The organism is Mucilaginibacter glaciei (genome assembly GCF_014773245.1).
Lineage (GTDB): Bacteria > Bacteroidota > Bacteroidia > Sphingobacteriales > Sphingobacteriaceae > Mucilaginibacter > Mucilaginibacter glaciei.
This window is the reverse complement of sequence record NZ_JACWMX010000004.1, coordinates 461,372-517,745: the sequence shown is the minus strand read 5'-3', so window position 1 is coordinate 517,745 and position 56,374 is coordinate 461,372. Positions and strand designations below refer to the sequence as shown.

Genomic DNA, 56,374 nt, shown 5'->3' with positions numbered 1-56,374 from the left:
ACGCTGGCCGCCCGCTCTTCGCTAAGGAGAAAAGAGAGGGAAAACACAAGAGAAAAAGAAAAAAGAAGCTTACCATTTTTCCGCTTGTGGAGAGATGGTCGCCGAGCGTAGCAATTCTAATGGTGAGTTAATCGCACGGAAGCACTTTCAGTTTGTGGTTAGCTCTCACTGCACCACCAACATGCCAAAACTCTTTACAATCGGCTGAATTTATTATTCGCGTTAAATTGCGTATTTTTGCATGTTTTTTAAAAGCATATGTTAGAGAAATTAGAATTGATATTCCAACGCTGGAAAGCGGTAGAAGTGGAGTTAAGCAGCCCGGAGGCTATGGCCGATATGAAGCGTTTTGCTCTGCTGAACAAGGAATATAAAGACCTGGCTAAAATTGTTGATGAGTATAATGTGTACAAAAACATTATGAGCAATATCGACTCTAATAAAGAGATCCTCTCTACCGAAAAGGACGAAGAGTTTCGCGAAATGGCCAAAATGGAACTGGACGAGCTTCTGGTTAAACAGGATGAAATGGAAGAGACTATCCGTTTGATGCTGATCCCTAAAGACCCGGAAGATTCTAAGAACGCGATCATCGAGATCCGCGGCGGTACCGGTGGCGACGAGGCTGCGTTATTTGCAGGCGACCTTTACCGTATGTACATGCGCTATTGCGAACGCCGTGGATGGCGGACAGAGCTTGTTGATTACACCGAAGGCACTGCCGGGGGTTATAAAGAAATTGTGTTTAACGTAAATGCAGAGGATGCTTACGGTAACTTTAAATATGAAAGCGGCGTGCACCGTGTACAGCGTGTCCCGGATACCGAAACACAGGGCCGCGTGCATACTTCGGCAGCCTCTGTTGTTGTACTGCCCGAGGTTGATGAATTTGATATCGACCTGCAGGTGAGCGATATCCGTAAGGATTTGTTCTGTGCTTCTGGCCCGGGCGGCCAGTCGGTAAATACTACTTACTCTGCCGTGCGTTTAACCCACATTCCATCGGGTATCGTGGCGCAATGCCAGGATCAAAAATCGCAGTTAAAAAACTATGATAAGGCGCTGGGTGTATTACGCTCACGCGTTTATGAAATGGAGTTGCAAAAGCACTTAGCAGAAACGTCCAAAAAGCGTAAAACCATGGTGGCCACCGGCGATAGGTCTGCAAAGGTACGTACCTACAATTACCCGCAGGGTCGCTTAACAGAGCACCGCATCGGTTTGACCATTTACAACCTTACCGGCGTAATGAACGGCGATTTACAGGAAATTATGGAAGCCCTGCAGTTTGCAGAAAATGCCGAACGTTTAAAAGAAGGCACCGCGGCCTAATTTATTTTATTAAGATATTAATAGTGAAAGCACCCTTTGGGTGCTTTTTACATTTATGCCAATTGCCTTTTCATGTTAATTTCATACACCCCCATTATTTTTGGAACAATGTAGTTGCATATTCACGTAAAGGAGCGTATAGGATATGTACTTACAATTTAACTGTACAAAAATATATCCCCTTATGCTGGCAGTAAAGACATTAACAGAAAAAGCAACCATTTTAGGCCGCGAAACCCGCCTGATGGGCAACCGTTTCGAGGTGAGTTTAGTTTCAAACGACCTAACGTGGGCCAACGAACGCATCGATAGCGCGATTGCCGAAATAAACCGGGTTGAAAAACTGTTAAGCACCCTTACCGAAGACAGCAAAATAAACGAGATAAACCGTAACGCGGGCATTAAACCTGTTCACGTGGATGCAGAGATCTATAGATTGGTAGATCGTTCTATCCAGATCTCTGAACTTACTTACGGCACATTTGATATCAGTTACCTGGCTACTCCTAAGCCAAAATCGACCTTTACGGGTTATAAAAACATTGTTTTAGACGCCGCAAAGCAAACCGTATTCCTTAAAAACAAAGGGATGCGTATTGGATTTGCTGCTGTAAGCCGTGGTTACGCTGCAGACAGGGCCAAATACATCTTACAGATGGAAGGCGTAAGCAGCGGCGTTATTAATGCCGGTGGCGACCTTTTAAGCTGGGGCCTGCAGCCAGATAATACCCCCTGGACCATTGCCACTGCCGACCCGCAGCAAGCCGGCCAGCCTTATGCTCATATGAACATTAGCAACATGGCGGTAGCTACTTCCCATAATGCCGAAAAGCAACCTAATACATCTGAAAAAAACGCGCGCAATATCGATGCTGTAAATGGTTTCCCGGTTAGCGAAATCAAAAGCGTAAGCATCATCACCCCCGGTGCCGAATTGGCCGATGCAATGGCCTCACCAATTATTGCAATGGGGGTAAATGCAGGGTTGTATTTAATTAATAAATTAAATCAAATGGCCTGCATTATTGTGGATGATCATGCACGCGTTTATACATCAAAGGGTATTAACCTGGTTGCTTAACGGCTTAATAACCTAAACCGGATCGAACATTTATTTTTAACTTTTACACTAATATTTGGTGCAATTTTACTTTGTTTTAATTATTGGTATTACTGCTTGCAAAACACCCGATATTTGCATTAATAATTAAACATATCCTGTCTATCCCCTCAATGATAAAGTGGTTTTTGTATATTGTACTTTTAATGATATTCGTACCACGCTTATCGTATGCTAAAAACGCGTCTTTACACATTACCTTTTTTGATACTGCAAGTATATCGCTTACCACAAATTATACGTTACAGCGTGATACTGCCACATTAAGAAAACAACGGCAGGCAGAAGAAGAGAAAAAAAAGATCAAGGAAGTGGCTAAGGCTAAAAAAATGCCCAAGCCCGAAAAGGTAGAAGATGTTGATGCAAAGGGCAAACTTAAACCCAAACGGCAACGCCGCCCTGATGGGTTAGAGCGGCCGCCCGAAATACCAAGGAGGAATGATTAACGTGATTAAACCCAAATATTTTTGCTGATGAGATATACCTGCCTGCTGCTATTTGTACTATTCTCCAACGTAACTTTCGCGGCCCGCTTTAATCCGGCCCTGATTGCGTACAGGGGCAATTATGCAGTAGCAGATACAGATACGACAAGCATCGTCAAAAAAAATTCGGCATCAGCAGGTATTACTTACGGTAGCGATGCCTTGTTTTTTGGCCGCACAGGCCCAATCAAATACCCTTTCGTATCGGCAGATATGATCCTAAATTATAAATCCGGCTTTTTTGTATATGGCTCGGCATTAAAGGTGTTAGGCTATAAGCCGGTTTTGGATGAGATTGATGTAGGTGGCGGGTATTTTTACCGTTTATCTAAAAAATATACGGGTACCATCAGTTACACGCGTTTTATTTTCGCAAACGAATCTACCATCATCAAGTCAGCATCAACCAATGATATCAACTTTAAGAATTCATACGATTGGCGGGTACTCAAAACAAGCGTAATTGCCGATTATCTATTTGGCAAATCCAACGATTTTTTCCTTACGATAAGTAATTCAAAATACATCGAAAGCAAATTCAGCATCTTTGACCAAACCGATTACCTGTCTATCAACCCCACCATCAACTTTATAGTGGGCACACAAAACTTTGTACAGCGCTACTCGGTAGATCATCAGTACCAATTGGAGGCCGATAACATTTTTATAAAAAATGAAAATGGCAGGCAGGCCCGTGCAAACGCGCAATTTAAAATGCTTAATTACAGCTTTAAACTGCCGCTGGCCTATAACCGTTCTCATTACACTTTAGAGGCATCGTGGAAGTATTCGATACCGGTTAATGTGGAGGGCACGTTAAAAAACCGCCGCGAATCTTTCTTTAATTTTACCTTTTTTTACGTTTTTTATTAGCGCCTGAATGAATGTTTTAATTATCGAAGACGAGAAAGCCCTGGCTTATGAGATGGAGTTGTTCCTAACAAAAAACAATTTCATTTGCGAACTATGTTTTAACGGCAAATCGGCATCCGAAAAAATAGCAGTGAACCTTTACGATTTTATCCTCCTTGATCTGGGCCTGCCCGATTATGACGGCCTTGACCTTTTAAAGGAAGCCAAAAAAAGCCACCCCGAAACCGCATGTATCATCCTTACCGCACGCGCCGAAGTCAACGACCGCATTACCGGGCTTGACCTGGGAGCCGATGATTACCTACCCAAACCATTCTCTTTATTGGAGCTGCAAAGCCGCATGCAGGCCATTACCCGCCGCAAGTTTGGGCTGGTTAACCACATTATTGAGCTGGATGGTTTTTTGGTGAATTTAACAGACCGTAACATTGTTTATCAAACCACGCCCGTTACTACCATTACTAAAAAAGAGTTTGACCTGATCGCTTACATGCTACTCAATAAAAATCGTACACTTACGCGGGCACAGTTGAGCGAGCATATTTGGGGTAGTATTGTTAATGATGATTACGACTCTAACTTTATTGACGCGCACATCAAAAACATCCGCAAAAAATTAAGCGTACACGCAACTGCCGATTGGCTGGAAACGGTGCGCGGCCTGGGTTACCGCATAAAAGCCACTGTTTAATCTTGAAGCTAAAAACCAAACTGACGTTATTTAATACCCTTTCAAAAGTGGTAATTGTAACCTTGTTTGTTGCACTGTTACCTTCCGTTATTAAAAACATTAACCGTAACTATACGGATGAGCGGCTGGTAAAACAAAAAGACAAACTTTTACAGATTGTAAAGGAGCGAGGAATTAAAACCTATATCGAAGACGGACAGAGCTACGGTAGTTACCTCCCCTTAAAGGAAGAATATATAAGCCTGGACACGGTCGAAAACAATTATCGCTTAGACACCATTCAGGATGAGCGCCGCGTAATTGAGCGCGATACCATCAGCTACCGCATTTTAAGCCACACTTTCAAAGTAAACGGCAAAACTTACATGCTGGAGATTGGTAAAAGTGTAGAGACCATTAGCGAAACTACAGGCCCGTTGCAAAACATCGCCCTTGCTATCTTATTAGGGATGGTGCTACTTACCATTATGGCCGATCTGTTTTATGCCAACTACATATTACGGCCGCTAAGTTTGATTATCAAAACCAAACTGATAGGCAACAAGTTCCCGAGTTTTAATAAGTATAAAGAGGTAAAAACAACTACGTCCGATTTTCAGCACCTGGATATCAGCATCCACCAGATGATAGAAGCCATCGAACAAGCTTTTCAAAAAGAGCGGGAGTTTATTTCCAATGCATCGCATGAACTCATGACCCCTATCTCAATTATGCAATCAAAGATAGAGAACATGTTTGAGCAGGAGGATATTGCCGACGAACTGAAGGTGCGCATGATGGAAATGCAAAAAATACTGAACAGGTTAAAAAGCATTACCAAAACCTTACTGCTGATCTCGCAGATTGAGAACGAACAATTCCTTAAAGAAGACAGCATATTGGTAAGCGAACTCTTACAGGATATTTACGACGAGATATCCATCCGCCTGCAGGATAAAAACATCAACTTTGAATTAATCGTTACCGACGATATTTTACTAGTGAACGTAAACAAATTCTTACTGTTTAACCTGCTGTTCAATTTGGTTAATAACGCCATTAAATACAATAAACCCGATGGCGCTATAACGTTAACAGCCCGGGTAGAAAAGGGTGGATACAGCATCAGCATTACAGATACAGGCATTGGGATAGATGCCGCACAGCTCCCCTACATTTTTGATAGGTTTAAAAAAATCAAGCAATCCTTGCTGCAGGATAGCTTTGGGCTGGGCTTGCCTATCGTAAAATCTATAGCGGCTTTTCATGGTATCACTATTAATGTTACTTCGCAAAAGGACAAGGGCAGCACTTTTACCTTGTTGTTCCCTTTTAATATTCTTAAATTCCTTTAAGCGGTCAATCCCTGTACTAAATAACAGGCAGCCGACAAATTCGGTTTTGATGATTGAGTGCGAGTGGATTTAAAAATTTCCTGCCTATTAAAAAAATGTTGTTATAGTAGTGCATTTTATAGTATATATCATTTATATATTATTAATACCTGCCGACCGTTTTTGGCACCTGCTTTGCAATAATCCAAGAAATTATACATAACAAGAGCATATGAAGACTTTAAAATTACGCATAGCCACTTTAAGTATCGCCATCGCATCATTAGGCGTTTTGGTTACAGGCTGCGACTCGTTAACTAAAACACAAAAAGGCGCAGCTATTGGTGCAGGTGCCGGTGGTACTGTTGGCGCTTTGATAGGTAAAGCCGCAGGTAATACTGCTTTAGGTGCAATTATAGGTGGTGCCGTTGGTGGTACTGCAGGTGCATTTATTGGCCGCAATATGGATAGGCAAGCTGCCGAAATCAAATCGACTGTACCGGGTGCTACTGTTACCCGCGAAGGCGAAGGTATTTTAGTAAAGTTTGATTCGGGTATTTTATTTGATACCGACAAATCTGATTTGAAAGCCGCTGCACGTACCAACTTGCAAAATCTTTCTACCTCATTGGTAAACAATCCTCAAACCAATATCCTGGTTGTGGGCCATACAGATAATACAGGGTCTGATTCTCACAATATGGATCTTTCAATCAGAAGAGCTGAATCGGTAAAATCTTACATCGCTGCGGGTAACGTTGCAAATTCACGCTTATCAACCAGTGGAAAAGGTGAATCTGAGCCGATTGCTGATAACACAACTGCCGAAGGCCGCGCGCAAAACCGCCGTGTAGAGATCGTTATCGTTGCAAACGACCAGATGAAAAACCAGGCAAAACAAGCACAATAGTTAATAGAGCGATTAATAATAGTTTCAACCGAAGCCCTGCACTGCAAAGTGTGGGGCTTTATTTTTATAGCTTAATTTAATACCCGCTACCATAGCGATGAGTTAGGCGAGGCAACTTTTTTTGTACCTTTGCCGCATGGCATCCATCAAACCATCCGTACCAAAGGGCACCCGCGATTTCTCTCCTGCTGAAATGGCCAAACGTAATTTTATTTTTGATACCATTAAGGGTGTATTCCGCAAATATGGCTATCAGCAAATAGAAACGCCATCTATGGAGAACCTGAGTACCCTTACCGGTAAGTATGGTGATGAAGGGGATAAACTGATTTTTAAGATCCTGAACAGTGGCGACTTTTTAGCCAAGGCTGATGGCAATGCTTTAGAAACACGAAATTCAAATCAGGCCACAACTTCTATCTCCGAAAAAGCCCTTCGTTACGACCTCACTGTTCCCTTTGCGCGTTATGTGGTGCAGCACCAAAACGAGATTACCTTTCCGTTCAAGCGTTTCCAGGTGCAGCCGGTTTGGCGCGCCGACAGGCCACAAAAAGGCCGTTACCGCGAGTTTTACCAATGCGATGCAGATGTAGTTGGCTCAGCTTCATTACTAAACGAGGCAGAATTTATCATGATCTACGACGAAGCCTTAAGTCTGTTAGGCTTGAAGGATTTTACCATTAAAATAAACAATAGAAAAATACTATCGGGTATAGCCCAGATAATAGATAAAAGCGATAACATCATTGACCTGACAGTTGCCATAGATAAGCTTGACAAAATCGGCATGGAAGGCGTTGTAAAAGAGTTGATAGAAAAAGGCTTTACCGATGCCGATGTCAATCAGTTACAGCCCGTAATTTTACTACAAGGCAGCAATGAAGAGAAGTTAGCCAGTCTGCGCAAAGCGTTAAATAATTCGGCAATCGGCTTGCAGGGTTGTGATGAGATCCAGACTGTATTCAATTACCTGGCCAGCTGCAAATTGCAAACCGCAACGCTTGAGCTGGACATTACCCTTGCCCGCGGTTTAAATTACTATACCGGTGCTATCTTTGAAGTGAAAACTAATGAGGCGGCCATGGGCAGTATTGGCGGCGGCGGCCGTTATGACGATCTTACGAGCATGTTCGGATTGAAAGGCTTGACAGGTGCGGGCATCTCTTTCGGTGCCGACAGGATCTATGATGTGATGGAAGAGTTAAATCTATTCCCGGCATCGGCAGAACAAAGCACCCGGGTTTTAATTTGCTGTTTTGAGCCCGAAGCAGAAATGGTTGCTTTGCCACTGTTGCAACAGCTGCGTGCGCATAATATTAACTCAGAACTATACCCGGCGGGTGCCAAGATCAAGAAACAGCTGGATTATGCCAATGCCAAAAAGGTGCCTTATACCGTAGTGATAGGTAGTGATGAAATTCAAAGCGGCTTGCTTACCGTTAAAAATATGGAAACGGGCGATCAGGAAAAATTAACGGCAGATGCGATCCTTCAAAAATTAATTTAGCAAATTAATTAAGATGAACGGTAAAGGTTGTGCCTTTACCTATTTCACTGGCTACCTCAATGCGCCCTCCAAATGATTCTACCTGGTTTTTTGTGATGAAGAGGCCCATCCCTTTAGCATCTCGGTTACCGTTAAAGGTTTTGTACATTCCAAACATGTCGTGCCCATTTTTGTGAAGGTCAATACCAATGCCGTTATCGGCCACACCAAACCCCTGCCTGCCATCGGTATCTGTAAAATAAGTGATCATCACTTTTGGCTTACCATGCAAGCAACGGTATTTGAGAGCGTTGCTTAACAGGTTAAAAATGATGCTTTCCATGTAAGCCGGGTTATAAACTAACTTACAATCGACAGGCACCTCATTTATTACTTCTACATTCCAGCGGCTGATATCCCCCTGTAAAAGATCTATCGCACGGGTAACATAATTGAACAGGTTGATCTCGTAAGTCTGGATATCGATATTTGTCTGGATAGATACCACCTCATTCAGGTTGTTGATCGTGTCATTCAGTTGGTCAGACACGCTTTGCAGATGCATAGATAATTGTTCCTTTTCCTGCGCATCGGTATCAGGGTCCTTCACTACATCCATAATCATTTTAAAGTTGCTGGCATGCGTGCGCAGGTTGTGCGATACGATATACGCAAAGTTTAACAACCGGTTATTTTGTCCACTCACCATATCCAGCGTATACCGCAATTGTTCCTCTTTCTGTTTTTGATCGGTAATATCCGTATGTGTGCCTATGATACGGGCAGGGGTACCATCCGGGGCATACTCGATAACTTTCCCCCTGTCCAGGATCCATTTATAGCTACCATCCCTGCATAATACCCGGTGCTGGTTAGTATATATTTCAGTATTACCATCAAGATATTCCTGTATATCGGCAAGATATTTCACTTTGTCATCCGGGTGTACCTTTTGGGTCCACACCCCGGGAATATTATCAAACTCATGCGGCTCAAACCCGATCATCCTGATGCACTGCTCGGAATGGAAAATGGTATTGTTCGCCAAATCCCAATCCCAGATCCCACCACCTGACCCTTCAGACGCAAAGATCCACCTCCGTTGGGTTTCGCGCAAAGCCGCCTCGGCGTTCTTGGGTTCGGTAATATCTTTTATTTGCGATATAAAATAATGGGGCCGGCTACTCCGGTCATAAATAAGCGATACATTCAGCAAGATCCAAAGTACTCCGCCGTCTTTTTTAAAATAGCGCTTCTCCATCTGGTAAGTGGATATCTCTCCACTCAGCGTTTTTTGTAGCAAGGTAAGGTCTGCTTCCAGATCATCCGGGTGGGTAATTTCCTGAAAGGTTTTGCACAGCAGTTCTTTTGCCGTGTAGCCCAACATGTCGCACAGGCTCTTATTGACTTTTAAAAATTTACCTTTTATCGATACCAGTACCATCCCGATAGGCGAAAATTCAAACGCGTTGCGAAAAGTTTCTTCGCTTATGGCCAGGTCACCCTCTGCTTTTTTCTTTTCGGTAACATCTATATGGCAACCTATCATACGGGCAGGCTCGTTGCCGTCCCACTCAATTACACGGCCTGTGCAATTTATACAGAGTATCTCTCCGTTTTTTTGGCTAAATCTGATGTCGATATTATAAAGCTTAACACCATGGCTATTCACATGGTCGTAAAAGCACGCCTTAGCCACAGGCAGGTCGTCGGGTAAGATCAATGATTGTAAAACAGCATGACCTCCAATCAGTTCATCTACTTCGTAGCCCAGCATACGCTTTAAGGCGGGGCTTAAAAACATAATATCTGTTTTGATATCCCAGTCCCAATAACCGGCAAGTGTTTCTTCAAGAATAATTTTGTAAATATCCTCCATTAGTAATTGGTTGCCTTTGTGAATTGTTATGTAAAATAACAACTTTGCACCACTATTTGCAACACACAGTTATTTGTAAACAAAAAAAGCACCCCCGGTATCCGATGGTGCCATAAATCAACAGCAGTTTATCGTGCTACACAAAATCCAACCCGGCAAAATTCTTATTCAGCACCAAGCTGTTGTTCACATTCAACCATTTATCCAGTAGGGTGGCGTAAACATCCCTAAAATCGATCTCGTATTTCAAGTCTCCGTTATCAAGCGTTGATAAGTTGGGGGCGTTATTATAAATGCCCGATTTTTTAAGTTTACCGCCAAATAACATCACGTTGTTTGCCGTGCCATGGTCGGTGCCGTTGCTGGCGTTTTGCTCTACACGGCGGCCAAATTCAGAGAACGTCATCACCAGCGTATCATCCAGTTTATTGGCTTGCTTTAAATCTTTCACAAAGGCGGCAACTGCGTCACCATAGATCTTTAATTGGCGGCCCTGCTGGTTTTGCTGGGTAGTATGGGTATCAAACCCGCTTAACGATACATAGTAAACCCTTGTTTTTAAACCCGAATTGATAAACTTTGCCACGCTTTTTAACTGCCCCGCAAAAGGAGTATTGGGATATACCGCCGTTGTGTTATAAGTTTTAGATGTTTGCTGGATATAATTAGCCGACGAATAAGTCTCGATCATCGTTTTGTACAAATAGCCCAAATTATCTTCATTCAGGTTGGCGTTATCATGCTCGTGCACCAGTTCCTTAAAGAACGGTTCGCGGGTTGACTGATAAAGCTTACCGGGGTTTTGTACCGCTATGCCTTTCATCTTCGTGCCTTTCATGGCAAGCGACAGCGTATCATCAACCTCTATCGCGGTATATGGATCTTTATTCACCGTACAATTGCTGTCCAGGTATCGGCCTATCCAGCCGGTGGTTAAAAACTGGTTGGCATCGCTACCTGTTTGCCAGATATCCATCGACCGGAAATGCGACCTATCCGGGTTTGGGTAGCCTACAGAATTGATCACGCCCATCCAGCCTTGGTCATAAATTTCTTTAAGGGCCGATAAATTAGGGTTTAAACCCTGCATATCATTCAGCTTAATAATCTCTGGCTGTTTGATAGCAATGGTGGCCCGCTTTTGGTAATAAATATCGTTGCCGTAAGGTATAATAGTATTCAACCCGTCGTTACCGCCAGAAAGCTGGATGATCACCAGGTTTTTGTACCCGGTAAGTTCGCTATTGGCCATTGCCTCAAACGGTTTCAAAAATGATGGTATCAAAAACGCGCCTGATGCAAGTGCCGAATTCTTTAAAAAATCTCTTCGTATCATAATTATCGAATTAATGAATTAGTGAATTAGTGATTGAATCTTAAACTTCAGTCAATCAATAACTAACTAAGCTGATACTCCGGTGTCGAAACCAGTTCTATCACCATCGTTTTAATATCTGTAGATCTGTTAACCACATCCATTACACTGCTATTTAGAGCAGGCGACAAGATAACCTGTGCTATGGTAGTCTTTGATGTATGTGCAGGTATCTCACCTAAAAACTTATCCCAATCAGGCTGGGTTTGCACCTGCGTTGCCACTGCCTGCTTGCTTTTTAAGGTATTGGTAATAAATGCCTCATCTTCCGGGTCCGCCTTGCCGGTAAAGTCAATAACCCCACCATTCAGAACTGTCGACGGGATCTTGATGCGATACATAAGCGATGAACTGTCAATCCAGTTCTTGCCTCCCGGCCAGCCGGCTACATTTGGCGGATAAAAAAGCACCTGCCCAAGCGTACGCTCAAACTGCATCATAATATCCGGGTTTTGATATTGTACATAAAACTGTCGGTTCATACTCACAATAAACTCTACCGGTGCTTTGATCATATTACCGGTATTTTTAAGATCGTAAAACCAATCGGATGTAAATACAAACTTTAAAAGCGGCGTTATATCATATTTACTATTGTACAGCACATCGGCCATGGCGTTTACATGCGCAGGGTCGGGTGTTTCGTTTACCAGGTATTTATACAATTTGGTACTGATGAATTTGGCTGTTTCCTTTTTGGCCAGCAACATATCAATAATCTCCTCGCCGCCAAAGTTGCCCGTTTGCCCTAAAAATGTTTTCTGCCCGGTATCATGCAAATTAGGCCTGGTTACAAACATGCCCTGCTGGTTAAAGCCCCAACCGGTAAATGCCCGCGCCGATTCTTTAACTTCCTGCTCGGTATAGTTACCGCGGCCTATGGTAAAAAGCTCCATCAGCTCCCGCGCAAAATTCTCGTTAGGGTGGTTCTTTTGGTTTTGCTGATTATTTAAAAATTGCAGCATCGCAGGTGCCTTTGCCACCTCGAGTAGCATTGTTTTAAAATTACCTATAGCATTCGTTCTATGTATATTGTTCAACTGCTGCGCATACCAGGCGTTTTGTGTACGGCAGGCAAAATGGTTATGCCAAAAAAGGGTCATCTTTTCACGAAGCTGCGCATTTGTATCGCTCATTTGCTTAACCCAATAAACGTTGAGGCCTTTTTCCTGCTGGCGCTGCTCCTGAAAAAACATTTTTTTGGTCATATCGTTGCCTTTGCTTAAAAAGGTCTTATAGTCAATGTTCCCTGCAATAATATCCAGCGGTTTTATTTCTTCTGATGATTTGAATAATTGCTCAACCGCTTGCTTAACGGTAGAGTGCTCGGCCATCCGCAGATCTTCGAACCGCAGGCCGAAACCCGCCCGCGAATACAAATGCCTGATCTTTTTGCTATTATCTATCATAATTATATGACAACGCTTAAACTCATTGGTTTAATGTCTTTTTTACATTTTAAAAATTGATTAAATGAATGTACAACCGGTATCTTACCTGTAAATTTGTGCCGATGATCTTCAGGCTCGACGACCGCTTAGTATTTCCCAACCCTACCCTTGCTGATGAGGACGGCCTGCTGGCTGTGGGCGGCGATTTGTCTGTTGAGCGTTTACTGCTGGCCTATCAAAACGGCATCTTCCCCTGGTATAGCGAGGATGAACCGATCCTATGGTTTTCGCCGCATGAAAGGTTTGTGCTTTTCCCGGCAGATCTGCAGGTTTCCAAATCCATGCGGCAGGTACTGCGCTCCGGCAGGTTTAAGGTGACGGTCGATACCTGTTTTGATGATGTAGTAGAGGCCTGCTCGGCCGCCAAACGCGAAGGGCAGGACGGCACCTGGATCACTGCCGATATGAAAGCTGCTTATTCACGGCTAAACCAGTTAGGGTATGCCCATTCTGTTGAAGTTTGGCAGGATGAGCAATTAGTCGGCGGCCTGTATGGCGTACACATTGGCGACGTTTTTTGCGGCGAGAGTATGTTTAGCAAGGTAAGCAATGCCTCAAAAACCGCGCTGATATGGCTATGTAATACCGGGCAATACCAATTGATAGACTGCCAGGTTTACACCGAACACCTGGAAAGCATGGGCGCGCAAATGATCGCGCGTGAAGATTATATCGGCATACTGCATAATTCCATCGCTTAAACCTTAGTTTTGTACAGATGGACCAACCCAACATAAAAGAGCGTATTATTTTAGGCATCGACCCCGGTACAGCGGTTATGGGTTACGGGCTGATATTGGAAAAGGGCAGCAAAATGGAGCTCATCAGCATGGGAGTAGTGAAGATGGATAAGATTGACGATCACATGCTGAAACTGCAGCGCATCTTTGAAAAAACCGTCGGTCTGATAGATAACTATAAACCCGATTGCCTGGCTATCGAAGCCCCCTTTTACGGCAAAAACATCCAGGTGATGCTCAAGCTGGGCAGGGCCCAGGGGGTATGTATGGCTGCAGCGCTATCACGAAATGTAAGTATTACCGAATACTCGCCCCGCAAAATAAAGCAATCCATCACCGGGAACGGTAACGCTACCAAAGAACAGGTGGCGGCCATGTTACAAACCTTACTCAAATTTACCGAAACACCCGATTTTTTAGATGCTACCGACGGCCTTTCTGTTGCGGTTTGCCACTCCTTTCAAAAGATTACGGTAGCACGCGGCGGCAAGGTAACGGGCAAAAAAAGCCACTCGGGCTGGGCAGCTTTTGTGAAGGATAATGCCGACAGGGTAAAAACTGGCACTAAATAATCAGAGTAACAGAGCCCGCACTTCCTGCCAGTTGTTTACCCGGACTTTCCAATCCAAGTTTATGTTATGGCCAGCAGTAAATAATACGCCCTGCCCAATAAAACGTTTGAAATGCTTCACGTTATCATCTATCAGGTAATCGGCATTGATGATACTTTTATCCCCGCAGTACACAATATTTGTCCAGCTGATGTACGGGAAATGATCTTTTAACCATTGTAATTTGGGGAGGAAAGAGTTAGGGAATTCCATAGCCGCGGTAGCGATAAAGATCTCGTACTTTTCGTGTAGATCGCGTACCACTTCTTTTGCGCCGGGCATTACAGCCAAATCCTTAAAAAAATCATCGTGGAACGCGTATTCTTTAATTACACTTTTATGCTCAGACGGCACTAAGTCCATAATATAGTTTGAATGGAGCTGCTCTGCAGAAAACTCCTTGTGGTAATCCCGCTTATACCAATCCGCAAAACGGAGGTGTGCGTCAGCAATAACTTCGTCCATATCAATAGCAATTCGCTTCATAGTGTCTGTTTTACACAAATATAACACCTAAGCACAAGCTTATTATTTATAATTATTCTAAATAACTTGCATCACATGCATTTTAAATATACTTTTGCGCCTTATTGATAATTAGTCTAAATAAATATGAAGCGCTTTCAACCTATTCCCTCACAATTATTTACGGTGTTTACCGCACTGTTTATCCTTTTAAATATCAGCATCACCTACGCGCAGTCATCACGCGGAACCGTACGCGGTAAAGTGGTTACAGGCAAAAACCAGGTAGCCAGCAACGTATCAATCGGTTTAGAAGGTACTAATTTCGGCACCACTACAAACGAGATAGGCGAATTCTCTTTCCGTGCACCGGCAGGTTCTTACCAGATCATCATATCCTACGTAGGTGTAGAGCGGGTAGAAGTACCGGTTACCATTATAGCAGGCCAAACGGTTACCGTTCCGCAGATAGCCGTTAACGCCAGCATGTCCCAGTTAAGCGAGGTGAACATTATTGCCAGCCGCGCCAACCGTTTTACCGCACGTATCAGTACGGATGCCGCTAAAATTCCTTTGGCGCCGTTAGAAAACTCGCAAAGCTACAGTACAGTAACCAGCAGCTTGTTAAAAGAGCAGCAGGTATTTAACGTAGAGGATGCCTTACGCAATGCTCCCGGCATTCAAAAAATGTGGGATGCTACCGGCCGCGCCGGTGATGGTGGCGGTTACTTTACCTTACGTGGTTTTGTTACCCAAACGCGTTTACGTAATGGTATTGCAGGTTTAGTAACCAGTGGTATCGATGCAGTAAATATTGAAAAAATAGAAGTGATCAAAGGCCCGTCGGCTACTTTATTTGGTAGCACTTTAACCTCTTTTGGGGGCCTGGTAAACAGGGTGACTAAAAAACCTTATGAAACATTTGGTTTAGAATTAGGCCACACCGTAGGCAATTATGACTTGAACCGTACCACTATAGACCTAAACACCCCGCTTGGCTCAAACGTAGCGTTCCGTTTAAATTCGGCGTACAACTACGAAGGCAGCTTCCAGAATTATGGTAAAAGCCGCACTTTCTCGGCAGCACCAAGTTTAGCGATCAAGGCAAATGATAAATTATCATTCCTGTTAGAGGCCGAAATGTTTTATGGCCGCAACTCGGCTAAACCATTCTTCTTCTTTTACGATTCACCAAAAGCAATGGGCATTACCAAGGTTAGCGATCTGAACATCGATTACAAAAACGCTTACTCTAACGACAATGTATCGTCATACAGCCGCAGCTTAAATTACTTTGCCGAGGCTAAATACAAGTTCTCTGAAAAGTTAACATCACAAACCGTATTCTCTTCATCAAACAGTTTCTCTAACGGTGCGAGCCCTTATTATTACCTGGTTACCGATGCGAGGGCAATTGACCTTACCAGAGACCCAATAACAAAAATTAGCCCGCTGCCAGACCTACCCGGAGAAGCTAACTACATTTACCGTAACGATCAATCTACCGCGAACAGTAAGTTAGGCGCAATAGAGATCCAGGAAAACATTAACGGCGATTTTAACATCGGCGGGATGCGCCACCGCTTTGTGGTAGGTTTAGATTTTCAACGCCAGAACTCTAATCAAATTTTCTTCGGGAATGCTTACGGTGTAGTGCCTATTAATGATCCTAATTTCGACTACAGCAGCTTTAACAAATTATTGGTTGATAAAACCAATGCGGCTAACCCGTTAACTTCAGCCAACACTTATCCATACATTTATAAAACCAATACTTATAGCGCTTACGCATCAGATGTGATCAACCTTACCGACAGGTTTATTGCTTCGGTAGGTTTACGTGTAGATCGTTTTGAGAACAAGGGAACCTTTAAATTAGACGGAACACCTGACGCTAAACCTTTTGGACAGACTGCTTTCTCCCCTAAATTTGGTTTGATTTACCAGCCGGTTAAGGATGCATTATCATTATTTGCCAACTACCAAAACGGTTTCCAAAACCCAGCTCCGTATACCGATGCTAATGGTCAAACTGTTGCACCTAAAATCCAAAACGCAAACCAAATTGAAGGTGGTGTTAAGATGGCTTTGTTTAACGGTAAGTTGAATGGAACTGTAAGCTACTACCGTATTAACCTTACAAATGTACTGCGCACCCTTCCTGGGTCGGGCGGACAGGCGATTCAAGTACAAGATGGCACACAAAACAGTAAGGGTTTCGAAGCCGAAGTGATTGCTAACCCTATCCCATCTATCAATATCGTAGCGGGTTTCTCTTACAACGATTCAAAATTTACCAAAGCTGATGCCGATGTACAGGGTCTGCGCCCAAACACTGCCGGTTCACCATACTTAGGTAACTTTTATGTAAGCTACCGCTTGCCCGAGAGTGCTGTTAAAGGTTTAGGTGTTGGTTTTGGTGGTAACTATGCCAGCAAAAACAAGATCATCAACAGCGTAAGCCAAGGCACATTTGAATTACCATCTTACACCGTATTAAACAGCAACGTATTTTACGACAGGGCAAAATACCGTTTTGGCCTGAGCGTAAATAACCTAACTAATAAACATTACTACACCGGTTACACCACCATTAACCCACAGCGTTTACGCCAGGTTTTATTAACGGCAACGTATAAATTGTAAGTATGACCCCATTTAAAAAAGTTATGCTTTTTTGCCACCGCTGGCTCGGATTTATTTCCGGGCTTGTGGTGTTTATAGTGAGCATTACCGGCTGTATTTTTTGCTTCCAGAACGAGATCCAGGATGCGATGTACAGCTACCGTACCGTGCAAAATACCGGCAAGCCTTATGTACAGCCATCGCAACTGATAGCCGAGGTTAAAAAAGCTTTCCCAAAGGCAAGCCCCGATTATATTTATTATTACGGAGCAGAGCGGCCCGCGGGTGTTTTAGCAAACTTAGGCAAAGAGGGTTACGAGTACGTATTCCTGAACCCTTACACTGCGCAAATCACCTACCACGAAAAACCGCAGACTAACTTTTTTATCATTGTAGAATACCTGCATCTGTACCTGCTGCTGCCGCCTGCCATTGGTAAGTGGATAGTAGGCGTATCGGTTATTATTTTTATGATGATCATGGTAACCGGGCTAATCCTATGGTGGCCTAAACGCAAAAGCGACCGCAACCGCAGCTTTACCATTAAATGGGGCGGCCGCTGGCGACGGGTTAATTATGATCTACATAACGTGCTGGGCTTTTACGCCACATCTATCGCCATGATACTGGCCATAAGCGGGCTGGCCATTGCGTTTGAACCCGTAAGCAAAGCCATTTATAATACCGCCAACCTGGGTAAGATAGACTACAAAACCGAAGTAACAGAACCGAAGTCGGATTCGTTAAAGCGTGCCGGATTAGCCGCGCAGCCGGTTGTGAATACTGCTTTTGCCTATGCCAGGCAGCAGGTGCCCCAGGCTCAAATGTTCTTGATCCATAACGACCCATCTATTTCCGGAGCTATCGGCGTAGGGGCATATGCTAAGTCGATGCATTACTCGCATACCACCGGTTTTGAGTTTGACAAGTACAACGGCAAACTTTTAAAATCATACATCTACGATAAGAAAAGCCCCGGCCTTAAACTGAACGAGATGAACTACGATATACATGTAGGCCAGATCATCGGCCTGCCGGGAAAGATCATCGCGTTTTTAGCAAGTTTGATCTGCGCCAGCCTACCTGTCACCGGGTTTATTATCTGGTGGGGCAAACGCAAAAAGGCTAAAAAAGGGCCGAAGATCAGGCACCCAAAAATGGCGGCCGCTTAAGGGTGGTATAACTCCAATCTTAAGCCGCTAATTAACCTGTCATGCTGAACGATAGTGAAGCATGTTCTCGCTTGTAAACCACGGGTAAGATCCTTCGCTATCGATCAGGATGACAAGCCGGGTGATTGTGCTCCACCTACCGGCGGGAAATTAAATTGTCATGCTGAACGATAGTGAAGCATCTGTTCGCTTGTAAACCACGGGTAAGATCCTTCGCTATCGCTCAGGATGACAAGACGGGTGATTGTGCTTTACCGCAATGTGATCTTACAAACGTAAAATAGCCAAAATTTTAACTCTTCGCTTTTGCCAGTGCCTTCCGTATCACACTATTCTTTTTCCCGTAGGTAAAATAGATCACCAGGCCAATGGCCAGCCATATCAGTAACCTTAACCAGGTATCTCCGGGTAAAAAGGTCATCATGGCAAAGCAGGTTAATATGCCCAATATCGGCACCAGTGGCACTAAAGGCGTTTTAAACGGCCGATGCACATCGGGCTGTTGGTTACGTAAAATGAGCACCCCTGCACATACCATTACAAAGGCAAGCAGGGTGCCAATGCTGGTCATTTCGCCCACTACCCTTATCGGCACAAAGGCAGCAAAAAAGGCTATGAATCCGCAAAGCACGATATTTGATTTCCATGGGGTACGGAACTTTGGATGAATATCAGAAAATACTTTTGGCAGCAACCCATCCTTCGACATGGAGAAAAACACCCGCGATTGCCCAAGCAGGTCGACCAATATCACAGATGTATAACCAATCAATATGGCCAGTACGATAGCCTTGCTCAACCATTGGTAATGCGTTTTTTCAATAGCGATAGCCACGGGCGCCCCCGAGCCGATAAATTCCTTGTAGTTGGCCATCCCGGTCATCACATGGGCAAACACCACAAACAGTATGGTACAGATCACCAGCGAACCAATGATGCCGATAGGCATATTGCGCTGCGGGTTCTTGGCCTCCTGCGCAGCTGTTGATACCGCATCAAAGCCAATAAATACGAAGAAAACCAAACCGGCACCACGCAAAATACCCGACCAGCCATAATCGCCCCAAACGCCTGTATTTTGCGGGATGTAAGGGTGATAATTTTGCGGATTGATAAAGCCCCAGCCTACGGCAATGAACACCAATACCACGCCTACTTTAAGGCTTACAATAATGGCGTTAACCAGTGCCGAGCCCTTTGTACCCCTGATAATGATACTGGTTACCAGGATAACAATTAAAGCTGCGGGTAAATTAATAATGCCGTTCACCACATCGCCATTGGCTGCCTTAGCCGTTTCAAACGGAGATAGCGTTAACTGCGGTGGCAGGTAAAGATCAAACCACGATAAAAATTTTGTTAAATATTGCGACCAGCTGATGGCCACCGTAGCAGCACCGACCGAATACTCCAGCACCAGGTCCCAGCCAATGATCCAGGCAAAAAGCTCGCCCATGGTAGCGTACGAATAAGTGTACGCACTTCCCGCAACCGGTATCATGGCCGAAAACTCGGCATAACACAGCGCGGCAAAAGTACAGCCCAACGCGGCTATTAAAAAAGATATGGTCACCGCCGGGCCCGAATGCTGCCCCGCCGCGATGCCTGTTAGTGAAAATAAGCCCGCGCCGATGATAATGCCTATCCCTATCAGGATAAGGTTAACCGGCCCAAGCGAGCGTTTTAGTGAATTTTCGCCTTCGTCTGCCGATTCTTTCAGCAGCAGTTCCATAGATTTTTTGATCATACCCAAATAAAGTCCACAAAATTAGTAGATATTTATAGAAACCCTAATTTATATGGATTTAGCAGATCTGCAGATTTCATATGTGCAAATATACGGATGAATAAAACCCCGCATCGTAAAGCGAGGACGCCTATGAAATTATCTGTAAGCCTCCACGCTTCGACCGGCGTATTGCTTACACCCTCACCACCAACTTGCCAAACTGTTTGGAGCTTTCCATTTTGGCAAATGCTTTATGCGTTTCTGCAAGCGGGAAAACTTCATCAATCACCGGGACGATCTGGTGTTCTGCAACAAAATCAAGCATGGCTTTAAACTCGCTCTGCGTACCCATGGTGGTACCGAGGATCTGTAACTGTTTCCAAAAGATCGGCCTTCCGTTTATCTCGGGTATATTACCCGCCGTAGCACCAAAGAACACGATCCTGCCACCGGGGTTGCAAAGATCAGGGATCTTATTAAAATCGGGGCCAAGGGCACTATCCACCACAATATCAAACCCGCCGCCCGACAGGTGTTTTAACTCTTCGGCCCAATCTTGTGCCTTATAATTTACACCGGCTGCAGCGCCCAATAATTTGGCCTGCTCAGTTTTTTCGCCACTGCCCGATGTTACAAAAACCTGGGCACCCGCCGCAATGGCCCATTGCAACAGGAAAGTACCTGTGCCGGCACCAACGCCAACTATCAGTATTTTATCACCTTTTTTAATTTTCGCTTTTGTAAACAACGCTCTGTAAGCGGTTAAACCGGCTAATGGCAAAGCAGCTGCCTGCTCCCAGTTTAAATGCGCCGGTTTGGCGTACAAATACTCGGCTTTTACCAAAACGTACTCGGCCAGTGTTCCATCGTCGGGCAGACCTAAAATTTTAAATTCTTTTGATTGATATTCATCGTGCTCCCCCCAGTTATGCGATGGATTGATGATCACTTCTTTATTCAGCCAGTCGCCTGCACCCTCACCTGATTCGGCAACGACGCCTGCGCCGTCGGCACCTAAAATGGTGGGGTATTTGATGCCTGCGTATTTGTTAACCGTTATCCAATAATCCCTGCGGTTAAGGGCTGCTGCCTTAATTTGCACTAAAACCTCGCCCGGGCCGGGAGTAGGTTTATCAACTTCTTTATAAACTATGGGATGCTCTAATGATTCTAAAACGATTGCTTTCATGAGTGACGTTTAATAGCGCCATTGCGGGGAACGAAGCGATTTCCCGATAAGCACGGCCGACCTGTATAGTTTGGAGATTGCTTCGTTCCTCGCAATGGCGCGTTATGTAACAAAAAAAGAGCGGCAAAATTGTTTTCCAATTTTGCCGCTCAATTATTTAAGCCCTCCCTTAAAGGGTGGGTTTACGCGGTTGCTTTTGCATATAACTCAGACACGTGTGCCCAGTTAATTACATTCCAGATAGCAGCCAGGTAATCCGGGCGACGGTTCTGATATTTTAAGTAATAAGCGTGCTCCCAAACGTCGATACCCAGGATAGGTGTACCTTTAACTTCGGCAATATCCATTAAAGGGTTATCCTGGTTAGGGGTTGATGTAACGGCTAATTTTTTATCGGCAGTAACAATTAACCAAGCCCAGCCAGAACCGAAACGGGTTGCACCAGCTTCAGAAACCTTTGTTTTAAAATCAGCAAATGAACCGAATGTGCTTTTAATGGCATCGGCTAATTTACCGATTGGTTCGCCGCCGCCGTTTGGTGTCAACAAAGTCCAGAACATGGTATGGTTGTAATGGCCACCACCATTGTTACGTACAGCAGGCGGGAACTTAGAAATATTTTTGATGATATCTTCGATGCTGCTGTTAGCCTCTGGTTTACCTTCTAAGGCTTTGTTCAGGTTGGTAACATAAGCCTGGTGGTGCTTACCATGGTGAATTTCCATTGTAGCTTTATCAATATGCGGTTCGAGTGCATCGGTAGCGTATGATAACGCCGGTAGTGTAAATGCCATAATAGTAGTTTTTTAAATTTAATATGTTGTGATGAACAAATATAAGGTTAGAAAGCCGTTTTTGTTCTAATTGAATGTCATTTATATATTAAGGTGGTGCGATGGTGCGGGGTGCGAAGTACGGGATTTGATAGAACGCCAATATATCACCCGCTCCTCGCACCCCATTGCCCGCTCCAACATCTTCCCGCTATCTCTTCGATTTAAAAAAATCCTTTACCAGTTGGGCGCATTCATTCTCAAAAATGCCGCCGGTTACTAAAGTTTTAGGGTGGGTGATGGTTTGGTTCAGCCTGCCGAAACCTCGTTTGGTATCATACGCGCCGAATACGATCCGCCCCACCTGAAACCAATAAGATGCCCCCGCACACATTACGCAAGGCTCTAAAGTAACATATAGCGTACACTCCGGCAGATATTTACCCCCTATGTAGTTGGTAGCCGCCGTCAGGGCCTGCATTTCTGCATGTGCCGATACATCGTTCAGCCGTTCGGTAAGGTTATGCCCCCGGCCGATGATCTGCCCTTTGCAAACTACAATCGCTCCGATGGGGATCTCGTCTTCTTTCAGGGCAAGACGGGCTTCCTTCAAAGCCTCGTTCATAAAAAACTCGTCGGGCGATATCGCGGGCTGCTCGTCGCCAAAATTAAAGTACCTCATAAGGGTTTGTTGTCAAATAACCGTTTCAAATGTTTTTCTGTAGATATAGTGAGGATGGCCACTACACCAAATGCACCTGACAGCATCAATCCTACTTTAATAATTGCTTTGGTATTGATGCCGATACTGATAAAGGCCAATACAAGGCTGGTATTAAATCCGATTATCAGTAATATCCAGGCACATTTGATGATCAAACGGGTGGAGTAGCGGTTGCCTGCGTCCCAGGTTTGCTGGTTTTGCATAGAGCGGGTGGTGCGGTAACCATATAGACTATTGATTTCTTTGGGCGGGTAGGTTTTCTGGAGATACCCCGCCGTCAGGAATATCAGCCCCAGTAACTGCGGGCCCATTACCCAATCAACAAAGAGGTTACCTGTCATATCAGTTTGCTGCCATTAGGTACCGGTTTGTCAATAGTGGTCAGAACGATGTCGCCATTCTCATCTGCCAGGCCGGTTACCAAAAACTCCGACATGAAATTGGCGATTTGCTTTTTCGGAAAATTGATCACCCCTAAGATCTGCCTGCCGGGCAACTCCTCTCTGGTGTAGTATCTGGTTATCTGCGCGCTGCTTTGCAAAATACCGTGGGGGCCAAAATCAACCTTCAGTTTGTAAGCCGGTTTCCGGGCCTCCGGGAAATCGGTTACCTCCAGGATGGTGCCGGCACGGAGATCCACTTTTTCAAAATCATTCCAACTGATGGTTTCCATGTTGGCAAAGGTAAAAAGGATAAACGTTTCTGACCACCATTTACGCTCAAATTTATTAGCCGAAAAACAGCCTGAAAAAGTCAAAAATAACAGCCAATAAGTAAAAGAATATAGAAGGAATTAGAGATTTTTAGAGGTAATTTAGTTGATTAGCTTACCACTCAGGTCAACCTCACGCGAAAACGGGTTGAAATATTTGTTTGCCAATACAGCAAACTCCCGGCGGGTAACCGGCCGTTTCGGGTCGAAATTTTTAGTGAACCTGTACTTCGGTTTCCAGGCCGCCGCCATCACCTTTTGCAGGGTAGCGGGGTCGGTCAAACTCATTTCACTGATGTACGATAGCAGATTAGTTACCGTAAAAACTTCGCCGGGCTGCGTCTTGTTAAACCAGAGAAAGGCCCGGGCATACATATCATTCATCAAAGGTTTAATATCTGCCGTATATACAACCGTATCAGGCATAAATAACACTTCGGCCCGATTGCCGTTAGGTTTTTGATAGCCGGTTAGCAGCCCGGATGCGCCTACCTGCTGGATAGCACGATAGTCGGAATCCTTTTTGGGGATATCGCTAAAGGGCATCAATGAGCCCCCATAGATGAGTATCTCATCCTGTATCTTCCTTACATCCAACTCTTTAGTGGTTTTTTTATAAAAGGCGCACCATCCGGCTGCAGCGCCAACACCCTGGCCCAAAGTCATCTGCACAGCGGGATCGGTCATGCTGCCGTTAACCAGATGCGTAACCGATAGTGCCTTCTCCGTTACAAATAAGTTGTCCTGATCTTTCACTACCACCGCCCCCAACGGAATAGAATAGGCAGGAAACGGCGGGTAATTGATCTTGGGCACACCGGGGGTAATATAATGCTGACCGGGCACGGCATCGGCAATACCTATCGACGTTCGATATAGTTTAGAGCCCCGGTCATAAGGCGTGTAAACATCGCCAATAACCATCCTCACTAAGCCGTAAGCCCGTTTATTCTCGCGGATGTAGGGGATGAGCGGTAAATGATCTGTCGTACCAAACTCTTCAGACAGGCCCAGGTTCTTATAACCCAATTCTGTTTGCAGGTAATAGATTAAGCCTAAGGTTTGCAGCCTGGCTTGTTTGTAAGTGTCGGCCCTATTCTCGGGCAACAGATCGTTAGAGGTTACCGAATACTGGTTACCTCCGCAGCCTTCTATATTGATGAGGTATTTGTCATTAATCAGTTGTGAGGCAGCTAATAGCTTCTTAACTTCTGCTTTTTTCAGGCAAGCGTATTTACCTGTGCTGTAGCCTTCGGGTTTGGGGATGGTCTTATCCGCAGCCTTGCCATAATCTTTCAAAACGGCCAGCCAGCTCAGATCCTGTATCTGGTTGGTGGGATTAGTGGTCGCCAGCTCTTCACCAGTATCTTTACGGCTATCAAACCCGGTATTAAATATGGCACCCGCCTTGGTGGCCACGTCGCCCAATTCGGTAGCATCTACTACAGATCTCGCTTTAATAATATCTGTATGCCCGTTAGCAGTGATGCTTACTTCCCATCCCGTGCCGTCTTTCTTGATACCCACAAATGGCGTGTTAAGCTTCACGGTTAGGTTCTTGACGGTGTCTGTCCACTTTTTTAAAACGGATGCACCTGCCGAGGGCTCAAAGCGTAACACCGCGTTCAGCGTAGTATCGTAACCCAACCTTAACTTATAATAATTGTTAATCCGCTGCCTGAATTCGGCATACAGGCCAGTTGGTAGGTTCCTATTATTTTCGAGGATACAAAACGCGCCCGATGTCATGCTGCCGCCCAGCCAGGGGCCGTGTTCTATCAGAATGGTTTTGAGGTTACTGCGGGCACTTTGTATCGCTGCGGCTACCCCGCTTGCGCCGCCGCCAATAACAACTACATCCGTTTTTATAGTTTCGGCGTAGCCGATAGCACATTGAAAAAACAGAAATAGCACAAGTAACTTTTTAAACATCCCGGTTAGTAAAACAACAACAAAACGCTAATTTAGGCCAAAAGCTTATGCTATCATTAAAATATTAGCCCTATAATTAAATAAAAACATGACAGACCAACAGATGCAATACCCTATCGGCAAATTCGTACCACCTATAACTTACCTGGAAGGCGATATTACCGGCTGGGTTAACGAGATCCATATTTTGCCCGGCCGTGTACGCAACGCCATAACCACGCTAACCGACAAACAGTTAGACACCCAATACCGTACCGGCGGCTGGACACTGCGACAAGTGGTGCATCACCTGGCAGATAGCCATATGAACGCTTTGATGCGTTTTAAACTGGCGCTGACTGAAGATAACCCAACCATTCGCCCGTATGACGAGGCCGGCTGGGCTATACAGCCGGATTACCGCCTGCCCGTTGAGCCGTCTTTAAAAATGCTGGAGGGCATCCACCAGCATTTGGTAGGATTATTTGAAAGCTTTACGGAGGATCAATGGAACCTGACTTTTATCCACCCGGCAACGGGGAGCCTTACACCGCTTAAAAAGAACCTGGCCATATATGCCTGGCACGGCAATCACCACCTGGCGCATTTGACAGAGACGATAAAGAAGTTTTAGGCCTTTTTCAAATACATGTCATTATGAGGAGCGCAGCAACGTAGCAATCTCAGCATATCCGCTTGTCCTCTGAGATTGCCGCGCTAAAACGTTCGTAAGGACATAGTTAGAAAATTTACATTTCCATCATCTTATCCATCTTATGTTTACCCCCCATTTTCATCAATGACGGGGTAATACGCAGATACACTTGAAAACCTATTGGTGTACTACCATACAAAGGCTTTAATGCTGATGGCGAAACATTTAAAGTTGCCTGCAGGCCGGCTGTCAGATTGGTTTGCTTATAGGTGGTCAGGATACGGTTGGTACCCAATGTTAATGCATTGATCTTAAAGTTTGGATCAGTTGGATAAAGCGCCTCCAGATCCAGTTCTCCCGCATCCTTCACCACATACTCGTAACGGCCATAAATGGCCGTTTTATGCAATTGCAAGCTATTCTCTAACAAGATGGCGGGTTGTGTTTTGCCGTGATGGTCGTTTTGTCCGTAAACTATAGTAGTGGCTACGTAGCTGTCCTCATTCAGCATTTTAGTGTGGATGGCCGAAGCGGTGAAACGCTTTACATTATCGGCAGGTTCTGCCTCTTCGGGGCTTTTTAACCAACCGTTTGATACCTGTAGCGCCCATTCTTTTGAAGGGTTATAAGATAGCCGTACAGAGTAAGAATCAAATTTAGGTTGATCAAACCCGTACCTGAATTCGTCCGGTTCGCGGCCCGTAAATATCGACCCTTCTATTTTCACATTTTTATGCCTGAAGCCTAAAGTAGCGGTACCAAAGGTAATGTGTGTAGCATCTGCATAGTGGTGACTTAAAGGCGCATCCGGGTTGTTCATGGCCGATAAACGGTGCATAAACACGGGCGGGCCTAAAGCAGGTTCGCCGGGATAACCTACGGATAAAGAGATATCGGTTTGTTTAGCCACCCGTTGGGTATACGCCACACTTAGCTCGGCAAACAAATCATGGGGGTGCTGGCGGTCTACCAGTTTCCTGCCCTGATACGATTCGCCGGTTTGATAAAGCAAAGGGTAACCACTACTACCAACGGTAAATGGATCTAACGAAAACATGGTATTGATAGCAAAAAGGCCATTTTTGCCTACCTTACGCTGCGCCATATACATAAACCAGTTGGGTACATCTACCTGGCTGCCACCCCGGCCGCCTTTATTAAAAAGATCCTGGTTATTGTAACGGGCAAAAAAACTCCCGTGAAACATGTGCATCCATTTTTTGCCATGGATCATATACATGTACATCGGCGTTTCATCCGGCACCCAAGATGTTCCGGACCCGTCGCGGTTCATCGGAAGGTCGAGCGAGAACTGACTGGTCATGCTGTTCATTTGATACATAGACGTATCGTGTTGCATATCCATCATCGTCTTTGCATGATCCTGCGGTGCTCCTTTTTTCATATCCATCATCATCTTTTTATGATCATGAGGAACTGTCTTTTTTGGTACAGTGTCCTTTTTCATGTGTTGCATATGATCCATCTGCTGCGCCTTCACAGCCCAGGCTATCATCAACAAACTCAAGAGAGAAATATATTTTTTCATCGTATTTTATAAATTAAAAAAGTTGTACTCCAGCCGCACCAGGTACATGTTTACACTGTTGCGCTGCATGTTGTTGTACAAAGGTGTACGGTACGAAAAGTCGACCCTGCACACGCTGTTAAAAATGAATTGAACGGCAGGGGCAATATCCAGATAGCTTTGCCTATACCCCGGATTAGTTTTACCCAGCACCTCGGCGTACAGGTTCACGTTAACTTGATTATAGCTGGTGTAGTTCTTGGGCAAAACCAGCATCCCGACAGAAGCAGTGTAGGCAATGGCGTCCCTTGAGCCCATCACCGGCAGGGAATTACCCACGTTGTCTAAAGCCCGGAGGTAACTTGCGGAACCGGAAAAAGCGATCTTGTGGATAAGCTTAGTGAAAATCACACCGCCTTGCCAACCGGTATTGTCGCCCTCTAAAGCAATTTCTTGTGTGGTATAAGGGTTGCTGCTGAAAGACACCTTGCCAAATACCGCCCCACGGAAATGCGCCTGCACCGTGTCCTGCGAAAAGAACCGGTATTTTCCATAGAAACTGCCGCCTTCAAAGCGTTGCTTGGCTGCATAAAAATCTGACAAATAAGCGGCACCGTGCAGCATCAGTTTACCCGTGGCGCCATACATGGCCTCAAGCGTAGTTCGGTTTTTAAAGGTAGGTTTAAAGTAGCCCTGGTTTTCCAACCGGATGCCTAACGAGTGAGCAGCCATATTGCTGGCAGGCTCGGTATTTACATACAATTCCTGCCCAAATACAGTACACGCCCATGCCGTGAGGCAAAAAGCCAATAAGATAGTCTTCATAAAAAAGAGAGTTTAAGAAGACGCTTAAATTGCTGCTACGTGATATACCCTGCCCGTTGTGGTTGCCGGTGTTTCTGCAATAACCTTACCCATATACTTTTTAGATACAGAATTTGGCACGAAACCCTTATCAACAATGGTTAAAGAAACCGGGCCGGTTAAAGCCTTATCTGTGGTGAGGATCTTGTAAGTATCGGCACCAACAGTGAAAGAATTATCGGCAACCTTGGTACTGTTAAAGTCGACTGTGGTCTTCAGATAATTAACAAAGAAACCTGAGTTTTTTACCTTTTTGCTGATCTCGTCGAAAGAAACGGGCACATCATTTTTAAACGTAATCACGTAGATGTTACGCATCAGATCGGGTTTGATCTCGCTTACAAATGGTAACGCCTTTAATGATTTTTCGGTAGTCTTGGCGCACAATGAACAGGTTAAGCCACTAACTTGCAATTCGGCTTTGGTGAATTGTTGTGCTTTTGCAATAGCTACGGTTGCTATAAATAGGATGATATATGCTTTTAAAGTTTTCATGTTTGTAAAAATTGATTCTTGAAATAATAAGTACTTAAAATAACGCGGAGTTATTGAAACTTATCAAATGCGGAAAATGCAATTTTTAAGGTAAACAGAAATTTTTTCGAAGGGTATATCTGGTGGGCCACGGTCAAAAAACCGCTCAACCAGCGCCTGCTGCGCCGCGAAAACCATATCTTCATACGGCAACTTCGGGATCTCGAGCGCAAATACTTTAGCTAAAAAAGAGTTTTGTTCTGCCTGATGATCGTCCTTAACCTTTACATCAAGTTTGGCATCCTTACAGCAGTTCATTTTGGTTTTAGCCATAGGCTGCGCACAGCTTTTAGCCGGTGTATTGATCTTAACCGAGGCAACCGTATTGCCGCAATAATGTAAATTAAGCGCAAAACCAGCCGCTGTAATTGCATACAGTACAGCTAATAGTATGACGCCCGATTTTTTGATCATATACAAAAATACGATTTAACTACCTGATTACAAATTGTAAACTGTTAAATTTTCACTGTGGTTTGTAAAATAAAAAATAATGTGTTCCTTTGTTTAGATTTAATCTAAATAAAAACAATGAAACAATTTACCTTATTTCTCTCCTTTTGCATTGCGGCCCTAACCGTAACAGCACAATCTAAATTAGAGCAAGACCGCCAAGCCATTAAATCATTGGCGGGCTATTACAAAGTTACATTTGATTATGCGGAAACATTCGCGGCAGACACAGCTTATAAATTCCATCCGCGTTATCATACCTGGGGCAACGAATGGGCGGTAGTTGTAGAAGACTCGCCGAAAAAAATCGTTATACAACATCTTTTAGCTGTTGACGATACAACCGTTATTAAACACTGGCGCGAAGACTGGGTTTATGAACAACCCAGCATTTTAAAGTTTGATAAAGATAACACCTGGAAAAAGGTAACGCTAAAACCTAATGAGGTTAAAGGTAGATGGGTACAAAAGGTTTTGCAGGTTGATGACAGCCCTCGCTATGAAAGTATTGGTACCTGGACGCATGTTGACGGCCGCCACCAATGGCAAAGCGAAACCGATTCGCCGCTGCCACGCCGCGAATACACTAAACGTAAAGATTATAATGTATTGCGCCGTGGTAACCGGATTTACATTACCCCACAAGGCTGGATGTTTGAGCAGGATAATAAAAAGGTAGTACGTGCGCCCGAAGGCGATAAAATTTTAGCGCAGGAAAAAGGCTATGAAGAGTTTACCAAAACTGATGAAGCAAATTTCGCCTTTGCTAAAAAATGGTGGGCAGGCCAGCAATCTTACTGGACAGATGTACGCTCTGCGTGGGATAACATATTTGCTAAAAACGGCACTATTAAGTTAACGTATAAAAAAGACGGTAAACGTTTATATGAACGCCTGTTTGATATGGCCGACCAATCGGCCAAGGAAAAATGGAGTGCCGCCAAAAATAAAGAAGAAGCTACTAAGGTTATCAACGGATACCTTACCCAGTCCTAATAAATAAGTATAGTGATTAATTGATTGTCGAAGAAGTAGGCCCTGCAATGCGGGGCCTTTTCTGTTCGGCATTAAATTTAATGTTGTCATCCTGAGCGATAGCGAAGGATCTTACCACGTGTAAACAAATCAGAAAATGCCTCACTATCGCTCAGCATGACAAATTATGTGATACTATTTCCCCTTCAACGTAGCTGTCACCTTGCCGCATTCCAGCATATCATCGCCGTAGTAAGGGTTGCGTACATCGGCGGTTTCACTTAACCATGACGCCTTTTTCATTGGGCAATATTGCTGATAAAGCGTAGTGCTGTTTAGCTTTAAGCCAGATACTAACGCAAACATATTTTTTGACAGGCTTTCAAAGTGTTCGCGCTGATGATCTATCTTTGTTGTTTCGCTAATGTGGCGGCTATCAAATTTCAGTTTCTCGCCATAGGTGGTCATCAGCTTTTGCTGAGCCGGAGTTGAACCCTTTATCGATGCAGATAACGCAGCCAGTAATTCGCCCGAACGGCTTTTTGCTAACTCTGCATTGCTGCCAACCAAGGCATTCTTTAAACCTATATAGGATGTGGTGATCTTATCTACCGCTGTATTCTGTGCATGTGCCGATAATACTCCTATAATCAGCATCAAATTCAAAAGGATCTTTTTCATGATTGGTTAACGTTTATATCCAAACTTAAGCATACTGTTTGATAATTTCTTTGCAGCCGGCTTCAATTAATTTAAAAACAGGGGCAAACTGTGCATCGTGATAATAGGGATCTGGCACTATCTGATCGCCCAACAGCATTTTAACCTTTTGGCGGTCCTCTGCATTACGGGCCATTGCCAATATGTTAGCCAGGTTACTTTTATCCATCACCAATATCAGGTCGAATTTATCAAAGTCGCTCACGTTAAACAGCCGGCAAACCTGTTTGCTGATGTCGATGCCCTGATCTGCAGCAGCCTTTACCGAACGCCTGTCGGGCCCTCGGCCTACATGCCAGTCGCCGGTACCCGCCGAATCTACGTGCCAATCCAGCCCGGCCTTATCTGCCAGGTGCTGCATAATTCCCTCCGCCAGCGGCGAACGACAAATATTACCCAAGCAAACCATTAGTATTTTCATAATAAAGATGTGCAAATATGAAGATGTGCAGATATTCGAATGCGCCTCATTTGCACATTTAAAATCGGCGCATCCGCACATATACTACCCAAATATCTGGTTTAATACACCGGCTAAACGTACGCCGCCTTTAAGCAGTTGCTCGTTTACAGTGGCCAGGTTTTTAAAAATGTATTTGTAGGTATTTACCTTGTCGCCGTTTTTAGTTTCTAAATATAACTTGTCTACTATCTGGTTAGATTCAAACAACCATTGGCCAACAGTGGCCTTTTGCCATATGGCACGCTGCGCTAAAGTAGTATGGTTAATAGCCAATACATATTCAGTATAACTTAATTGCTGCGCATCGATCATTTGCGAATCCCATATAGAGTGCAGGTTGCTTTCCTTATCGTACCACATTACCTTAACATCGTTACCGCCTTTGTCAGACAGGTGCCCGGTATGAAACGGCTGGTGAACATCCTCAACAATATGGATCAGCATACGCAGGTAAAGCAATTTATTTGTTTTAGACAGGTTTTTATTTTTCAGCTGAGCGGTTAAAAAGCCGATTTTTGTATAAGCATCTGTAGCGGTGTCGGCCTTTAAATAAGCCTGCATATCCGCCTGCGAAAGTGATTTATCGAAGTTGATAAAGTGCCAGTTATACAGGTAATTAAAGTTAGGGTCAGATTTAATAAAATCGGCCCAATTGCTGGCCATCGCTATCGATTCATCGCCTAAAATGGCCTTGACAGCAGCACGCGCTTTGGGGGTCAGGTAGCTATCTGCTATCTGGCCACAAATACGGTGGCCGTTGGTACCCCAGGCCATAGTTTGTATAGGCAGGTATAGGATGGCTACGCCTAACAAGATCTTTTTTAAAATACTGGTTTTCATATATTACAGTGGTTTTGGATTACAGGTGTTTCGTTTTATTAAGTGGGCTTTAATAGCTATGGTGCTTGATGTAGGGTTGAACTGAACGGTAGAATCGCCTTTATTAGCAACTTTAAAATATTCTTCATACACACCGGAACGGTAGCAGCCCGTTGGTTCTTTATAAGTGTAGTTAGCATTGCAGAACAAGCCGCGTACATGCAGGGTATCATTGCTTTGCTGATATACACCTTTGGCATATTCTGTCCATTGCCCATTTTTGGTACAGCTATCGGCTCCGGCGTTTGCTTTGCTGAAAGTTTTGATGCTCACAAAAAACGAATCGCAGTTGAACCTTAGGTTATATAAAGAATAATCTACCAATTTTTTTTGCAATACAGATGTATCCTGCCGCCACTCACCCTGCAGGTAATTCTCTCCCGGTTTTTGCATATTGGGGTTGAATTTGCAGGCGGTTACCAGCAGAACTACGAAAGAAAAAAGATAGATGATGTTGCGCTTCGGCATTGGGTTCAGCAAGTAAAAAGCCCCTCTCTGTGTAGAGAGGGGTTGGTGTGAGGCTATTATTTTAAACCGCCAATCATATCTTCGGGTTTAACCCATTCGTCAAACTGCTCGCTGGTTAGTAAGCCTAAGCCAACAGCCGCTTCGCGAAGGGTCAGTTTTTCCTTTAAAGCCGTCTTGGCAATTTTGGCCGCGTTCTCATAACCAATGTGCGGGTTTAGCGCAGTTACTAACATTAGTGAGTTTTCGAGGTGCTTTTTGATGCCTTCGTAATTTGGTTCGATACCAACCGCGCAATGATCGTTAAACGATACACAGGCATCGCCAATTAAACGTGCTGATTGCAGGAAGTTAGCAGCCATAACCGGCTTAAATACATTCAACTCATAGTGCCCGTTAGAACCGCCTATAGAAATGGTAACATCATTACCCATTACCTGTGCTGCAACCATCGTTACGGCTTCGTTTTGCGTTGGGTTAACTTTACCCGGCATGATTGATGAACCCGGCTCATTATCCGGGATGTGGATCTCGCCGATACCCGAGCGCGGACCCGAAGCCAGCATCCGGATATCGTTAGCAATCTTCATTAATGACACCGCTATTTGCTTTAAAGCACCGTGGCTTTCTACAATAGCATCATGCGCTGCCAAAGCCTCAAATTTATTTTCGGCGGTGATAAAAGGCAAGCCGGTAAATTGTGCAATGTACTCGGCCACCTTAACATCATACCCTTTGGGGGTGTTGATCCCCGTACCAACAGCAGTGCCGCCTAATGCCAGTTCGCTCAGGTGGTCAAGGGTATTGCGCAAGGCTTTTAAACCATGATTTAACTGTGATACATAGCCGGAAAATTCCTGGCCTAAAGTAAGCGGTGTAGCATCCATTAAATGGGTACGACCTATCTTTACCACGCTCTTAAAGGCTTCGCTTTTTGCCTGCAGGGTATCGCGTAATTTTTCGATGCCCGGGATAGTTACATCAATTAATATTTTATAAGCAGCAATGTGCATTGCTGTTGGGTAGGTATCATTTGACGACTGCGACTTGTTTACATCATCATTAGGGTGGATAAAGGTTTTACCCTCGCCCAATGTGTTGCCTGCTAAAACGTGGCTGCGGTTGGCAACAACCTCGTTCACGTTCATGTTTGATTGCGTGCCCGAACCTGTTTGCCAGATCACCAGCGGGAACTCGCTGTTCAGCGCGCCGGTCAGGATCTCGTCACACACGGCGGCAATCATGTCGCGTTTTTCGGCCGGCAATACACCGCAATCTGTATTAGTGTAAGCGGCAGCCTTTTTAAGGTAGGCAAAGGCATCAATGATCTCTTTCGGCATCGATGCTTCGGGCCCAATTTTAAAATTATTACGGGAGCGTTCGGTTTGTGCGCCCCAGTATTTATCGGCCGGTACCTGCACGGCACCCATAGTATCATATTCGGTTCTGAAACTCATAATTGATCGAATGTTTTTGCAGGTGCAAATTTAGGGTTTTATGTGGTTTTACCGGAATGTGGCGGGTAATCTTTTTGTTATGTTAAAGGGTTAATTTATTAATCTTTACCCAAGCCTCGTAAGACGCCACTTTATCTGCGTTATCCTTTAGCCATTTCCCATTCGCAGGTGTCGATTTCTGGCTAATCACCTTTATAAAAGTTGAAAAATTATCTGTTTGCGAAAGCTTATAAAAATAATCGGCAAAACCATACCAAGCGAAATACTTATCGCGGGGCATACTACCTAACGCACCAAATACCGCCTTCAATTGCGTAGCTAACAGATCCGTTGGTGAGGCATAACGGCGTGTGGCAAAACCTGCAAGCGCTTTTGTTAATAACAGGTTTTGGTATGAAGCTAAAGCTTTCACAGCAGCCGATGATTTATAGCCCGGCTCGGGTTTGAGCGCACCACCGTTTAAAATATTTTGCAGGTTGCCAAAGGCTTCGGCGCTTTGCGGTCCGGTGGGGTCTATCATTAAAAACCTGCAGAAACCTAATAAAGCCTCCGCCCGTTTATTTTGATGAAAGGCGGTCAACGCATACATGCGTATACTCGCAGCATACGCGCTATCAATGATAACAGCGCTGATAAAGCTTGTCTCTGCATCAGTGTATTGGCGGGCACGGTATTGCGTAATGCCCAGGTTGTAGTAAAGCCGCTGATTGGTGCTATCTAACTTTATCCCGTCGCGGTAAGCCGCAATTGATTTGGGGAATTGATTAGCCGCACTGTAAACGCTCCCCAATAAGCTGTAAGCCCCCGCCTTAAAAGATGCGCTCTTTCCGTTAGCAACGGCCTTTTCTAAATAGGGAATACCTTCTGCCCCTTTATTAGTGGAGTAAAGTGCATAGGCCAGTTCGTAATTTGCGCGGTCGTTTTCCGGTTCGGCAATCAGGGCTTCTTTGTATTTAGCAATAGCATCGGTGTATTTCTGCTGATCGCTAAAAGCCTGCCCCTGTTTGATCAGATCATTTACCCCGGTACTATTCTGCGCAAATGCATGAGCTCCGGCTAGTAAAACTATCCATATCATTAAAACCTTAAAGCAAATTCCCATACCTCAAAATTAAATGTTTAAAACTACCCCGAAACATTATTTGAACATTTCTCTTATACATGCTATATATTATTTCTAATTTTCGCGTTCGTTACGTGAAAGAAATTTATCCATGAAGTTAGTGTTCAAAACCCTCCTGTCCTGCGCCTCCGTACTCTTAATTTTAACCTCTTGTTCTTCCGGCCATGGCGACAGCAAAAATGGTAATACCGATCCTGAAAAGCCCTTTAATTCAGAAAATCTCTTAAAATACGACCCTAAAAAAGGCGACAAACAGATCGAAGCCTTTATGGAACACTTGCATAAAGTGAGCGCCTTTAACGGCAACGTACTGGTTGCTAAAAAAGGTAAGATTTTATATGAGGGCAGCTACGGTTGGGCCAATCATCTTACCCGCGATAGTTTAAAGATCAATTCGCAGTTCGAGCTGGCATCGGTAACCAAAACCATGACGGGTACCGCCATTATGCAACTTTGGGAGCGCGGCAAAATAAAGCTGGACCAGGATGTAAAAGACTTTTTTCCTAATTTCCCGTATGACGGGATCACCATCCGCCTGCTGCTTACCCACCGTTCGGGCATGATGAATTACGTTTACTTTGTAGATGGTATTTACCGCTCGCAGCACCTTAACCAAAAGAAAGGCCTAACCAATGCCGAGGTGATGGATATGATAGCGCAGTACAAACCTGCCCGTTTCAATAAGCCAAACGCCAGCTTTCTCTACAACAACTCCAATTTTATGGTGCTGGGTGCCATTATTGAAAAGGTGAGCAAAATGAGCTACTCGGATTACATGAAGGCCAACATCTTCATCCCTGCAGGCATGAAACATACAAACGTATATTCTAAAGCGGTTTATGAAAAGATCCCTGCCGATGTAGTGGGGCATGACCGTAACAGCTGGAAATACAGCGTAGCACAAAACTTTTTAGATGGCCCTGTTGGCGATAAAGGAATTTACAGTACCGTTGGTGATCTGTACATATTTGACCAGGCATTACGGGCGGGCAAATTGATTAAACCGGCTACACAAGATTCGGCCTACACGCCGCATAACCCAATGGTTCGCGGGCACTTTAATTACGGTTACGGCTGGCGTTTATTTGAAAGCCCGGGCCAGCAGGTAGTGTACCATACCGGCTGGTGGCACGGGTTCAGGCATATATTTTTGCGCGATATGAAAAACGATGTCACCATTGTTTTGTTAGGCAATGTAGTGAATGGCAGCCTGCTGCATTTGGATGATCTGTTTAAAATGACAGGCATGCCGGTAGTACGCAAAGGCGCCTACAATGGCGCCGGGGATACGGCGGAGGATTAAGCTCCAGATGCGCAGATGCGTGGATATGGAGATGTGTGGATGAAAAAATAGTTTAGTTTATAACCCGGGTATGCATCGCGGAGTCATCTGCACACCCGCACATATGCATATCTGCACATTCAAAAATTATGTTTGATAAATTAATGGAAGCCCAGCAAAAGGCTGGCGAAGTAAAACAACGTTTAGATGCGATCAGCGTAACCGGAAGCGCCGAAGGTGGCAAGATCACCGTACAGGCTAACGGCAATAAGGTAGTACAGTCGGTTACTATCGACCCGGACTTTTTAAAGGAAGCCGATAAAGAAGAACTGGAAGAGCTACTGGTAATTGCCATTAATAAAGCCATGGAGCAAGCCGATAACGTGAGCCAAAGCGAAATGGCAGCTATGACTAACGCTATGTTTGGCGGCATGGGCGGCTTGTTTGGTAAGTAAAATGTAAAAGCTTTGTTGGGTTAGAACCAATAGGTGTTATAACGCGTTATTTGCAAAAACGAAACACATCATCCCATGAAAGTTACTTATTACGGCCAGTCGACCATTGAGATAGAGACGGCGGGCAAAAAATTATTATTCGATCCGTTTATTACGCACAACGAGCTTGCTAAACACATTGATGTAACCAGCTTAAAACCTGATTACATTTTGGTATCTCACGGCCACGGCGACCATGTTGCCGACCTGGTACAGGTTCAAAAGCAAAGCGGTGCAAAGGTTATTTGCATTGCCGAGATTGCCGGCTGGTTAGGGAAGCAAGCTATTGAAAACGTACACGGTATGAATATAGGCGGCGGTTTCAACTTTGATTTTGGCCGCGTTAAGATGGTTAATGCCATACACTCCAGCGCCTTGCCCGATGGATCTAACGGTGGCAATCCCGCTGGTTTTGTGATCTATTCTGAAGATAAGGCTATTTACTTTGCCGGCGATACCGCGCTTACTTATGATATGAAGTTATTGGAGGATGAAAACCTTGCATGGGCCTTTTTGCCTTTAGGCGATAACTATACCATGGGTGCAGATGATGCTATTAAAGCGGCCGCATTCATCAACTGCAAAAATATCATCGGGATCCACTATGATTCGTTCCCGGTAATTAAGATAGATAAAGTAGAAGTAGCAGCAAAATTTGAAAAAGCGGGCCTTAATCTGAAGCTGCCTGCCATAGGCGATACTTTAGAACTGTAAAATAACGAAGCCCTTCAGTATCATACCGGAGGGCTTCGTTATTTATATGTGGCCGTTAATTAAATAACAGTACCGCTGGCAATAACCGCCCGCTTTTTAATGATTACAATACCATCTACAACGGTGTAAGTTTCAAAGTCGCCATCAGGTAGAACGCCTGCACAGTTAATCGTTACATCGTCGCCTATATAGGTATTTTTATCGATGATGGCATTTTTAATACAACACCTGTCGCCGATACCCATTATAGGTGAATTGGACTTTTTTGCTTCGGCAATATCCTCTAACGTTTGGTAGTTATCGCTACCCATAACATAGCAACTCTCAATTTCGGTATCAAAACCAATACGGGTACGAATCCCTATAAGCGAATGCTTAATATGCTTGGCGTTGATAATACAACCATCGGCAACTATAGACTTCTCGAGCATTGTAGCCGAGATCTTGGTTGGCGGCAGCATGCGTGCACGGGTATATATGTGGTTCTTATCAAACAGGTTAAACTTAGGGATATCGTCAGTTAAGCCCAGGTTGGCCTCAAAAAAAGATTTGATAGTACCGATATCTGTCCAGTAACCTTCATATTGGTAGCTAACTACCTTATGGCCGGCGATGGATTGAGGGATGATCTCTTTACCAAAATCCGGGTGATCGTTCCCCTCTAATAATTCGTATAAAAGTTTACGGTTAAAGATGTAAATACCCATTGATGCCAGGTAGATCCTACCTTGCTCTTTCATCTCGTCGCTTACGTCAGATGCCCAGTTTTCAAAATCTGTTTTAGGCTTCTCGACAAACGAGGTGATCATGCTATTCTCATCGGTTTTCAGGATGCCAAAGCCCGGCACATCAGCAGCATCAACAGGGATGGTAGCAATAGATATTTCGGCACCCTTATCTATATGCTGCTGTATCATCGCTTCAAAATCCATCTGGTACAACTGGTCGCCAGATAAGATTAGCACATAATCGAACTCGTGTACCGCAAGGTGGTGCAAACTTTGCCTAACCGCATCGGCCGTGCCCTGGAACCAGCCTGCGCTGGTAGGGGTTTGCTCTGCAGCCAGGATATCCACAAAGGCAGTGCTGAACGTGCTAAAGTGGTAGGTATTTTTGATGTGCTTATTTAAAGACGCCGAGTTGAACTGCGTAAGCACGAAGATCCTGTCGATACCCGAGTGCAGGCAATTGGAGATAGGGATATCAACCAAACGGTATTTACCCGCGATAGGCACTGCCGGTTTCGACCGTGTTAGCGTAAGCGGTGCTAAACGGCTCCCCTGGCCGCCTCCAAGTACGATGCTGATTACTTTCGATGTCATATTTTAGGAATTAAGCTTTGGTATAGTTCAATATATTCTTTTGCCGACCGGTACCACGAAAAATCGAGGCCCATCATCCGCTTACGCAACTGCAGCATTTTCTTGCTGTCGGCGTATAGTTCAACCGCTCGGGCAACAGAGGCCGTAATGTCTTCGACACTTACGTTGTTAAAACGGATGCCGTAACCGCCTTCCTCGCCAAAATCAATCACGGTATCTTTTAGCCCGCCTGTGCTGCGTACAATTGGCACTGTTGCATAGCGTATGGCATATAATTGGTTTAATCCACAAGGTTCTACCCGCGAAGGCATCAGCAGGAAATCGGCACCGGCATAGATCAAATGCGCCAACGCCTCGTCATAACCGATGAATACATTACAGTTTTGCGGATATAAAGTTTTCAATTGCTGCAAAGCCAGCTCCGTTGCAGTATCCCCCGCACCGAGGATCAGAAAGTTAACCTTATCACCATGTTTAGTCAGGCTGCGCTCGATAGCGGCCGGCAGTAGGTCAGATCCCTTCTCCGTTACCAACCGGCCAATAAAGGCTATGAGCGGCTTATCTGCTGATAAGTTGAACTTATCGCAAAGGATCTGTTTGTTTTTTTGCTTGCCCTTGGCAATTGTAGCTGCGGTAAAATGCTCGGGCAGCATAGGGTCAGTTTGGCTGTTCCAAACTTCAGTATCTATCCCGTTTACAATACCCGAGCCTTTAAAGCGTTCTACATAGAAAAGATACTCCAACCCGTTTGAGTTGGTTGATAGCTCCTGCAGATAACTTGGCGATACGGTGGTAAACTTCCAGCAGCATTTTACGGCAGATGCCAGCGGGTTAATCCCGCCGTTCCATTCCAGTAAGCCTGTTTTATAAAAATCTATATCGGGCAGGTAATCTAAATTATCCCAGCCGAACGCGCCGTGGTACTGGCCGTTATGAATGGTAAAAACCGTTGGGATGTGTGCCAGCCTGCGATACAAATTAGAATGGTACATCATAAAAGGCACCAGGCCCGAGTGGTGATCGTGGCAATGTATCAGATCGGGTGTTTGGCCGCTCCAGTTTATCCAGTCCAGGAAACAGATCTGGAAGGCAATAAACTGTTCTTTCTCGTCGGGGTAGCTGTAAATATTCTCCCTGTCCAGCAAGCCGGGGATCTTAACCAGGAAAAGCTCAAAGCCCAGTTTATCGGTTTTCTCTTTCAGTATTTCGAAATATAACCGGCGGGTGCCTAAAAGCGTAGCACCCTGAAAAACAACCTCAAACTCGTTTTCGTGAACAAATTTGCGGTTGTAAAAAGGCATCACCACGGCAGCGTTAAGCCCAGCCTCGTTCTGGTATTTGGGCAGTGCGCCAACAACATCGGCAAGCCCCCCTACTTTGGCAATGGGATAGCACTCGGCACTCAGGTGGAATATTCTCATTTGGGTTTATATAGTGGTTAAGATACTAAACATTTCCCCAAATGAACAAACACATAATTTGAAAAATGTGTTTGAAATAGTGTTATTATTTAAATACTAACGGCAGAAGTTTGCCATTTCGATATTAAGCGAAATTAGGCAGTTGTGGTTATTGCGAGAATGGTAGAGGGGTTTAAGCTGGGGTGCTTTTGGGATTTTGCCGATTATCAATAAATGCGATAAGTTCAATTATTTTATTTCGAGGTTTCACCCTGTATATTAAGGAAACCTCTTTAATGATTACGCCAATATGAGTATGCTTGACTTTATACGACTGACGGAACATTAATGGCTGCTCTTTAAGTATAAGCAGATAATCATTAACTCTTGATGTAAATCTAACTAGTTCTTTTTCCGTCCAGTGCTTTTCTAAATAATTTATTCTTTTCCCAAAAGTATTCAGGGCCTTTGGGGTCCAGATTATTTCAAACCCCATTTCCCAAATAACTTAACAGCCTCACTATGTGGCACGGTATTCCCGGCATCCGCCTGGGCAATACCTTCTAAAATGTCACTTTGATTATCGGGACTTAACTCATCAAACCAATCAATTCTTCTGGTATCTACAAGTGCTTTTAAATCACTTATAAGCCCTGCGTCATCAGAATTAATGATTGTTTGTAAAAGATCCAATTTTTCAGTCTGTAAATCCATGGCTTTCGTTTACACTAAATTACAAATTTCTTACCAATTAATGTGCCTCTAACCAATTCAATCCCGTACCTATTTCTACCATGATGGGCACCTCGGTTTTGATGGCGTTTTTCATGTTATCGAGGATGATAGGTTTTACGATCTCTATCTCGTGATGCGGCACGTCAAACACCAACTCATCATGCACCTGCATGGTCATGCGAGCATCCAGTTTAAGGGTTTTAAATTCCCGGTGTATATTGATCATCGCTATCTTGATCATATCCGCAGCCGAGCCTTGTATCGGCGCATTAATGGCATTTCGCTCGGCAAAGCCGCGTACGGTTTGGTTGGCACTATTAATATCGCGCAGATAACGGCGGCGGCCCATTAGCGTGGTTACATAGCCATTCTCGCGGGCAAAGTTCATGGTGTCAGCCATGTATTGTTTGATGCCGGGGTATTGCGCAAAATAGTTCTCTATAATCTCGGCAGCCTCCTTACGCGGGATGCCCAGGTTTTGCGACAGCCCAAAAGCCGACTGCCCATAAATGATGCCGAAGTTTACCGCCTTGGCATTGCGGCGCTGGGTACTGTCAACCTCTTCAATACCTATCCCGTAAACTTTGGCTGCTGTAGCGGTGTGGATATCGATATTATCAATAAAGGCCTGGCGCATATTAGGATCTTTACTGATCTCGGCAATGATACGCAACTCTATCTGCGAATAATCGGCAGATACAATGCTGTGGTTGGCATCGCGCGGGATAAACGCCTTGCGTACTTCACGTCCCCGTTCTGTACGGATAGGGATATTTTGCAGGTTGGGGTTATTAGAACTTAACCTGCCGGTTGCAGCAACCGCCTGGTTATAGCTGGTATGCACACGGCCTGTTTTAGGATTTACCATAGTTGGCAAAGCATCCACATAAGTCGACCTTAGTTTTTGCAGCTGGCGAAAATCCAATATATCCCGTACGATATCACTCTTGGCAGCAAGGCCCAACAGCACATCCTCGCCGGTTTGGTATTGGCCGGTTTTGGTTTTTTTGGCTTTAGGGTCGAGCAATAGTTTTTCAAACAGCACCTCGCCCAGTTGCTTTGGCGATGCAATATTGAACCGCACACCAGCTTTTTCAAAAACGGTTTTCTCCAACTTGGCAATATCGGTTTCAAGTTCTTTACTAAATTCCTTCAGCGTTTCGTGGTCTATCTTAACACCTTCATGCTCGATATCGGCCAGTACGTATATCAGCGGGTTTTCTATTTTATGCAGCAGGTCTTCGGCCTTTACTTCTTTAATTTTAGGCTCAAAAATAGTTTTCAGTTGCAGGGTCACATCGGCATCCTCGGCGGCGTAGTCTTTTATCTTTTCTATCTCTACATCGCGCATGTTGCCCTGGTTCTTACCCTTCGGTCCAATCAGTTCTGTAATGGAAACAGGTTTATACTGCAGGTAATTTTCCGACAATATATCCATCCCGTGACGGGTATCCGGGTCTATCACATAGTGCGCCATCATGGTATCAAACAGGTCGCCTTTCATTTCAACATCGTACCATTTCAGCATCAGGATATCAAACTTCAGGTTCTGGCCTGTTTTGCCGATCGCGGGGTTTTCAAACACAGGTTTAAATTCAGCAATTAATTGCTTGGCCTCATTCTCGTCATGCGGTGCGGGCACATACCAGGCTTGGTTATGTTTAACAGCAAAGGATAAACCAACCAATTCGCAATGGTTAGCATCCGTGCCTGTAGTTTCGGTATCAAAGCAAAAGCTTGTTTGCTGCTTTAAAATACTGATCAGTTCTGCCCGTTTTTCAAACGTATCCGCTAAAATATATTCGTGCTCAACTGTATTAATATTCTTTATCTCGACGGGTTCCGGGGCTTCGTAAATGTCTTGCACCTCTAACGACAGCGTGGTACGGCCATCGGCCACTTCATTACCAAACAAATCGGTTTGTACAGACACGGCATTGGTTTGAGTAATGCTAAAATCGTCGCCAAATACCCGGCGGCCCAGCGTGCGGAACTCCAGTTCGGCAAAGAGCGGCTCTAAAAGGTCTTTGCTCGGCGCGCACATTTCAAGCCCTTCCTCGTCTAATTCTACCGGCGAATTCAGGTTGATGGTAGCTAATCGTTTAGACATTAGGCCCTGCTCTGCAAATGCCTCAACATTCTCTTTTAGCTTACCTTTTAACTCGTGACTATGGGCGATGATCTCCTCGACCGAACCATATTGTTTGATGAGCAGTTTGGCCGTTTTCTCCCCAACGCCGGGGATGCCGGGGATACCATCAACTGCATCGCCCCAAAGGCCCAATATATCTATTACCTGTTCCGGGCGTTCAATCTCCCATTTGGCAAGCACCTCCTTTACGCCCAATATTTCCATATCGTTACCCATACGGGCAGGCTTATAAACAAAGATATTTGGCGATACCAGTTGAGCAAAATCCTTATCGGGTGTCATACAGTACACCTGGTAACCTTTCTTTTCGGCTTTTTTGGCCAGTGTGCCTATGATATCGTCGGCTTCATAACCATCAGATGTAATCAGTGGGATATTAAACCCTAATACTACTTTAAATATATAGGGTAAAGCCTTGCTCAAATCTTCGGGCATGGCCTCGCGGTGGGCCTTGTACTTTTCGTATTCGGTATGGCGTTCGGTTGGGGCATCGGTATCAAAAACTACAGCCATGTGGCTTGGCTTTTCTTTTTTAAGTACATCCAACAGGGTATTGGTAAACCCCATTACTGCAGATGTGTTCATGCCTGCCGATGTGAACCGCGGCGATTTACTTAATGCAAAATGCGCCCGGTAAATCAGGGCCATACCATCCAATAGAAAAAGCTTCTTCATAATAATTTATTTTGCACCGATCACGATGATTTTGTTGATTTCACAGATTCTCGGGTGCTTTCAAAAGTACGATTAATGTTTACGAACAGACAATATACACTTCATCATTTTTACAATCTGTGCAATCATTTAAATCTATGAAATCGGTATGATCCTACCTAAAATCACATTGTGGCACGTGGTCGTTCACCATACCGGTGGCCTGCATAAAGGCGTAGCAAATAGTGGTGCCAAAGAATTTGAAGCCCCGTTTTTTCATATCCTTGGCAATCGCGTCCGACTCGGCAGTGCGTACCTGCGGGCCATAATAAGTAGTGATGGGTTTACCGCCCGGCATAAAACTGTACAGGTATTGATCGAAAGAGCCAAACTCCTTTTGCACCTCAATAAACAGTTGCGCATTACGGATGGCCGACGATACCTTTAACCGGTTGCGGATAATACCTTCATCCTGCAGTAAGCGCTGCTGGTCTTCGTCGGTGAATTTTGCCACTTTTTTTATATCAAAATTAGCAAAGGCCTTTTTGTAACCATCCCGGCGGCGCAAAATAGTTATCCAACTTAACCCCGCCTGGGCAGATTCGAGGGTCAGGAACTCGAAGAAGGTTTCATCATCGTGAATAGTTTTGCCCCATTCCTGGTCGTGGTACTGGGTGTAGAGCGCATCTGTTCCGCACCAGCTGCAGCGGTTTTTTCCATCAGATACAGGTACCGGCTTGTCTATTGCTTTTTTGGCCATGGGTAAAGGGTCATTTGGGTTTACAAAGGTTTACATATTCCAGCACAACAACAGATTATATAATTGATTATCAGATATATATGAAATTGCTCGGTTTACATTAAAATGCCGCCTTTACTGCCCCGACAATTTTCAATCAAGGCAGTGGTTAAAGTTATAAATGTTTTATTTTTGTTAAGCACACATTCGGTAATCACTTTATCACTAAAAATCTCACATGGAAAGCCTGTCTCCCAATATTTTTGTAACGGATATAACCGCCACCATTAACTTTTATAAGCTATTAGGCTTTGAGGTTACCATGACTGTGCCTGAGCAAGGCCCCGATTTTGTTTGGGTGATGATGGCGAAGGGCAATGTTACCTTTATGTTTCAAACATTGGAAAGCCTTGCAGATAAGCTGCCGCAGATCAGTCGGGCTGATGGTGCGTCGTTGTTATTATACATTAGCGTAAAAGACATCCGCATCCTTTTTGATCAGGTAAAAGACAAGGTTACCGTTTTAAAAGACTTAGAAACCACTTTTTACGGCGCAACAGAATTCTCTATCCTCGACCCGAACAACTACGTTTTAACCTTTGCCGAGCACCAACCACATGATAACGTTTAAACGACTGGACCATTTTCATATTTGTGTACCGCCCGAAAGGCTCGACGAAGCCAAGGATTTTTACACAAAAGTTATAGGCCTGGAACTGATAGACCGCCCCGACCATCTTTTCTCTTCGCCGGGTTACTGGCTTAACATCGGTAACGTGCAATTACATATCGGAGTTGAGGAGGCACTGCCGCGTTCTATCCGCCATACAGCCTTAGAGGTAACCGATGCCGATGCCGCTTTAAAACACCTGCAACAACCTTGAAATTTTAGATGAACCGGTTATCCCGGGGCGTAAGCGGTTTGCCTTTATCGACCCCTTTGGTAACCGGATGGAGCTGCTGCAGATTTGCTGATTTTATTAAAGATGCCGGCAAACGACCGGAACAAACCAAACCGCCAAGCAATAACTAATGCCTGTCGATATTTCTTTCCTGTTTTTGATTAGAGATATTGCCAAATTAAACCAAACATAGATATAAGCTGAATGAGTATTATGACATAGAAATATTTTAATAGTTTAAATTTAAGTAACGCACCAATCGATAGGATCGTTAATATTAAACAGATAAGGTTAATTGCTGAAAGATTAACGAAATTTGGAAAAAATGCAACAAACTTTTCTTGCCTGGATTTTTGATTATAACTTGAATTATAAGCGTAAACCCATACTATTAAATAATAGAAATTTAAAATCACTGATAACGCGATTAGAAAAAAAATTAGTTTTTTCATCTTAATTTTTAATTGGCATCTCGACTATCTTATCAATCAGCATAATAGTTTAAATAACTGAAAATTTATTCCCGGTATATTACGTACTTAGCAAAACAACCCTTATTACAATGAAAATTATTACGCCTGCCATGCACGGCATTTTAGATTACCTGCTGGTCGTATTCCTTTGGGCATCGCCTACTTTGTTTGTTATCCCTAATGAAATTGCCGGCTATGTTTACGCTTTAGGTTTTATACACCTGCTATTGACAGCAACCACCGATTATACCTCGGGCATCTTTAAATTTATTTCTTTTAAGATCCACGGCTATATCGAACTGGCGGTTGGTGCTGGCCTGGTGATATTAGCATTTACCTATTTCGCCTATGATGAACGCGATAAGCCCTTTATTTTAGGCCTAGGGGTAGCGATATTGATTATCTTTATTTTTTCGGACTACAATGAGATTGCCACTTCACGTCTTACAGCAGCTCGGATGAAGGGTTCCAAAACAACTGTTTAAAATTTTGCACCTGGTCGTCTTTAACTTCAACACCCTCGCTGGCTAAAAGTTGCGCCATCGTATCGCCGCCAAAATGGAACTTACCACTTAACAACCCGTTACGGTTCACCACCCGGTAGGCAGGCACCGGCGGGTTGGCTGTGCCGCAGGCCTGCATGGCATAACCTACCATGCGCGATGATCCCTTTGTGCCCAGGTACTCGGCAATGGCACCATACGATGTTACCCTCCCGGCCGGGATAAGCCTTACCACCTGGTAAACATCGTCATAAAAGGTGCTCTTGCTCATCAATTACTCGAACGAAAATTTGATGTAGTTAATATTTTTGTTGTGCGCCAGGTATTTCTTTTCGTAATAAGTTTTGATAGATAGCACCTCATCCGCAAATTCGGAATGATACAGATCTTCGGTTTTAACGTGTACCGGCAGGTTTAACTTTTCGGTTTGCTCAACCGTGAAGGCATAAAAACCGTCGTTGTCTGTTTTCAAGTTCATGAAACCGCCGGGCCTCAAAATCTGGCGGTACATATTCAGGAACCTGTCTGATGTTAACCGCTTCTTTTCACGGCTGATCTGCGGTTGCGGGTCGGGGAAGGTTATCCAGATCTCGTCTACCTCGTTCTCCACAAAGTAGTCAATGAGGTTCTCTATTTGGATGCGCAGGAAGGCTACGTTGGCAACCCCCTCTTCGATAGCTGTTTTTGCACCGCGCCAAATGCGGTTTCCCTTATAATCAACACCGATAAAATTTTTATCCGGGAACATCTGCGCCAGGTTTACGGTGTACTCGCCTTTACCGCAAGCCAGCTCCACCACAACCGGGTTGGTATTATTAAAAAAACCGGTAGCCCATTTGCCCTTTAAAGGTTTACCACCATCCATCTGGAAAACGTTGCTGAAAGTGTCTATTTCGGCAAAGCGTTTTAATTTGTCTTTTCCCACAATTAAAAAATAAAATGCGAAAATACGCAAAAGGGATAAACTATAGCAGTTTATCCCTTTAAGATCGTGTTTTACAACAGGACCGGTCTCTTTATAAATATTATCCCGCGTAGGCTTCACCCTCCGATGGTCGGCTCACCAATTCATCGCCTTTATAATATTTTTTATAGGCAGGTAACACCTCCTTATCATGATCATGCTTCTTCTTGGTAAACTTTTCAAAAAGCCCCTTGGCTTTGCTCCAGATACCACCTACAGCATCTTCACTAATATAATGTGACGCTTTTTGCGATAGCAGGCTTACCACGGTCTTAACGATAAAGTTGGAGTTTTTAAAGATGGTTTTATTCAGAGTTAACGGTAGCGCTATCCTCGATATTAATCCTAAAAAATCCTGGTCAAAAAAGCTGGCGGCTTTAACACCATCAACCGTTGGAGATTTAGGAAAAATAGATACCACACTTGAAAATAAAGCCGCGGGACTATTAAAACGAGCCTTTAAGGCTACCGACTGATCAATCTCAAGGTTTTTTAACCTTGCTATCTCTAACTTCAGATCGTGTATATTATTTATTGGGGTTTCCATAGTTAGTTAAATAGCTTTCTTACCAAAATATTAACAAGCGGCCTTTGCACCGGTTTACGTGCTATTATCACAATCACAGCAATAAGCAGGTAAAGGATGGCGACAGAACCAAAGCCTTTCCAGTTTGCCCCAAGAACATCACCCAGGAAAAGGGCGAGTGTAAAACTGGCAAACAGAAAAGTTAAAATAAACATGATGATCATCACCAAATCAACTACAATTCCTGCAATGACATTTGTACTGCGATCAATCACTTCTAATTTCAACAGTTTAGCACGTGTTTCTACGTATTCGTGCAACTGTTCGATGATCGGCCGGGCCGTTTCTTTTTTTGGTTCCATAAAAGGGTGTAATACAGCGGCCTTAATTAGCCGCTACAATTTAATTATGCGTGCTCCAGGTCGTCCTGATATTCTTCTTCAGTGCCTTTTACTTTAGTTTTAATATTTTCAACTACCTTATCTTTCAATCCAACTAAATTTTCTAACTCTTTAGCCGCCGTTTCTTTGATAGAGTCGGTTAGCGTTTTTAATGAATCTGTAAGTTTATCACGAGTTTCATTTCCGCTTTCGGGTGCAAATAAGATCCCTAATGCTGCTCCTGCTGCCACACCTGCAAGCAGGGCAACAATTACTTTTGTGTTATCGTTCATATTGTATTAATTTTTTAGTTGAATATTTGTTTTATTAATTATTAAATAAATTTTATAAAGCCGCTGCTTTACAGCAATTATAAATCTATTATCAATTCATCGTTACAATTGGTCGGGGCTGCGAATACGCTCCAGCCTGTCGGCCGCCATGCGGTTGGTTTCATAGATCTCTAACAACAATAAGAAATATGATAACAACACCGGCCCAAAAACCAGGCCAAGTATGCCAAAAAGAGGCAACCCTATAAACACGCCAATAACGGAAATGATGGGATGGGTATTGCCAACGCGCTTGTTGATCACCATACGCAGCACATTATCAACATTGCCAATAAACAGCAGCCCGTAGGCCAGCAGCAATACACCTTTTACATTGTGCCCCCCGGCAAATAAAATAACACTGGCCGGGATACACAAAGTAGGCGCACCCACCACCGGCAAAAATGAGATAAAGGCCCCTATTACGCCCCAGAATACAGGGTCGGGGATACCGAAGATCCAAAACCCGTTGGCCAGCAACACGCCCTGCGTAACCGCTATTACCCCCTGCCCTAAAACATTGGAGTAGGTGGAGTTGCGCAGCTCGACCGCAAATTTAAGCGCATGCTGCTCTCTGAAGGGGGCATACTTTAAAAGCCCCATTTCAAATTCGCGCATTTGCACAAACATGAAGTAGAGTAAAAAGTACATCACCAGCAAAACCAGTATGATGTTTGCCGCGCTGCTGATAAGCGAAGGGAAAAGATCTGCCGCGTAGGCCCCTAATTTTTGAATGGTGTTTTCGGCAAGATGGGGCTGGTTTAAATTAGTTGCCGCAAAGGCATCTATTTTTTGCGACCACTGGTCTATAGGGATAGAATCGCGGTTGATGCTGCCTATTTTACCGATCACCATGATGCTTAACGAAAGGAATGGTATTACAATAACGATAAGCGAAATAAATATGATGATGAGTGCCGCAAAGGTGCGGTTGAGGTTGCGCCCCTCAACCATGTACAAAAAGAACGGCCTGAAGATGGTGAACAGCACTATTGCTCCCAGTATAGAACTGAACAGTTCACTTAACGCGTACAGCAGAAAACAGCCCAGCACAACAATGCTGACCAGTATAATATTATTGCGCTGTTTATAGTTAAAAATGGACATTATTCCCCGCGAAAAGCATTTATAATTGTGTTATAAACAAAAAAACACTAAAAAGTTTTAGTGTTTAATCTATTGGTAAAGCTATTGAATATTATTGAGCAAGTCGTCTATCTTTTTGGCCGATTGTGTAATACTATCCAGATAAAGTTTTACATCCGCATCCTTATCTTCCACCTCGTATTTTAACCCTTCTAATGCCAGCTGTATATTGCTCAGTTGGTTTTTAACATCGTGTTTTAATATGCTAAACACTTCGCCGTTCACTGGCTTCGGCTCGTTATCCATGCTACTTTAAATTGATAGCTTTCATTTTGTTATAAAGCGTTTTGCGGTCGATATTTAAAATCTCAGCCGCTTTGGTTTTATTAAAGTTCACTTCGCGCAACACTTTTAAAATAGTTTCATGCTCGGCACCCAGCGCGGCATTCTTCAAATCGTGTTTTGGCTCTTTGTGTTCAACCGGCGTTTGTGTGGCATTTGGCGAATCGTAATTAGACACCTTGAAATTCGAGATCTCAAGGGGCAACGTTTTCATCGTGATCTCATTACCTTCTGTTAACAACGTGGCGCGGCGCACCACATTCTTTAATTCGCGGATATTGCCCTGCCAGCGATAGTTCATAAAGCATTCGATCACTTCGGGTGAGAAAGAAGTTACCTTGCGGTCGAGCTCATGGTTAGCCACATTTAAAAAATGTTCGGCCAGCATCATAATATCATTGCCACGCTCACGCAGCGGTGGCATATGAATGCTAAATTCGTTAAACCGGTGATAAAGATCCTCCCGGAAACGGCCTTTGTTGATACCGTCCTGCAGGTTTTCGTTAGTCGCAATAATGATGCGCACATCCAGGTCTATCTCTTTAGTGCTGCCTATTCGCTTTACCTTACGCTCCTGCACGGTGCGCAACAACGCTGCCTGGATCTCGTACGACAGGTTGCCCACCTCGTCCAAAAATAAGGTGCCGCCGTTAGCCATTTCAAAGTGGCCTATTTTGGTGTATAAGGCACCGGTAAAGGAGCCCTTTTCATGACCGAAAAATTCGCTTGCTGCCAGCTCTTTGGTTAACGACCCGCAATCCATAGCGATAAAGGGCTGGTTGGCGCGCAGGCTGTTTAAATGGATACTTTTGGCAACAGATTCTTTACCTGTACCGCTTTCGCCCAGTATGATCACGCTGTAATTGGTTGGTGCAACCAGTTCAATCTGTTTTAATAATTCTTTTGAGGCCTTACTTGTACCCACCACAAACTCGCCCGATAAGATCTGTTTTTTAGAATCTTTCTGCAGTTTATCGGGTGTGGTGAAATCATTGGCGAGCTCCTGTAACGCATATTGCGTTTCAATCGCCTTGGTAATGGTATTCAAGATCTCGTCAGGGTAAAGCGGTTTCGTAATATAATCATAGGCCCCCATTTTGATGAGCTCGACCGCCATTTTAATATCCGAATAGCCGGTAATGATAATAACGCCTGTTTTTGGATAAAGAGCTTTGATGTTTTTTAGCATTTCGCGGCCGTCGGTATCTTCCAGCCTAAAATCGCAAAGCACCAAATTATAAGCTTTATTTTTTAGGCATTCCATACCATTGGCACCGTTAGCCGCTGTATCTACCTCAAAACCATTCCGGGTTAAAAATTTAGACAACAGTAAACCCACGTTAACTTCGTCATCAATGATGAGGATTTTTTTCATATCGGTAGTATTGGGTTGTGGTGTAGTGATCGCACTTAAACAGGTTAAACACGGCGTATCGGCTAATTATTTTTAAAAGTGGGCAATTAAATCCACAATACAAATAGGCATACTGTTAATATTGACTTTTATTCGCGATCGTTGTGTATCAGGTCAAGATTCTTTTTAAAAGCCATAAGCAAATCCGACACTTACGATAACCTGCTGCACAAAGCTTCCCAGCATAAATGTTTGGGTGTTATTTACCTTCCCGGTAGGTAGCCCGGCATCTATGCCTACACAAAATTGCGCTTTATCTTGATAGTTTGTTTGTGCGTTCGCTAAAACGCTAATGAAAATCAGGGAAGCAACGAGGGTACTTATTTTCGCCGGAATTGAGTAAGTAAAGATTCAATCGCGTTGTTTTATTACTAATTGCCAGTAAAGTTAGCCTTCCGCTTTTCTAAAAAAGCGACAACACCTTCCTTAAAATCTTCGGTACCGAAACAGGCGCCAAATTCCTTTATCTCCGTATCAAAACCGTTAACCCCATCCCTCCCGGCATCATTTACACAGCGGATAGCGGCTGCTATGGCTAACGGCGCACGGCTTAATATTCTGGTTAAGAGTTCCTCTGCTTTGGGCAATAAATCGGCAGGTGTGGTTACATGGTTCACCAGGCCCGATGCCAGGGCTTGGTCGGCAGTTACCATGTCTGCTGTCATGATCATTTCCAACGCTTTGCCGCGGCCAATTAGCCGGGTTAAACGTTGTGTGCCGCCATAGCCGGGTATCAGGCCCAAAGTAACTTCGGGCAGGCCCATTCTGGCATTATCAGATGCTATGCGGATATGGCAGGCCATAGCCAGTTCTAACCCGCCGCCCAATGCGAAACCATTAATGGCTGCTATCACCGGCTTGCTACTGTTGGCTATCAGGTCGAAAACCTGGTTATGCCCTTCGCGTGATAAAGCTTCGCCGCCGGCAACATCCAGTTCGGCAAATTCAGTTATATCAGCCCCTGCCACAAATGCCTTTGTCCCGGCCCCGGTAATAATAATTCCTCCAACCTTATCATCTGCAAACGCAGCAGTGAATGCATCATGCAGTTCCAACAAGGTCAATTTATTAAGCGCGTTTAGTTTGCTTTCGCGATTGATGGTGATGTATTGGATGCGGCCTTTACCCTCAACCAAAATATTTTCAAACTCCATAGCGGTTCGTTTTTTTAGAAATTACGATTGGTGTGCACCCAGTTGGTAATATAAGTCACAATATCTGCCGTACTTGTACCCGGCGGGAAAAGCTCGCCCACACCTATCTTTTTTAGCTCGGCCATATCGTCGGCAGGGATGATGCCCCCACCGGTAAGCAGCACATCGTCCATACCTTTCTCTTTGATCAGCTTCATCACCTTCGGGAAAACCGTCATATGCGCGCCCGAAAGGATGCTAATACCGATAGCGTCTACATCCTCCTGCAGGGCGGTATTTACCACCATTTCGGGCGTTTGGCGCAAGCCGGTATAAATTACCTCCATGCCTGCATCACGCAGCGTGGTTGCAATGATGCGCGCGCCACGGTCGTGCCCGTCAAGGCCTACCTTGGCAACTAAAACACGAATAGGGCGGTCAAATTGGTTATCGCTCATAATTATTCGAAGCTAAAAAACTCTGTTAATGTTTCGCATACCTGCCTGCAAGTATTTTCATCCATCAGGCCAAGCTTTTTTACCAAACGCAGTTTCGATACCGACCGGATATGATCTAATGCTATTTGCCCGTCTTTACCCTGAAAGGTACAATTAACCCGGTGCGGATACGGCTTATTTGCCGATGTCATTGCGGCGATAGTTACAGTGGCAAGCAAGCCATTAACTTCATTTGGCGATATAACTAAACAGGGCCTTGTTTTACTGATCTTACTGCCAATAACGGGGTTTAAGTCAACCAGCCAAACATCAAACCGCTTCACTACCACTGCCATTCCGTTTCGGTAAATTCATCTGTAAACCCTTCCGTTAACTCATCATCCGGTTTATAGCCTGCCTTTATTGCCGTTTCCAGTTGCTTTTCCCAACCCGCCCTCGCCTTTGTTTTAGATTTAATGAGAATGCCGTTCCTGGTAGGGTCAATTTCTATCTCGTTTACTAAGTTGTATTGCTTAATGAGTGATTTAGGTATCCTGATGCCAAACGAATTGCCTATTTTAATGAGCTTGGTTTCCATAATTAAAGTTACTACAAAGTAATTACATTCGGTGTCTCCCCACAATAATTTTAACAATCGGAATAACATAGGTTTATAAATACTAATTTAGCAACAAGGCACTGTTATTATTATGTTATTTTATTAAATTTAACGCTGATATTGAATTTATAAGAAACAAAGGAAGTATTGAAAACAATTACCCGGCGAAATTTTTTAAGTAAGGGCGCTATGTTAGCCGGTGGCACTTATCCCACCATGATGGCCCTGGGCATGTTAAAGCCAGCCCCAGCTCATGCCTTTAATTTAACCGGTAGCGGCAATGGCAAGCACATCATTATTTTAGGCGGCGGCCTTGCCGGCATGACCAGCGCTTACGAGTTAACCAAGCTGGGTTACAAGTGCACTATATTAGAAGCCCGCGAACGCGCAGGCGGGCGGTGTTGGAGCATCCGCAACGGCAGTACCCATACCGAGGTGGGGCAAGCACCCGTTACCGCTCAATTTGATGACGGGCTTTACTTTAACGCAGGCCCCTCGCGCATCCCGCATCACCACGAGTTAACGCTGCACTATTGCAAGGAACTGGGTGTACCTATCCAGGTGTATAACAATGTTAACGAGGGTGCTTATTATTTTGCCGAAGGCAAAGGCCCGCTATCTAACAAAAAGATCCGCGCGCGCGAAGTGCATAACGATGTACGCGGCTACATGGCCGAGCTGCTTTCTAAAAGCATCGACAAAAATAGTTTAGATACGGCCCTCACCAAAGAGGACACCCAAAAAATTTTGGAGTACCTGGCTGCCGAGGGCGGTTTGGATATCGACAAATTATACAAGGCATCGGCCCGCAGGGGATATATCGAATCGCCGGGGCCGGGAGATAAAGCGGGTAAGATTGGCGATGCAAATAAACTGGCCGATATCATTCAGTCGGGACTGATGGACCCCGACTTTTATAACGTTGCCGAGTACACATACGAATTACAGATGACCATGTTCCAGGCGGTTGGCGGAATGGACCAGATAGCAAAGGCCCTGCAAAAACAGGTAGTGCCGTATTTAAAATTAGGTGCTGAGGTAACCAGCATTACCAACCTGCCCGAAGGCGTAAAGATCACCTATAAAGATGCCAGCGGCGAGCACGTTTTGCAGGGCGATATTTGTATTTGCACTTTACCGCTACCTGTATTGAGCAACGTTAACAATAATTTCTCTGGCGATGTAAGCAGAGCGATAGATTACATCAGCTATAACCAAACCGGTAAAATAGGCTTACAGTTCAAACGCAGGTTTTGGGAAGAGGATGACCATATTTACGGCGGTATCACCCACACTAACAATGAATTAACGCAAATATTTTATCCATCTTATGATTATTTGAGTAAAAAGGGTATCTTAATAGGATATTATAATTTTAACGAGAAAGCGCTGCAAACCGGCGAGCTGAATTATGCAGACCGCGAGAAGTTGGCTCTACAAAAAGGCAGGCTGATCCATCCGCAATACGACGCGGAATTTGAGCGGTCGTTTTCGGTTAGCTGGCATAAAGCAAAATACAATTTAGGCGGATGGGCCGTTTACGGCAGCGAGAGCCGCAAAAACCAGTACCCGGTACTGTTAAAGCCCGATAAGCAGGTATACTTTGCAGGCGAGCACTTAACTTACCTGAACGCCTGGATGGCAGGGGCATTTGAATCGGCACGGAGCGTGGTAACGGCCATACATGGCCGGTTAACCGAGCAGCGGGTAACATACCCCGCAACAAAAGGATAGAAAAACTAAAAAACTAAACTGATATGGCAAATTCTATTAATCGCAGAAACTGGATCAGATCCAGCGCACTCATGGCCGGGGGACTGGCATTCCTATCATCAACCGTGAGCAAACTGGCAGCAATGCCGGTAGTCCGCAACCTGGGCTTTAGCCCGATAACCGATGAAACGGCTATAATGAACGCAGCACCCGTAATGAAGGCGCGCCTGCTGGCCAACGAGAACCCCTTTGGCCCGTCGCCTGCGGCTAAAAAAGCAATTGTCGATTCGCTGGATACCAGTTATCAGTATGCCTTTTCCTCTATATCTGACCTATCGGGTAAAATTGCCGCTTACGAGGGCATCAAAAAATCAAA

The 56,374-nt window shown here is 44.4% G+C and carries 62 protein-coding genes (1 of these 62 only partly in view); 23 read left to right on the top strand and 39 right to left on the bottom strand.

Annotated elements, in window-relative coordinates; genetic code table 11:
* Window positions 1-258 precede the first annotated feature (258 nt).
* From prfA to hisS, 8 genes are all read left to right on the top strand, one after another.
* Window positions 259-1,332, top strand: a complete 1,074-nt coding sequence (prfA, locus tag IDJ76_RS12360) for a peptide chain release factor 1 (protein ID WP_191163624.1) — start codon at window positions 259-261, stop codon at window positions 1,330-1,332.
* A 184-nt stretch (window positions 1,333-1,516) separates the two neighbouring features.
* Window positions 1,517-2,413 carry an FAD:protein FMN transferase gene (locus IDJ76_RS12355; protein ID WP_191163623.1) on the top strand — a complete coding sequence of 299 codons (897 nt, stop codon included), beginning with the start codon at window positions 1,517-1,519 and terminating at the stop codon, window positions 2,411-2,413.
* Between the two features lie 185 nt (window positions 2,414-2,598).
* A complete protein-coding gene (locus tag IDJ76_RS12350) occupies window positions 2,599-2,898 on the top strand; it encodes a hypothetical protein (protein ID WP_191163622.1) in 300 nt (99 codons plus the stop codon).
* Window positions 2,899-2,925: 27 nt separating this feature from the next.
* Window positions 2,926-3,810 carry a hypothetical protein gene (locus tag IDJ76_RS12345; protein ID WP_191163621.1) on the top strand — a complete coding sequence of 295 codons (885 nt, stop codon included), beginning with the start codon at window positions 2,926-2,928 and terminating at the stop codon, window positions 3,808-3,810.
* Between the two features lie 7 nt (window positions 3,811-3,817).
* Complete coding sequence (locus tag IDJ76_RS12340; RefSeq protein ID WP_191163620.1) at window positions 3,818-4,501, top strand: response regulator transcription factor; 684 nt, start codon at window positions 3,818-3,820, stop codon at window positions 4,499-4,501.
* Between the two features lie 2 nt (window positions 4,502-4,503).
* A complete protein-coding gene (locus IDJ76_RS12335; protein ID WP_191163619.1) occupies window positions 4,504-5,835 on the top strand; it encodes a sensor histidine kinase in 1,332 nt (443 codons plus the stop codon).
* Between the two features lie 211 nt (window positions 5,836-6,046).
* Window positions 6,047-6,724, top strand: coding sequence for an OmpA family protein (locus tag IDJ76_RS12330; protein ID WP_191163618.1), 678 nt, complete (start codon window positions 6,047-6,049; stop codon window positions 6,722-6,724).
* Window positions 6,725-6,860: 136 nt separating this feature from the next.
* A complete protein-coding gene (gene hisS, locus IDJ76_RS12325) occupies window positions 6,861-8,231 on the top strand; it encodes a histidine--tRNA ligase (protein WP_191163617.1) in 1,371 nt (456 codons plus the stop codon).
* 4 nt (window positions 8,232-8,235) lie between these two features.
* Here the strand turns inward: hisS and IDJ76_RS12320 are convergent, their stop codons facing one another.
* The 3 genes from IDJ76_RS12320 to IDJ76_RS12310 all read right to left on the bottom strand — a co-directional run bounded on the left by IDJ76_RS12320 (window position 8,236) and on the right by IDJ76_RS12310 (window position 12,873).
* Window positions 8,236-10,089: a PAS domain S-box protein gene (locus tag IDJ76_RS12320; protein ID WP_191163616.1), complete on the bottom strand. Its 1,854-nt coding sequence runs from the start codon at window positions 10,087-10,089 to the stop codon at window positions 8,236-8,238.
* Window positions 10,090-10,225: 136 nt separating this feature from the next.
* Window positions 10,226-11,425, bottom strand: coding sequence for a DUF1501 domain-containing protein (locus tag IDJ76_RS12315; protein ID WP_191163615.1), 1,200 nt, complete (start codon window positions 11,423-11,425; stop codon window positions 10,226-10,228).
* Window positions 11,426-11,487: 62 nt separating this feature from the next.
* Window positions 11,488-12,873 (bottom strand): DUF1800 domain-containing protein, encoded by a 1,386-nt coding sequence (locus tag IDJ76_RS12310; protein ID WP_224746298.1) that lies wholly within the window; start codon window positions 12,871-12,873, stop codon window positions 11,488-11,490.
* A gap of 104 nt (window positions 12,874-12,977) precedes the next feature.
* Here IDJ76_RS12310 and aat point away from each other — a divergent pair, with 104 nt between their 5' ends.
* Both aat and ruvC read left to right on the top strand, forming a co-directional pair.
* The gene (gene aat / locus IDJ76_RS12305) at window positions 12,978-13,616 is read left to right on the top strand and encodes a leucyl/phenylalanyl-tRNA--protein transferase (protein WP_191163655.1); all 639 of its coding nucleotides are present in this window, start codon (window positions 12,978-12,980) and stop codon (window positions 13,614-13,616) included.
* Between the two features lie 17 nt (window positions 13,617-13,633).
* Window positions 13,634-14,227, top strand: coding sequence for a crossover junction endodeoxyribonuclease RuvC (gene ruvC / locus IDJ76_RS12300; protein ID WP_191163614.1), 594 nt, complete (start codon window positions 13,634-13,636; stop codon window positions 14,225-14,227).
* Here ruvC and IDJ76_RS12295 read toward each other — a convergent pair whose 3' ends face one another.
* Complete coding sequence (locus IDJ76_RS12295) at window positions 14,228-14,752, bottom strand: 5' nucleotidase, NT5C type (RefSeq protein WP_191163613.1); 525 nt, start codon at window positions 14,750-14,752, stop codon at window positions 14,228-14,230.
* A gap of 126 nt (window positions 14,753-14,878) precedes the next feature.
* Here IDJ76_RS12295 and IDJ76_RS12290 point away from each other — a divergent pair, with 126 nt between their 5' ends.
* Both IDJ76_RS12290 and IDJ76_RS12285 read left to right on the top strand, forming a co-directional pair.
* A complete protein-coding gene (locus tag IDJ76_RS12290) occupies window positions 14,879-17,377 on the top strand; it encodes a TonB-dependent siderophore receptor (RefSeq protein ID WP_191163612.1) in 2,499 nt (832 codons plus the stop codon).
* Window positions 17,378-17,379: 2 nt separating this feature from the next.
* Window positions 17,380-18,528 carry a PepSY-associated TM helix domain-containing protein gene (locus tag IDJ76_RS12285; protein ID WP_191163611.1) on the top strand — a complete coding sequence of 383 codons (1,149 nt, stop codon included), beginning with the start codon at window positions 17,380-17,382 and terminating at the stop codon, window positions 18,526-18,528.
* Window positions 18,529-18,820: 292 nt separating this feature from the next.
* Here the strand turns inward: IDJ76_RS12285 and IDJ76_RS12280 are convergent, their stop codons facing one another.
* From IDJ76_RS12280 to IDJ76_RS12250, 7 genes are all read right to left on the bottom strand, one after another.
* On the bottom strand, window positions 18,821-20,275 hold the full coding sequence (locus tag IDJ76_RS12280) for an amino acid permease (protein WP_191163610.1): 1,455 nt from the start codon (window positions 20,273-20,275) through the stop codon (window positions 18,821-18,823).
* A 175-nt stretch (window positions 20,276-20,450) separates the two neighbouring features.
* Window positions 20,451-21,446 carry a zinc-binding dehydrogenase gene (locus IDJ76_RS12275; RefSeq protein WP_191163609.1) on the bottom strand — a complete coding sequence of 332 codons (996 nt, stop codon included), beginning with the start codon at window positions 21,444-21,446 and terminating at the stop codon, window positions 20,451-20,453.
* 182 nt (window positions 21,447-21,628) lie between these two features.
* Entirely contained in the window at window positions 21,629-22,240 is a 612-nt protein-coding gene (locus tag IDJ76_RS12270; RefSeq protein ID WP_191163608.1) for a superoxide dismutase, read from the bottom strand.
* Window positions 22,241-22,430: 190 nt separating this feature from the next.
* The gene (locus IDJ76_RS12265; protein WP_191163607.1) at window positions 22,431-22,901 is read right to left on the bottom strand and encodes a nucleoside deaminase; all 471 of its coding nucleotides are present in this window, start codon (window positions 22,899-22,901) and stop codon (window positions 22,431-22,433) included.
* Entirely contained in the window at window positions 22,898-23,284 is a 387-nt protein-coding gene (locus tag IDJ76_RS12260) for an SdpI family protein (RefSeq protein ID WP_191163606.1), read from the bottom strand. Before IDJ76_RS12260 ends, IDJ76_RS12265 begins: the two co-directional genes overlap by 4 nt.
* A complete protein-coding gene (locus IDJ76_RS12255) occupies window positions 23,281-23,616 on the bottom strand; it encodes a tRNA-binding protein (protein WP_191163605.1) in 336 nt (111 codons plus the stop codon). The genes IDJ76_RS12260 and IDJ76_RS12255 overlap by 4 nt, the downstream gene beginning before the upstream one ends.
* A 141-nt stretch (window positions 23,617-23,757) precedes the next feature.
* Window positions 23,758-25,587, bottom strand: coding sequence for an FAD-dependent oxidoreductase (locus IDJ76_RS12250; RefSeq protein ID WP_191163604.1), 1,830 nt, complete (start codon window positions 25,585-25,587; stop codon window positions 23,758-23,760).
* Window positions 25,588-25,675: 88 nt separating this feature from the next.
* On the opposite strand from IDJ76_RS12250, the gene IDJ76_RS12245 reads away from it, so the two are divergent.
* Window positions 25,676-26,200 carry a YfiT family bacillithiol transferase gene (locus IDJ76_RS12245; protein ID WP_191163603.1) on the top strand — a complete coding sequence of 175 codons (525 nt, stop codon included), beginning with the start codon at window positions 25,676-25,678 and terminating at the stop codon, window positions 26,198-26,200.
* 115 nt (window positions 26,201-26,315) lie between these two features.
* Here the strand turns inward: IDJ76_RS12245 and IDJ76_RS12240 are convergent, their stop codons facing one another.
* The 4 genes from IDJ76_RS12240 to IDJ76_RS12225 form a co-directional block, all read right to left on the bottom strand.
* Window positions 26,316-27,770, bottom strand: a complete 1,455-nt coding sequence (locus IDJ76_RS12240) for a hypothetical protein (RefSeq protein ID WP_191163602.1) — start codon at window positions 27,768-27,770, stop codon at window positions 26,316-26,318.
* A 6-nt stretch (window positions 27,771-27,776) separates the two neighbouring features.
* Window positions 27,777-28,574, bottom strand: a complete 798-nt coding sequence (locus IDJ76_RS12235; protein ID WP_191163601.1) for a hypothetical protein — start codon at window positions 28,572-28,574, stop codon at window positions 27,777-27,779.
* Between the two features lie 24 nt (window positions 28,575-28,598).
* Window positions 28,599-29,108, bottom strand: a complete 510-nt coding sequence (locus IDJ76_RS12230; protein ID WP_191163600.1) for a heavy-metal-associated domain-containing protein — start codon at window positions 29,106-29,108, stop codon at window positions 28,599-28,601.
* Between the two features lie 63 nt (window positions 29,109-29,171).
* Window positions 29,172-29,561 carry an HYC_CC_PP family protein gene (locus IDJ76_RS12225; protein WP_191163599.1) on the bottom strand — a complete coding sequence of 130 codons (390 nt, stop codon included), beginning with the start codon at window positions 29,559-29,561 and terminating at the stop codon, window positions 29,172-29,174.
* A gap of 117 nt (window positions 29,562-29,678) precedes the next feature.
* Here IDJ76_RS12225 and IDJ76_RS12220 point away from each other — a divergent pair, with 117 nt between their 5' ends.
* A complete protein-coding gene (locus IDJ76_RS12220; RefSeq protein WP_191163598.1) occupies window positions 29,679-30,596 on the top strand; it encodes a DUF6607 family protein in 918 nt (305 codons plus the stop codon).
* A gap of 174 nt (window positions 30,597-30,770) precedes the next feature.
* On the opposite strand, the gene IDJ76_RS12215 is transcribed toward IDJ76_RS12220, so the two are convergent.
* The 6 genes from IDJ76_RS12215 to IDJ76_RS12190 form a co-directional block, all read right to left on the bottom strand.
* The gene (locus IDJ76_RS12215) at window positions 30,771-31,256 is read right to left on the bottom strand and encodes a DUF3347 domain-containing protein (RefSeq protein ID WP_191163597.1); all 486 of its coding nucleotides are present in this window, start codon (window positions 31,254-31,256) and stop codon (window positions 30,771-30,773) included.
* A 25-nt stretch (window positions 31,257-31,281) separates the two neighbouring features.
* Window positions 31,282-31,716: a low molecular weight protein-tyrosine-phosphatase gene (locus IDJ76_RS12210; RefSeq protein WP_191163596.1), complete on the bottom strand. Its 435-nt coding sequence runs from the start codon at window positions 31,714-31,716 to the stop codon at window positions 31,282-31,284.
* An 84-nt stretch (window positions 31,717-31,800) separates the two neighbouring features.
* Window positions 31,801-32,598, bottom strand: coding sequence for a S1/P1 nuclease (locus IDJ76_RS12205; RefSeq protein WP_191163595.1), 798 nt, complete (start codon window positions 32,596-32,598; stop codon window positions 31,801-31,803).
* A 3-nt stretch (window positions 32,599-32,601) separates the two neighbouring features.
* Window positions 32,602-33,105: a fumarate hydratase gene (locus IDJ76_RS12200; protein ID WP_191163594.1), complete on the bottom strand. Its 504-nt coding sequence runs from the start codon at window positions 33,103-33,105 to the stop codon at window positions 32,602-32,604.
* Between the two features lie 56 nt (window positions 33,106-33,161).
* A complete protein-coding gene (gene fumC / locus IDJ76_RS12195; protein ID WP_191163593.1) occupies window positions 33,162-34,559 on the bottom strand; it encodes a class II fumarate hydratase in 1,398 nt (465 codons plus the stop codon).
* Window positions 34,560-34,641: 82 nt separating this feature from the next.
* Window positions 34,642-35,637 carry a tetratricopeptide repeat protein gene (locus IDJ76_RS12190; RefSeq protein ID WP_191163592.1) on the bottom strand — a complete coding sequence of 332 codons (996 nt, stop codon included), beginning with the start codon at window positions 35,635-35,637 and terminating at the stop codon, window positions 34,642-34,644.
* A 136-nt stretch (window positions 35,638-35,773) separates the two neighbouring features.
* On the opposite strand from IDJ76_RS12190, the gene IDJ76_RS12185 reads away from it, so the two are divergent.
* From IDJ76_RS12185 to IDJ76_RS12175, 3 genes are all read left to right on the top strand, one after another.
* The gene (locus IDJ76_RS12185) at window positions 35,774-36,985 is read left to right on the top strand and encodes a serine hydrolase domain-containing protein (protein ID WP_191163591.1); all 1,212 of its coding nucleotides are present in this window, start codon (window positions 35,774-35,776) and stop codon (window positions 36,983-36,985) included.
* A gap of 128 nt (window positions 36,986-37,113) precedes the next feature.
* Window positions 37,114-37,419, top strand: coding sequence for a YbaB/EbfC family nucleoid-associated protein (locus IDJ76_RS12180; protein ID WP_191163590.1), 306 nt, complete (start codon window positions 37,114-37,116; stop codon window positions 37,417-37,419).
* 75 nt (window positions 37,420-37,494) lie between these two features.
* A complete protein-coding gene (locus IDJ76_RS12175) occupies window positions 37,495-38,172 on the top strand; it encodes a metal-dependent hydrolase (RefSeq protein ID WP_191163589.1) in 678 nt (225 codons plus the stop codon).
* A gap of 59 nt (window positions 38,173-38,231) precedes the next feature.
* Here IDJ76_RS12175 and IDJ76_RS12170 read toward each other — a convergent pair whose 3' ends face one another.
* The 6 genes from IDJ76_RS12170 to IDJ76_RS12145 all read right to left on the bottom strand — a co-directional run bounded on the left by IDJ76_RS12170 (window position 38,232) and on the right by IDJ76_RS12145 (window position 45,195).
* The gene (locus IDJ76_RS12170; RefSeq protein ID WP_191163588.1) at window positions 38,232-39,494 is read right to left on the bottom strand and encodes a glucose-1-phosphate adenylyltransferase; all 1,263 of its coding nucleotides are present in this window, start codon (window positions 39,492-39,494) and stop codon (window positions 38,232-38,234) included.
* Complete coding sequence (locus IDJ76_RS12165) at window positions 39,491-40,915, bottom strand: glycogen synthase (RefSeq protein WP_191163587.1); 1,425 nt, start codon at window positions 40,913-40,915, stop codon at window positions 39,491-39,493. The genes IDJ76_RS12170 and IDJ76_RS12165 overlap by 4 nt, the downstream gene beginning before the upstream one ends.
* A gap of 172 nt (window positions 40,916-41,087) precedes the next feature.
* The gene (locus tag IDJ76_RS21230; protein ID WP_191163586.1) at window positions 41,088-41,390 is read right to left on the bottom strand and encodes a type II toxin-antitoxin system RelE/ParE family toxin; all 303 of its coding nucleotides are present in this window, start codon (window positions 41,388-41,390) and stop codon (window positions 41,088-41,090) included.
* Complete coding sequence (locus IDJ76_RS12155; RefSeq protein WP_191163585.1) at window positions 41,375-41,608, bottom strand: hypothetical protein; 234 nt, start codon at window positions 41,606-41,608, stop codon at window positions 41,375-41,377. The genes IDJ76_RS21230 and IDJ76_RS12155 overlap by 16 nt, the downstream gene beginning before the upstream one ends.
* A 37-nt stretch (window positions 41,609-41,645) precedes the next feature.
* Window positions 41,646-44,456 (bottom strand): DNA polymerase I, encoded by a 2,811-nt coding sequence (gene polA / locus IDJ76_RS12150; protein WP_191163584.1) that lies wholly within the window; start codon window positions 44,454-44,456, stop codon window positions 41,646-41,648.
* A 154-nt stretch (window positions 44,457-44,610) separates the two neighbouring features.
* Entirely contained in the window at window positions 44,611-45,195 is a 585-nt protein-coding gene (locus tag IDJ76_RS12145) for a DNA-3-methyladenine glycosylase I (protein ID WP_191163583.1), read from the bottom strand.
* Between the two features lie 217 nt (window positions 45,196-45,412).
* Between IDJ76_RS12145 and IDJ76_RS12140 the strand changes: the two genes are divergently transcribed.
* The 4 genes from IDJ76_RS12140 (at window position 45,413) to IDJ76_RS12125 (ending at window position 47,034) form a co-directional block, all read left to right on the top strand.
* Window positions 45,413-45,805 (top strand): VOC family protein, encoded by a 393-nt coding sequence (locus IDJ76_RS12140; RefSeq protein WP_191163582.1) that lies wholly within the window; start codon window positions 45,413-45,415, stop codon window positions 45,803-45,805.
* On the top strand, window positions 45,792-46,058 hold the full coding sequence (locus IDJ76_RS12135) for a VOC family protein (RefSeq protein ID WP_191163581.1): 267 nt from the start codon (window positions 45,792-45,794) through the stop codon (window positions 46,056-46,058). The genes IDJ76_RS12140 and IDJ76_RS12135 overlap by 14 nt, the downstream gene beginning before the upstream one ends.
* Before the next feature lie 8 nt (window positions 46,059-46,066).
* Window positions 46,067-46,207, top strand: coding sequence for a hypothetical protein (locus IDJ76_RS12130; protein ID WP_191163580.1), 141 nt, complete (start codon window positions 46,067-46,069; stop codon window positions 46,205-46,207).
* Between the two features lie 431 nt (window positions 46,208-46,638).
* Window positions 46,639-47,034, top strand: a complete 396-nt coding sequence (locus tag IDJ76_RS12125) for a hypothetical protein (protein WP_191163579.1) — start codon at window positions 46,639-46,641, stop codon at window positions 47,032-47,034.
* On the opposite strand, the gene IDJ76_RS12120 is transcribed toward IDJ76_RS12125, so the two are convergent.
* The 12 genes from IDJ76_RS12120 to IDJ76_RS12065 all read right to left on the bottom strand — a co-directional run bounded on the left by IDJ76_RS12120 (window position 46,994) and on the right by IDJ76_RS12065 (window position 54,264).
* Entirely contained in the window at window positions 46,994-47,323 is a 330-nt protein-coding gene (locus tag IDJ76_RS12120; protein ID WP_191163578.1) for an MGMT family protein, read from the bottom strand. The genes IDJ76_RS12125 and IDJ76_RS12120 overlap by 41 nt on opposite strands.
* Window positions 47,324-47,326: 3 nt before the next feature.
* Entirely contained in the window at window positions 47,327-47,977 is a 651-nt protein-coding gene (gene trmB / locus IDJ76_RS12115) for a tRNA (guanosine(46)-N7)-methyltransferase TrmB (protein ID WP_191163577.1), read from the bottom strand.
* A 100-nt stretch (window positions 47,978-48,077) separates the two neighbouring features.
* Window positions 48,078-48,563, bottom strand: coding sequence for a hypothetical protein (locus IDJ76_RS12110; RefSeq protein ID WP_191163576.1), 486 nt, complete (start codon window positions 48,561-48,563; stop codon window positions 48,078-48,080).
* A 2-nt stretch (window positions 48,564-48,565) separates the two neighbouring features.
* Entirely contained in the window at window positions 48,566-48,904 is a 339-nt protein-coding gene (locus tag IDJ76_RS12105) for a phage holin family protein (RefSeq protein ID WP_191163575.1), read from the bottom strand.
* 44 nt (window positions 48,905-48,948) lie between these two features.
* On the bottom strand, window positions 48,949-49,215 hold the full coding sequence (locus IDJ76_RS12100) for a YtxH domain-containing protein (protein ID WP_191163574.1): 267 nt from the start codon (window positions 49,213-49,215) through the stop codon (window positions 48,949-48,951).
* Between the two features lie 102 nt (window positions 49,216-49,317).
* On the bottom strand, window positions 49,318-50,361 hold the full coding sequence (locus IDJ76_RS12095) for an AI-2E family transporter (protein ID WP_191163573.1): 1,044 nt from the start codon (window positions 50,359-50,361) through the stop codon (window positions 49,318-49,320).
* Between the two features lie 81 nt (window positions 50,362-50,442).
* Entirely contained in the window at window positions 50,443-50,646 is a 204-nt protein-coding gene (locus tag IDJ76_RS12090) for a histidine kinase dimerization/phospho-acceptor domain-containing protein (RefSeq protein WP_191163572.1), read from the bottom strand.
* A 1-nt stretch (window position 50,647) separates the two neighbouring features.
* Window positions 50,648-52,057, bottom strand: coding sequence for a sigma-54-dependent transcriptional regulator (locus tag IDJ76_RS12085; protein ID WP_191163571.1), 1,410 nt, complete (start codon window positions 52,055-52,057; stop codon window positions 50,648-50,650).
* A gap of 410 nt (window positions 52,058-52,467) precedes the next feature.
* On the bottom strand, window positions 52,468-53,250 hold the full coding sequence (locus IDJ76_RS12080; RefSeq protein WP_191163570.1) for an enoyl-CoA hydratase/isomerase family protein: 783 nt from the start codon (window positions 53,248-53,250) through the stop codon (window positions 52,468-52,470).
* Between the two features lie 14 nt (window positions 53,251-53,264).
* Window positions 53,265-53,687 (bottom strand): cobalamin B12-binding domain-containing protein, encoded by a 423-nt coding sequence (locus IDJ76_RS12075; protein WP_191163569.1) that lies wholly within the window; start codon window positions 53,685-53,687, stop codon window positions 53,265-53,267.
* 2 nt (window positions 53,688-53,689) lie between these two features.
* Entirely contained in the window at window positions 53,690-54,022 is a 333-nt protein-coding gene (locus IDJ76_RS12070; protein WP_191163568.1) for a type II toxin-antitoxin system PemK/MazF family toxin, read from the bottom strand.
* Window positions 54,010-54,264, bottom strand: coding sequence for an AbrB/MazE/SpoVT family DNA-binding domain-containing protein (locus tag IDJ76_RS12065; RefSeq protein ID WP_191163567.1), 255 nt, complete (start codon window positions 54,262-54,264; stop codon window positions 54,010-54,012). Before IDJ76_RS12065 ends, IDJ76_RS12070 begins: the two co-directional genes overlap by 13 nt.
* Window positions 54,265-54,432: 168 nt before the next feature.
* Between IDJ76_RS12065 and IDJ76_RS12060 the strand changes: the two genes are divergently transcribed.
* Entirely contained in the window at window positions 54,433-56,019 is a 1,587-nt protein-coding gene (locus IDJ76_RS12060) for a flavin monoamine oxidase family protein (RefSeq protein ID WP_224746296.1), read from the top strand.
* A gap of 23 nt (window positions 56,020-56,042) precedes the next feature.
* Window positions 56,043-56,374, top strand: the start of a protein-coding gene (locus IDJ76_RS12055; RefSeq protein ID WP_191163566.1) for a pyridoxal phosphate-dependent aminotransferase. Its footprint extends 835 nt past the window's final position; only the first 332 of its 1,167 coding nucleotides appear in the window; the start codon lies at window positions 56,043-56,045; its stop codon lies off the right edge, out of view.

Excerpts from the sequence above, each read along its gene's own strand:
- aat (WP_191163655.1), top strand. The coding sequence starts at position 12,978 with ATGATCTTCAGGCTCGACGACCGCTTAGTATTTCCCAACCCTACCCTT.
- IDJ76_RS12275 (WP_191163609.1), bottom strand. The coding sequence starts at position 21,446 with ATGAAAGCAATCGTTTTAGAATCATTAGAGCATCCCATAGTTTATAAA.
- IDJ76_RS12065 (WP_191163567.1), bottom strand. The coding sequence starts at position 54,264 with ATGGAAACCAAGCTCATTAAAATAGGCAATTCGTTTGGCATCAGGATA.
- IDJ76_RS12350 (WP_191163622.1), top strand. The coding sequence starts at position 2,599 with ATGATATTCGTACCACGCTTATCGTATGCTAAAAACGCGTCTTTACAC.
- IDJ76_RS12345 (WP_191163621.1), top strand. The coding sequence starts at position 2,926 with ATGAGATATACCTGCCTGCTGCTATTTGTACTATTCTCCAACGTAACT.
- IDJ76_RS12220 (WP_191163598.1), top strand. The coding sequence starts at position 29,679 with ATGAAACAATTTACCTTATTTCTCTCCTTTTGCATTGCGGCCCTAACC.
- IDJ76_RS12205 (WP_191163595.1), bottom strand. The coding sequence starts at position 32,598 with ATGAAAACCAGTATTTTAAAAAAGATCTTGTTAGGCGTAGCCATCCTA.
- IDJ76_RS12295 (WP_191163613.1), bottom strand. The coding sequence starts at position 14,752 with ATGAAGCGAATTGCTATTGATATGGACGAAGTTATTGCTGACGCACAC.
- IDJ76_RS12180 (WP_191163590.1), top strand. The coding sequence starts at position 37,114 with ATGTTTGATAAATTAATGGAAGCCCAGCAAAAGGCTGGCGAAGTAAAA.
- IDJ76_RS12355 (WP_191163623.1), top strand. The coding sequence starts at position 1,517 with ATGCTGGCAGTAAAGACATTAACAGAAAAAGCAACCATTTTAGGCCGC.
- IDJ76_RS12340 (WP_191163620.1), top strand. The coding sequence starts at position 3,818 with ATGAATGTTTTAATTATCGAAGACGAGAAAGCCCTGGCTTATGAGATG.
- IDJ76_RS12270 (WP_191163608.1), bottom strand. The coding sequence starts at position 22,240 with ATGGCATTTACACTACCGGCGTTATCATACGCTACCGATGCACTCGAA.
- IDJ76_RS21230 (WP_191163586.1), bottom strand. The coding sequence starts at position 41,390 with ATGGGGTTTGAAATAATCTGGACCCCAAAGGCCCTGAATACTTTTGGG.
- IDJ76_RS12085 (WP_191163571.1), bottom strand. The coding sequence starts at position 52,057 with ATGAAAAAAATCCTCATCATTGATGACGAAGTTAACGTGGGTTTACTG.
- prfA (WP_191163624.1), top strand. The coding sequence starts at position 259 with ATGTTAGAGAAATTAGAATTGATATTCCAACGCTGGAAAGCGGTAGAA.
- IDJ76_RS12310 (WP_224746298.1), bottom strand. The coding sequence starts at position 12,873 with ATGATAGATAATAGCAAAAAGATCAGGCATTTGTATTCGCGGGCGGGT.
- IDJ76_RS12120 (WP_191163578.1), bottom strand. The coding sequence starts at position 47,323 with ATGAGCAAGAGCACCTTTTATGACGATGTTTACCAGGTGGTAAGGCTT.
- IDJ76_RS12135 (WP_191163581.1), top strand. The coding sequence starts at position 45,792 with ATGATAACGTTTAAACGACTGGACCATTTTCATATTTGTGTACCGCCC.
- IDJ76_RS12320 (WP_191163616.1), bottom strand. The coding sequence starts at position 10,089 with ATGGAGGATATTTACAAAATTATTCTTGAAGAAACACTTGCCGGTTAT.
- IDJ76_RS12210 (WP_191163596.1), bottom strand. The coding sequence starts at position 31,716 with ATGAAAATACTAATGGTTTGCTTGGGTAATATTTGTCGTTCGCCGCTG.
- IDJ76_RS12095 (WP_191163573.1), bottom strand. The coding sequence starts at position 50,361 with ATGTCCATTTTTAACTATAAACAGCGCAATAATATTATACTGGTCAGC.
- IDJ76_RS12075 (WP_191163569.1), bottom strand. The coding sequence starts at position 53,687 with ATGAGCGATAACCAATTTGACCGCCCTATTCGTGTTTTAGTTGCCAAG.
- IDJ76_RS12235 (WP_191163601.1), bottom strand. The coding sequence starts at position 28,574 with ATGAAGACTATCTTATTGGCTTTTTGCCTCACGGCATGGGCGTGTACT.
- IDJ76_RS12170 (WP_191163588.1), bottom strand. The coding sequence starts at position 39,494 with ATGACATCGAAAGTAATCAGCATCGTACTTGGAGGCGGCCAGGGGAGC.
- IDJ76_RS12330 (WP_191163618.1), top strand. The coding sequence starts at position 6,047 with ATGAAGACTTTAAAATTACGCATAGCCACTTTAAGTATCGCCATCGCA.
- IDJ76_RS12090 (WP_191163572.1), bottom strand. The coding sequence starts at position 50,646 with ATGGATAACGAGCCGAAGCCAGTGAACGGCGAAGTGTTTAGCATATTA.
- IDJ76_RS12070 (WP_191163568.1), bottom strand. The coding sequence starts at position 54,022 with ATGGCAGTGGTAGTGAAGCGGTTTGATGTTTGGCTGGTTGACTTAAAC.
- IDJ76_RS12130 (WP_191163580.1), top strand. The coding sequence starts at position 46,067 with ATGAACCGGTTATCCCGGGGCGTAAGCGGTTTGCCTTTATCGACCCCT.
- IDJ76_RS12245 (WP_191163603.1), top strand. The coding sequence starts at position 25,676 with ATGACAGACCAACAGATGCAATACCCTATCGGCAAATTCGTACCACCT.
- IDJ76_RS12165 (WP_191163587.1), bottom strand. The coding sequence starts at position 40,915 with ATGAGAATATTCCACCTGAGTGCCGAGTGCTATCCCATTGCCAAAGTA.
- IDJ76_RS12265 (WP_191163607.1), bottom strand. The coding sequence starts at position 22,901 with ATGAGGTACTTTAATTTTGGCGACGAGCAGCCCGCGATATCGCCCGAC.
- IDJ76_RS12290 (WP_191163612.1), top strand. The coding sequence starts at position 14,879 with ATGAAGCGCTTTCAACCTATTCCCTCACAATTATTTACGGTGTTTACC.
- IDJ76_RS12315 (WP_191163615.1), bottom strand. The coding sequence starts at position 11,425 with ATGATACGAAGAGATTTTTTAAAGAATTCGGCACTTGCATCAGGCGCG.
- IDJ76_RS12260 (WP_191163606.1), bottom strand. The coding sequence starts at position 23,284 with ATGACAGGTAACCTCTTTGTTGATTGGGTAATGGGCCCGCAGTTACTG.
- ruvC (WP_191163614.1), top strand. The coding sequence starts at position 13,634 with ATGGACCAACCCAACATAAAAGAGCGTATTATTTTAGGCATCGACCCC.
- IDJ76_RS12190 (WP_191163592.1), bottom strand. The coding sequence starts at position 35,637 with ATGATATGGATAGTTTTACTAGCCGGAGCTCATGCATTTGCGCAGAAT.
- IDJ76_RS12230 (WP_191163600.1), bottom strand. The coding sequence starts at position 29,108 with ATGAAAACTTTAAAAGCATATATCATCCTATTTATAGCAACCGTAGCT.
- IDJ76_RS12105 (WP_191163575.1), bottom strand. The coding sequence starts at position 48,904 with ATGGAACCAAAAAAAGAAACGGCCCGGCCGATCATCGAACAGTTGCAC.
- IDJ76_RS12200 (WP_191163594.1), bottom strand. The coding sequence starts at position 33,105 with ATGCCGAAGCGCAACATCATCTATCTTTTTTCTTTCGTAGTTCTGCTG.
- fumC (WP_191163593.1), bottom strand. The coding sequence starts at position 34,559 with ATGAGTTTCAGAACCGAATATGATACTATGGGTGCCGTGCAGGTACCG.
- IDJ76_RS12250 (WP_191163604.1), bottom strand. The coding sequence starts at position 25,587 with ATGTTTAAAAAGTTACTTGTGCTATTTCTGTTTTTTCAATGTGCTATC.
- IDJ76_RS12110 (WP_191163576.1), bottom strand. The coding sequence starts at position 48,563 with ATGGAAACCCCAATAAATAATATACACGATCTGAAGTTAGAGATAGCA.
- IDJ76_RS12125 (WP_191163579.1), top strand. The coding sequence starts at position 46,639 with ATGAAAATTATTACGCCTGCCATGCACGGCATTTTAGATTACCTGCTG.
- IDJ76_RS12240 (WP_191163602.1), bottom strand. The coding sequence starts at position 27,770 with ATGAAAAAATATATTTCTCTCTTGAGTTTGTTGATGATAGCCTGGGCT.
- IDJ76_RS12175 (WP_191163589.1), top strand. The coding sequence starts at position 37,495 with ATGAAAGTTACTTATTACGGCCAGTCGACCATTGAGATAGAGACGGCG.
- IDJ76_RS12255 (WP_191163605.1), bottom strand. The coding sequence starts at position 23,616 with ATGGAAACCATCAGTTGGAATGATTTTGAAAAAGTGGATCTCCGTGCC.
- IDJ76_RS12080 (WP_191163570.1), bottom strand. The coding sequence starts at position 53,250 with ATGGAGTTTGAAAATATTTTGGTTGAGGGTAAAGGCCGCATCCAATAC.
- hisS (WP_191163617.1), top strand. The coding sequence starts at position 6,861 with ATGGCATCCATCAAACCATCCGTACCAAAGGGCACCCGCGATTTCTCT.
- IDJ76_RS12225 (WP_191163599.1), bottom strand. The coding sequence starts at position 29,561 with ATGATCAAAAAATCGGGCGTCATACTATTAGCTGTACTGTATGCAATT.
- IDJ76_RS12215 (WP_191163597.1), bottom strand. The coding sequence starts at position 31,256 with ATGAAAAAGATCCTTTTGAATTTGATGCTGATTATAGGAGTATTATCG.
- IDJ76_RS12280 (WP_191163610.1), bottom strand. The coding sequence starts at position 20,275 with ATGATCAAAAAATCTATGGAACTGCTGCTGAAAGAATCGGCAGACGAA.
- polA (WP_191163584.1), bottom strand. The coding sequence starts at position 44,456 with ATGAAGAAGCTTTTTCTATTGGATGGTATGGCCCTGATTTACCGGGCG.
- IDJ76_RS12140 (WP_191163582.1), top strand. The coding sequence starts at position 45,413 with ATGGAAAGCCTGTCTCCCAATATTTTTGTAACGGATATAACCGCCACC.
- IDJ76_RS12100 (WP_191163574.1), bottom strand. The coding sequence starts at position 49,215 with ATGAACGATAACACAAAAGTAATTGTTGCCCTGCTTGCAGGTGTGGCA.
- IDJ76_RS12155 (WP_191163585.1), bottom strand. The coding sequence starts at position 41,608 with ATGGATTTACAGACTGAAAAATTGGATCTTTTACAAACAATCATTAAT.
- IDJ76_RS12185 (WP_191163591.1), top strand. The coding sequence starts at position 35,774 with ATGAAGTTAGTGTTCAAAACCCTCCTGTCCTGCGCCTCCGTACTCTTA.
- IDJ76_RS12285 (WP_191163611.1), top strand. The coding sequence starts at position 17,380 with ATGACCCCATTTAAAAAAGTTATGCTTTTTTGCCACCGCTGGCTCGGA.
- IDJ76_RS12145 (WP_191163583.1), bottom strand. The coding sequence starts at position 45,195 with ATGGCCAAAAAAGCAATAGACAAGCCGGTACCTGTATCTGATGGAAAA.